Raw genomic sequence first — 56,532 nt, forward strand, 5'->3', positions numbered from 1 at the left:
CGGGTTCCCGTGTGAAAGTAGGTCATCGTCAGGCTCTTACAGCCCAGAAAACCCCAGTCAGATATGACTGGGGTTTTTTGCTTTCCAGGCGCACAAAAGTACCTGTACCGCCCTGGCTCCTGCATCGACTCACACGCCTTACCAGCATTGATTACCATCTATCAGTGCGGCTGAGTGTGCTAATTGATTGCTGCTCAAAAAGCGCTCGTCGGCCACGCATTGGGTGCGGTTATCCACCGTTCGGTGCGCGAAATCTCTGAACCCCGGCTTGGTCGAGAAAGCGCTCGAGCTTCCCACCCATCCACAGATGATGAAGATGTGCCAGCGCCTCACCCATAGCAAAAGTCATCTGGTGGGTGTCCAACTGGCGTTGAAACAGAATTGGCAAAGTATCCGCGGCGCTTAGTGCACGGCTGTGCGCGGCTTGCAAAATCTCAGTGAGCCGCTCGCGGTGATGGTTTTGTAGCTGCGCAACACGCTTGCCGAGGCCTGTAAATGGCTTGCCATGTGATGGAAGCACCAAGGTGTCTTTTGGTAGATCCAGATACCGCAAGAGCGAAGTCAAGAACAGCTGTAGCGGGTTGGCCTCTGGCTCGCTGGCGTGGACACTGACATTGGTGGAGATGCGCGGCAACACCATGTCTCCGCTGATCAAGGTGGTCAGCTCAGCGCAAAACAATGCCATGTGCTCGGGCGCGTGGCCATAGCCGCTGATGCAGCGCCAAGCGCGGTCCCCGATGTTCAGCGTGTCTCCATCCATGATTCGTCGAAAACGGGGTGGGAGAGCAGGGACCAGGGTCGGAAAATACGATGCGCGTCCTCGCACATGGTCTAAAAAAGACGGTTCTTGTGCACCGTGCAGCGCATAAAAATCGGCCCCTGCTTCCCCGCCAAACCCCTGTGGGTCATAGACGGCGACACGCGCTACGTTGTAGTCCGTGGCACTGATCCACAAGCGCACATCCCAGCGCTCGCACAGCCAATGTGCCAGCCCGATGTGGTCTGGGTGCATGTGGGTCACGATGACGCGAAGAATGGGCAAGCCCTCCAGGCAGTTCGCAAATATCTGCTCCCACTGTGCGCGGCTTGCAGCGCTGTCGATGCAGCAATCCACCACGGTCCACCCGTCCACCAGCACACCGCTAGCATCCGGCTGGCGATCGCGCAGCAGCCACAGATTGATGTGATCCAGGGCAAAGGGCAGGCCCATACGGATCCAATGCACTCCAGGCGCGACCTCCAAGGTGGTGCCCTCAACGGGCAGCGCGTCGCCGAGCGGGTAGTGGATCTGGTGTTCAAGTGGATTCATGGAGGCGGTGTGATGGGTTAGCATTGACGTTAACGTAAACGTCATGCATTCGATGCATTGTAGGGAGCTGCCGCCACCCGGCTGTCTCCTGTGCGAAACCGATACTGCTGTGTGCAGCACCCACCATGGCCAATACCTACACCATCAGCGACCTTGCCAAAGAGTTCGATCTCACCACCCGGGCGATCCGTTTTTATGAAGACATGGGCTTGCTGCAGCCTGAACGCACCGGCGCCGCCGGCCGCAACCGGGTGTACAGCGCACGCGACCGCACGCGGCTGCGCCTGACGTTGCGGGCCAAGCGCCTGGGACTGTCTCTCACGGAGGCCAAGGAGATCATCGACCTCTATGACAGCCCCCGCGATACCGGCGTACAGCTCCGCAAGTTTCTGGACGTGCTGGTGGTCCATCGCAAGCAACTCGAAGAGCAAATGGCCGATCTGCAGGCCAACCTGGAAGAGGTGCGCGAGCACGAAGAAGAGGCGCGCACGCTACTGACCAAGGTAGAAAAGCAAAATTGATCCATAATTGACGTTTACGTAAACGTAAATTAGGAGACTGCAGTGAGCACGCCCCCCTTTGAGCCGCGTTGCATCGACTTTGCCGACCGCGTGCGCGACAGCTTTGCGCGGCAAGGGGCCATGCAGACGCTTGGCGCGTCGCTAGGATTGGTGGCGCCAGGTGCTGTAGACATTGAACTCCCCTGGGCAGCCGCCCTGACCCAGCAGCATGGTTTTCTCCATGCGGGCATGGTGTCCACCGCGCTGGATTCGGCCTGCGGATATGCCGGTTTCACCCTCATGGCGGCCGATGCCGCCGTGCTCACCATCGAATTCAAGATCAACTTGCTGGCCCCTGCCAAAGGCGAGCGATTCCGCATGGAAGGACGGGTGCTGAAGCCCGGCCGCACCATCACCGTCTGCGAAGGCCGAGCCTTCGCTATCGACGGCAACCAAGAAAAGCTGGTCGCCACCATGGGGTGCACTCTCATGGCGGTCACCGGACGCGACAGCATCCAGGGCTGAGCCCTGCCCATTTCCCTACCTTCTACGAGGAGACAAACCCCATGAGCATTCCCTCCAACCTTCCCGGCCTCAACTTCCAGCTGGGCGAAGATATCGATGCCCTGCGCGATGCCGTGCGCGACTTCGCGCAGGCAGAGATCGCTCCCCGCGCGGCCGAGATTGACCGCAACGACCAATTCCCCATGGACCTGTGGCGGAAGATGGGTGATCTGGGCGTACTCGGCATCACGGTGCCCGAGCAATATGGCGGCGCCGCCATGGGCTACCTCGCCCACATGGTGGCCATGGAAGAAATCTCGCGCGCTAGCGCCTCGGTGGGCTTGTCCTATGGCGCCCACAGCAACCTGTGTGTGAACCAGATCAACCGCAACGGCAACGAGGCACAAAAGGCCAAGTACCTGCCCAAGCTCATCAGCGGCGAGCACGTGGGCGCGCTGGCCATGAGTGAGCCCGGCGCGGGCTCCGACGTGATCAGCATGAAGCTCAAGGCCGAGGACAAGGGCGGCTACTACCTGCTCAACGGCAGCAAGATGTGGATCACCAACGGCCCCGATGCGGACACCCTGGTGGTGTATGCCAAGACCGAGCCTGAAATGGGCGCACGCGGTGTCACGGCTTTCCTGATCGAGAAGGGCATGAAGGGCTTCTCGATTGCGCAAAAGCTCGACAAGCTGGGCATGCGCGGCAGCCACACGGGCGAGCTGGTGTTCCAGGACGTCGAGGTGCCTGCACAAAACGTGCTCGGCGGCGTGAACAACGGTGCCAAGGTATTGATGAGTGGCCTGGACTACGAACGCGCGGTGCTGACCGGCGGCCCGCTGGGCATCATGCAGTCCGTGATGGACAACGTGATCCCTTACATTCACGACCGCAAGCAGTTCGGCCAGAGCATTGGCGAGTTTCAGCTCATCCAGGGCAAGGTGGCCGACATGTACACCGTGCTGCAGGCGGGTCGCTCGTTTGCCTACACTGTGGCCAAGAACCTCGACATGCTGGGCACCGACCACGTGCGCCAGGTCCGCAAGGACTGCGCCAGCGTGATTCTGTGGTGCGCCGAAAAGGCCACCTGGATGGCCGGCGAAGGCGTGCAGATCTATGGTGGCAATGGCTATATCAACGAGTACCCGCTGGGCCGCCTGTGGCGCGATGCCAAGCTGTACGAGATTGGTGCCGGCACCAGCGAGATCCGCCGCATGCTGATTGGCCGCGAGCTGTTTGCCGAGACCTGCTGACCTGCGACAACTGATCGACCAACCCTCACACACCAAGGACCCCATGCCTTCCTCCATCGACGACCTGTTTGTTCACAACCGCGCCTGGGCGGCCCAGATGGAGCGCGAGCGGCCCGGCTTTTTCACCAGCCTGCTGGCGCAGCAGAAGCCCAAGTACATGTGGATCGGCTGCTCCGACAGCCGGGTGCCCGCCAACCAGATCACCGGGCTGGAGCCTGGTGAGGTCTTCGTTCACCGCAATGTGGCGAACGTGGTGGTGCCGACCGATCTCAACTGCCTTTCGACCATCCAGTATGCGGTGGACCAGCTGCGCATCGAGCACCTGATGGTGGTGGGCCACTACGGTTGCGGCGGTGTGCTGGCCGCGCTGGAGGGCACGCGCGTGGGCCTGGCCGACAACTGGATTCGCCATGTGCAGGACGTGCGTGATCGCCACCGCGACCTGATCGCCGCCACCGCGCCTGAGTGGCGCCACGACGTGCTGTGCGAGCTCAACGCCATCGAGCAGGTGGTGAACATTGCACAGACCACCGTGATGCTGGACGCTTGGGGCCGGGGCCAGAAGGTTACGCTGCATGGCTGGTGCTATGGCCTCAAGGACGGGCTGATCAACAACCTGCACATGTCGGTGGACAGCACGGAAGGCCTCGAATCGCTGTACAAGGCGGCAATTGCCGGGGTGGCCGCAACCCGGCGGCAGTAGGCCTGCCGCCGCCCTGTGTCTGCCGAGCGACGGTTGCGCTGACGAAGAAGCCAATAGGCCCGCCACCATGTTCCCGCAACGCCTTGATGCGCCCCAGGCCTACGGCATTGCCAAGGCCATGATGGACGGCTTCAACCGGCATTACCGGTTGTTCCGCACCGAGTCCGCGCGCGCAAAACACCGTTTTGAAACCGCTGACTGGCACGGCCAGCAGCGGGCGCAGCGCGAGCGCATCGAGTTCTACGACCTGCGGGTGAAGGAATGTGTGCGCCGCCTGGAAAAAGAGTTCGAGGCCGGCGCGCAGCCGATGGATGTGTGGCACCAGGTCAAGCTGCACTACATCGGGCTGCTGGTGAACCACCACCAGCCCGAGCTGGCCGAAACCTTCTTCAACTCGGTCACCACCAAGATCCTGCACCGCACGCATTTCCACAACGACTTCATCTTTGTGCGGCCTGCGGTCAGCACCGAATACATCGAGAACGACGAGCCTGCCGCACGGCCCACCTACCGCGCCTACTACCCCACGCGCGACACGCTGGGCGACACCTTCCAGGCCATCGTCGAGAACTTCCAGCTGCAGCGCGAATTTGCCGACCTGCCACGTGACACCGCTTGCGTGGTGGGCGCCATGCGCAGCCGGCTCGACAAGGTGAGGCTGCGCACCAACTTCCAGATCCAGGTGCTCACCAGCCTGTTCTTTCGTAACAAGGGCGCGTATGTGGTGGGCAAGATCATCAACGGCTTTAACGAGGTGCCGTTTGCGCTGCCCATCCTGCACGACGACAGCGGCAAGCTGACCATCGACGCCGCGCTGTTCGGCGAAGACGACATGCAGATGCTGTTCAGCTTTGCCCGCGCCTACTTCATGGTGGACATGGAGATCCCCAGCGCCTACGTGCAGTTCCTGCGCAGCCTCATGCCGCGCAAGCCGCGGGCCGAGATCTACAACGCCCTGGGCCTGGCCAAGCAAGGCAAGACACTGTTCTACCGCGACTTCCTGTACCACCTGAAGCATTCCAGCGACCAGTTCCGCATCGCGCCGGGCATCAAGGGCATGGTGATGCTGGTGTTCGACCTGCCGAGCTTCCCGTTCGTGTTCAAGCTTATCAAGGACTACTTCCCGCACCAGAAGGAAACCACGCGCGAGCAGATCAAGGCCAAGTACCTGCTGGTCAAGCAGCACGACCGCGTGGGCCGCATGGCCGACACGCTGGAGTACAGCGAGGTTGCCTTCCCCCGCGACCGCTTTGACGATGCGCTGATTGCCGAGATCGAGAAGTTCGCCCCCAGCCAGCTGGAAATCAGCGACCGCGACGGCGATGGCCAGACCGAGGTGATCATCAAGCACCTCTATATCGAGCGGCGCATGATCCCGCTCAACATCTACCTGCAGGAAGCCTTCGACACCGGCCTGTCCGACCCGCGCGCGCGCCAGCAGATGGAGCACAGCGTCATCGAATACGGCAACGCCATCAAGGACCTCGTGGCCGCCAACATCTTCCCCGGCGACATGCTCTGGAAGAACTTTGGTGTCACGCGCAACGGCAAGGTCGTGTTCTACGACTACGACGAGATCGAATACCTCACCGACTGCAACTTCCGCCGCGTGCCCACGCCGCGCAATGAGGAAGAAGAGATGAGCGGCGAGGTCTGGTACAGCGTGGGCCCGCGGGATGTGTTCCCCGAAACCTTTGGCCCCTTCCTGCTGGGCAACGACGAGGTGCGCGAGGTGTTCATGCAGCACCACGCCGACCTGCTCGACGCCGCGTTCTGGCAGTCGCACAAGGAGCGCATCCAGGCGGGTCATATGTTTGATGTTTTCCCCTACGACACGGAGCGGCGCTTTGCGCAAGGCGCTGCGGCCCGCTGACCGCCTGCCAAAACCCCGTTTTTCGTCCCCACTTTTCCTCTGACCCTTACCCAGGAGACCTTCACCATGTCCATCCAAGACCCCATCGTCATCGTTGGCGCTGCACGCACCCCCATGGGCTCGTTGCAGGGCGACTTCTCCAGCCTGGCCGCGCACGACCTGGGTGGCGCCGCCATCAAGGCCGCCATCGAGCGTGCCGGTGTCTCGCCCGACGCCGTGGGCGAAGTGCTGTTTGGCAACTGCCTGATGGCAGGCCAAGGCCAGGCGCCTGCACGCCAGGCGGCGTTCAAAGGCGGCCTGCCCAAGGGCGCGGGCGCCGTCACGCTCAGCAAGATGTGCGGCTCCGGCATGAAGGCCGCGATGATGGCGCACGACATGCTGCTGGCCGGCACGCACGACGTCATGGTGGCGGGTGGCATGGAAAGCATGACCAACGCCCCCTACCTGCTACAAAAGGGCCGCGGCGGCTACCGCCTGGGCCACGACCGCATCTTCGACCACATGATGCTCGACGGCCTGGAAGACGCTTACGAAGCGGGCCGCAGCATGGGCACCTTTGGTGAAGACTGCGCGGCCAAGTACAGCTTTACGCGCGAGCAGCAGGACGCGTTTGCCACCGCCAGCGTGCAGCGCGCCAAGGCGGCCACCGAGTCCGGTGCGTTCGCGGCCGAGATCGTGCCCGTGACCGTCAGGACCCGTGCGGGCGAGACCGTGGTGTCGGTGGACGAAGGCCCGGGCAAGGTCAAGCTCGAGAAGATCGCCACCTTGAAGCCCGCGTTCAAGAAGGACGGCACCATCACCGCCGCGTCCAGCTCCAGCATCAACGACGGCGCGGCCGCGCTGGTGATGATGCGCGAGTCCACGGCCAAGAAGCTGGGCGCCAAGCCCCTGGCCCGCATCGTGAGCCACGCCACGCACGCACAAGAGCCCGAGTGGTTTGCCACCGCCCCCCTGGGTGCCACCCAAAAGGCACTCGCCAAGGCCGGCTGGCAAGTGGGCGACGTGCAGCTGTGGGAGATCAACGAAGCCTTTGCCGTGGTGCCCATGGCGTTGATGAAGGAATTGGACCTGCCCCATGACAAGGTCAACGTGAACGGCGGCGCCTGCGCACTGGGCCACCCCATTGGCGCCAGCGGCGCGCGCATCATGGTCACGCTGATCCATGCCCTCAAGGCGCGCGGCCTTACCAAGGGTCTGGCCACGCTGTGCATCGGCGGTGGCGAGGCCACGGCCGTGGCGCTGGAACTCGTCTGAGGCCGCTGGCTGGAGATGGGATGATCCCCGACTTTGCACAAGGACCGCGATGACCACTCCCTCTCCCGCCATCGGCGCCTTCTGGCGCGCGTTTTCGGATGCACAGGCATCGCTCCAGGCCCAGCCGCTGCGCGAGCGCGTGGGGGCCGCCAATGCGCTGATAGATCAGCACCTGGAAGGCCTGGCGCTGGAGATGTCCGGCGACGATGCCGTGGTGGACCTCATCGTCACGGCCCACGGCAGCATCGAGCGGTTTCCGTTGCTGGCGCAGGTGGTGGCGGCCGCACCCGCGCTGCCGCACTACCGCGTGCGTGCGTTTCGCGAGCGCACCACGCAGCCGGACTTTCCCATCGGCATGGAAGGCTTTGAGCTGGCCACGTCCGAAGTGCTGGTGGCGCTGGAGCAGGATGGCGGGCAGGCGGCGCTGGAGATCCGCTTTGGCCGCGAGATCCCCAGCGACTACCAGGACCACGCGCGCAACATGGCATTCATCATGCTCGACCATGTGCTGGGCGAGTACGACTTTGCCGTGAAGGTGGGCGCGGTGGACTTTGTGGGCGAGCCCGGCGACACCCACACGCCTTGGGTGCCGCTGAGCCAGCTGCCCCCGGTGTTCGACCGCTACTGGACCGACACCCTGGGCCACACCGGCCACTTTCCCACGGGCGAGGCCGAATGGGACGGGCTGGAACTGCAGTTTGACTGCCCCATCGACGAGGACGGCAACGAACTGCCCGCTGACGACATCGACAGCGAAGACGCGCCCGAGACCGGCGTGGTCATGGTCAACACCAGTGCCAACGCTGTGGCCATGCGGGCCGACCTGGCCTATGCCCTCACCGTGGACTTGGCGGTGCCCGACAGCGACACACTGACCGCCGTGCAAGACCTGCACGAGCAAGCCGCCACGCTGCTCCAAGTGCCGCAGCTGGGCATTCTGGTGCTGACGCTGATGCGCGCGGGCCGCCGGCAGGCGTTGTACTACGTGAGCGACGAACAGCTGGCCAAGCAGACGCTGGCGCCCCTGCTGCTGCGCGACGAGGCGGCATCGCTGGAGCTGAAGGTGGCGTACGACCCCGCGTGGTCGGGCTATTTCGAGTACGCCGGCTACCTGTCTGCCTGAGTGGGTGTCGCTGTTTTGTTTACTCCTGAATTGATAGCTGTTGACGCATGATTCACTAGCGCTTGCGGCATATTGGGCTTGAAAATGAACTCCATACTCGTGATGGGCGCGTCCCGGGGCATCGGCCTGGAGCTGGTGCGCCAGTACACCGATGCCGGGCGCCGCGTGATCGCCACCGTGCGCGACGACGCTGGCCGCGAGCGCGTGCTGGCGCTGGGCGCCGAGGCGCTCACCGTGGATGTGGCCAACCCCGCCAGCGTGAGCGGCCTGGCCTGGCAGCTTGACGGCGAAAAGCTGGACCTGGCGCTGTATGTGGCCGGTGTCATCCGCCGCCCCAACGCGCTCACCCCACCCACGCAGCAAGACTTTGATGCCGTCATGCACACCAACGTGCTGGGCGCCATGCAGGCCATTCCGCAGGTGGCGCCCCTGGTGGTGGAGGCGGGCGGCGTGTTTGCGTTTCTGTCCTCGTCCATGTCGCAGATCGGCAGCGTGCCGAACAGCGGCTCGTGGCTGTACCGCACCAGCAAGGCCGCGCTCAACATGGCCGTGGCCGCCGCGCAGCACGACTACCCCGGCGCGACGCTGGTCACCATCGACCCCGGCTGGGTGCAAACCGACATGGGCGGCGGCGGTGCGCCGCTGACGGTGGAAGACAGTGTGCGCGGCCTGCGCAGCACGCTGGCCAGCGTGACCGCTGCCGACAAGGGCCGCCTGCTGCACTACGACGGCCGCCGCGCTGCCCACTGGTAGTGCGCAAGCTACTAAGCCCCCGAATTTTTGAACAACGACTCTGGAGACACTCCCATGCTGCTGACCCAAGACCAGGAAATGATCCGCGACGCGGTGCGCGACTTTGCGCAAACCGAGCTGTGGCCGAATGCCGCACGCTGGGACAAGGAACACCACTTCCCCAAGGAGGCCCACCAGGGCCTGGCCGCGCTGGGCGCGTATGGCATCTGCGTGCCAGAAGAGTTTGGCGGCGCCCACCTCGACTACCTCACGCTCGCGCTGGTGCTCGAAGAGATCGCCGCCGGTGATGGCGGCACCAGCACCGCCATCAGCGTGACCAATTGCCCGGTTAACGCCATCCTCATGCGCTATGGCAACGCGAAGCAAAAGCGCGACTGGCTCACGCCGCTGGCGCGTGGCGAAATGCTGGGCGCGTTTTGCCTGACCGAGCCACATGTGGGCTCCGACGCCTCCGCCCTGCGCACCACGGCGGTGAAGCAGGGCGATGAATACGTGATCAACGGGGTCAAGCAGTTCATCACCAGCGGCAAGAACGGCCAGGTGGCCATCGTCATCGCCGTCACCGACAAGGGCGCGGGCAAGAAGGGCATGAGCGCGTTCCTCGTGCCCACCAGCAGCCCCGGCTACGTCGTCGCGCGGCTCGAAGACAAGCTGGGACAGCATTCCAGCGACACCGCGCAGATCAACTTCGACAACTGCCGCATCCCTGCCGAGAACCTCATCGGTGCTGAGGGCGAGGGCTACAAGATCGCCCTGGGCGCGCTCGAAGGCGGTCGCATCGGCATCGCCGCGCAGAGCGTGGGCATGGCGCGCAGCGCGTTCGACGCGGCGCTGGCGTATTCCAAAGAGCGCGAAAGCTTCGGCACCGCCATCTTCAACCACCAGGCCGTGGGTTTCCGCCTGGCCGACTGCGCCACGCAGATCGAGGCCGCGCGCCAGCTCATCTGGCACGCCGCCGCGCTGCGCGATGCCGGAAAGCCCTGCCTGAAGGAAGCCGCCATGGCCAAGCTGTTTGCCAGCGAGATGGCCGAGCGCGTGTGCAGCGCCGCCATCCAGACGCTGGGCGGCTACGGCGTGGTGAACGACTTCCCGGTGGAGCGCATCTACCGCGACGTGCGCGTGTGCCAGATCTACGAAGGCACGAGCGACGTGCAGAAGATCATCATCCAGCGCGCGCTGGCTTGAGCCTGCGAGTCAGGTTTCTCGGCCCGCCTTTTGCCAGCCTTTCGGGCGCAGCTCAAAAAACGCTCAGCCCCTGAGGCGCAACTCGCGCTCCAGCAGCGCCAGCCGCTCGGGCTCGGCGTGGTGCCGGGCCACCGGCTGCACGCTGGCGAACACGGTACGCCCCATTTCGGCGCGCCCGCTCCAGGCCAAGGCCAGCGCGTAGTCGCAGGTGCACACGGCCAGTGAGGGCCAGGCGCCCGGGGCCTTGCGCACCAGCCCCAGAAACTGCTCACACGCCTTGCCCAGGTGGCCGGCGGCCTCGCCCGCCCGGGCCGGGTCGCGCAGCGCGATCATGCCCCGCACCCAGTCAATGAACGCTTGCCCGTGGGGGGGCAGCAGGGCGGGCTGCAGCGTGTCCAGCAGGCGTTGCGCTTTGTCGGTGTGGCCCGCGCGGGCCTCCCCCAGGGCCAGGTCCATCTGCAATGTGGGTTCTCCCGGCCGTTCGGCCATCAGTTCGCGCAGGCGGGCCGTGAAGCCCGCATGGTCGCCCGTGGCCAGGGGCAGGGTGTAGATGCGTGCCAGAAATTCGCCCTCATCTGCCGGGCGCATGGGGTGGATGCGCAGGCGCAGGAGGGCGGCGTCCACCCCTTCGGCGCGCGCCTCGAACCAGGCCATGCGCACGGCGGCATCCCAGGCGGGCTGTCGCAAAAAGGCGTGCCGTTCAGCGGCACGTGCCAGCCGCTGCGCCAGGACATCCAGGCGGGGCAGGTCGCCCGTGGCGTGCGCGTGCAGCATCTGCTGGTACATGCGCTGAAACTGGTGCATGTAGGCAAACACGGCCAGGGGCGCCAGCGTGGCCGCCACCAGAATGGCCTGCACCCACGGGCTCCACTGGCGCCATACGGCCAGTGCCACCAGCGCCGCGCCCACCAGCAGCCAGGTGCGGTTGTTGCGCAGCAGCTGGCGCAGCGTGGTCCACAGGCCGGGGTTCTGCTGCGCTTCGATCTGGTCGCGCGCCAGCTGGCGCAGCGCCTTTACGTCCAAGGGGCCCAGCACGTCGTCAGCCATCTCGGTCAATGCACGGGCATACAGACCCGAGGTGTGCAGCTGCACCTGGGTCAGCGGCGGTTGCTGCAGCGCTGCGATGGCCTGCATGGCTTCTTCAGCTGTCTGGGCATGCACAAACCCCTCGGTGGGGCGGCCTTGGGCGTCTTGCGCCTGGTACAGCCAGCGGGGCTGGCCGGGCGGTGGGGGTGGGGTGGTCCCGGTGGCGGTCATGGTGTGGCTCCCTCCTGGTGTGATTTGCCAGCGTGTGGATGTCGCCGGTCGTTGGCTGCGGATGGTAGGGGGCTGCGTGATCGCCGCGTGCAGCGGGCAGACGGGCGGTGCACCGCTGGCAGACGACCGGTGCCGTGATACCTGCCTTTGCCTGAGCAGGCCGCAGGCAACAACCGCACGTTCTGCGGCGGCTGGGGTTTCGAAAGACCCCGGTAGGTGTACTACCGCGCTATTGGAAAGGTAGCTCCTGTGCTTATGGGAAAGGCACCGCGCTCTGGTCCTGCCGCCTGTTGCTGGGGGCCAGCCACTGCGCCAGCACAGCGTGCAGCTCTGCAGGGTTCACGGGCTTGCGCAGCACCAGGTAGCCCTCGTCTTCGGCGTCCCGCAATGCGGGGGCGTCGAATTCGCCGCTGACCATCGCACCCCGGGCGGCAGGGCAGCGGGCCAGCAGCGTGCGCAGGATGTCAAAGCCGCTCTCGCCCGAGCACAGTCGCTGGTCGCAGAAGATGGCATCTGGCACCAGGCCTTCGTCCAGCCGGCCATGGGCTTCGGCCCCGGTGGTGGCATAGGCTGCCGTCACGCCCCAGGCTTCGAGCATGGCGCGCCAGGCCTTGAGCACCTGGGAGTCATCGTCCAGCACCAGGCACTGGCCCTGCAACGGACGGTCCACGATGGACTGGCGGTGTGCCGTTGCGGGGGCGGTGGACGCGCCTGCATCGGGTGCCACATGGGCTGGCAGCCGCAGCCAGAAGCGCGACCCCTGTCCCGCCAGCGAACGTACGCCGTACGCCGCCCCCAACTGCTCGGCGCACCGCGCCACCACAGCCAAGCCCAGGCCGTGCCCCGCTTCGTCCATCTGGTCGGCCCGCGCTCCCCGGTAGTAGGGGCTGAACACCCGGGCCTGATCGGCGGGGGCGATGCCAATGCCCGTGTCCCGCACCTCCACCAGCCAGTCACCGCCGCGTGCGCGTGCGCTCACCAGTACCTTGCCCTGCGGTGTGTAGCGGATGGCGTTCTGCACCAGGTTCGCCAGCGCCTGGCGCAGTAGCACCGGCTCGGCCCACACGGTGGCGCCACGGCGCGGCAGCCGCAGCCGCAGGGTCAGGCCGCCGAGGCTGGCTTGCTCGCGGAAGAGGCGCACAACGTCCGCCAGCAGCGCGCCAAGGTCCACGGCGGCTTTGTGGCCCAGCGGCTGCCCCGACTCCAGTCGCGACAGGTCCAGCAGCGCATTGAACAGCTGGCTCATGGCCTGCATGCTGGTGCGCAGGTCGGCCACCAGCGGGCGCAGGACCGGGTCGGTATTGCGCAGGTTGATCGCCTCCACCATCAAGGACATGGCGTGCACGGGTTGGCGCAGGTCGTGGCTGGCGGTGGCGATGAACAGGTTTTTTTCGGTCAGGGCGCCTTCCGCCTGGCGCCGGGCTGCGGCCAGGGCCTCATTGGCAGTGCGCGTGCGGCGGTACAGCCAGAAGCTGGCGCCCGCCGCAAGCAGTGCCAGTGCCACCGCAGCCGCCAGTCCGATCTGCTGCATGCGGCGCACGCGCAACTCGGCATCCTGCACCCGGTTGGCCTGCGCCAGCTGCTCGATCTGGCGCTGCCGTTCAGCGCTGTCAAAGCGCTCCTGCAAGGTCGTCACAGCCTGGTCGCGCTCGGTATGGAACAGCTCCTTGGCCAGCGCCTGCTGCTTGCGGGTGGTGGCCATGGCCTCGCGGTACAGACCGGCTTGCTCGTACATGCGCGACAGCTCGCCCAGCAGCTGCTCTTCCATGGGCAGGGAGCCCGCTTCGTGCACGAACCGGATGCCCGCCTCCACCTCGTGCACGCCGGCCGGAATGCGGCCTTGGCCCATGAGTGCAAAGCCCAGATTGGCCTGCGCCATTGCGGCCCCGTTCAGCTCGTGTGCATCGCGGTACGCGGCCATGGCCTCGCGCATCACGGGCTCGGCCGCGGGATACGCCTTGCGCTGCAGCAGGACGTCGCCCAGGTTGTTCAGCGCCGTGGCCTGGAGCCCGGTGAGCCCTCCAGCGCGGGCGATCTGCAGGGACTGCCGGTAGGCGGCCACGGCGGTGTCGAGGTTGCCCTGCACGTTTTCCACATTGCCACGGTGCAGGTGCAGCCAGCCCAGCGCCTGCCGGGCGTCCAGCTTTTCGGCCAGGGGCAGCGTCTCGCGGATGGTTTGCAGCGCCCGGTCCGGGTTCTTCATGTCGAAGTGCAGCAGCTCCAGGTGGGTGCGCGACCGCAGCTCAGACGTGGCCGCCTGGCGTGGCAGCGTGCGCGAGAGTTCCAGGCTGCGCAGCAGGTGGGTCATCGCCGTTTCGAACTGGCCGTTGCCGCTGTGCAGGGCGCCCAGCGTCAGGTGGTAGAGCCAGCGCACCCAGGGGTCGGGTGCGCGCTCGGCGGCGGCCGCTTCGCGCGCCAGTGCGGCCAGTCCAGCGCGTGTTTTTCCCGCCACGGCCAGTTGCCGGGCCTCGAAGCAGACAGCCAGCACCTGCGACGACGGATCTTTCTGCGCAGCGGCCAGCGCCTTCAGCTGCGCAATGCCCTCGGTCACCACCGTTGTCTGCCCGGTCTCAAAGGCCGCGTCTGTCAGCGCCGCCAAGTAAGTGCGCCGGGTCGCGGCATCGGCCGCGTTGGCAAAACGTGCCGCGGCGGCCTGCAGCGCCTGCACGGCCTCGGCGCTGTTGCGTTGCGACAGGTTTTGCAGCCGGTCCAGCTCGGCCAGATCCGGGTTCAGTGCCTGCGCCCTTACGGGCAATGCCGTCTGCAGGCACAAGGCCGCAACCAGCACCACAGCCCGGACGAGGCGCATCAGGGCAGCTCCAGCCGCCGCCCGCGCAGCAGGGTGATGGCCTCGACCCGTGTGCGCACCCGCAGCCGCTCCAGGATGCCTGTCACGTGCTCCTTCACGGTGCTCTCTGCAATATCCAGCTGCGATGCAATGCGCTTGTTGGGCAGCCCCTGCAGCACCAGCGCAAGGATCTGGCCCTGCCGCGCAGACAGCCCCAGCTCGGCCGGTGTCACCGGCAGGTCGCGGCTGCGCAGCGGCTGACTGCCCGGATGGCCCGGCTCAAACCAGACCAGCCCGCTCAGCAAGGCCTCCACCGCCAGACCGAAGGTTTCGGGCGCCGCCTGTTTGTGGATGAAGCCCTGCGCGCCTGCCTGCCGGGCCTGGTCCATCACGGCGGGGTCATCGTCGCCACTGATCACCGCGATGGGCATTCCGGGGCAGTGGTTGCGCACCTGGGCGATCAGGCCCACGGCGGCGCCTTCTGCCAGCCAGAAGTCGATGAGCGCGATGGCCGGCGTGCCCCGCGTGTCCACCCAGCGCAGAAGGTCGTTTGCCCCTGCGGCCACAACCACGTCCATCTGCGGCAGTCGGGCGCGCAGGAATTCGGCCATGCCGTGTGCCACCAACGGATGGTCGTCAAGGATGAGCGCGTAGTGAGAGGTGGAGGACATGCGGTGGTGGAGGGGGCGCAACCCGGCGGGATGCCGGTGCCGGAAGGTATGCCTGCGGGCAAATTCTGCCAAGTGTTCAGCAGGATGGGCGGCGCGCAAACCCTACCAGCGTAGGGTTTCGCCCGGGATGGGGTGCTGCGCAGAATCCGCGCTCCATTCACCATCACGAGGTTTCTGTTCATGACACGACAAGCCAGCGCAACGGGTGCCGGGCACACCTGGCACTCTGCACGACCTATCTTCCGTTGGGCCCCCCTGGGCCTGGCTGCCGCCTTGCTGGTGGGCTGCGGCGGTGGTGATGACGACAACGGCACGCCTCCGCCCAGCGCTGGCGCATTCAGTATCGGCGGCGCGGTCAGCGGCTTGGGGGCTGGCAAAACGGTGACGCTGCAGAACGCCGGCAAGGACGACCTGACCGTGAATGCCAATGGCAACTTCGTGTTCGTCACGCGCCTGGACAACGGCATTGCCTATGCCGTCACCGTGAAGACCCAGCCCAGCGGGCAGCGCTGCGCGGTGACGGAAGGCACCGGCACAGCCACTGCCAACGTGAGCAACGTGCAGGTGCGCTGCGAAAACCTGGCGGCTGCCACCTACACGGTGGGCGGCTCGGTCAGCGGCCTGGCGGGTGGCGCCTTGGTGCTGCAGAACAACGGGCGCGACGATCTGTCGGTCTCCAGCAACGGCGGCTTCACGTTCGGCACGGCACTGGCGGGTGGCACGGCCTACGCCATCACGGTGCGCACGCAGCCTTCGGGCCAGAGCTGCACGGTGCGCAACGGAACGGGCACGGTAGGGTTGGCCAATGTGAGTTCGGTGGACGTGAGCTGCGCGACGGCGGCGCTGGGGCTGCCAGAGGGCGACTGGAAGCAGGAGCTGTGCGTGGTGGTGCGGCCAGGAACCTGGGGACGCTCGCTGTGGCGCATCACCCGCCAGAGCGACACCCGCGTGACGGGGCAGATTGGCGTGGTGACCTATGCCGACGCCAACTGTTCCGGCACGGGCACCGTTGCAGGTCCGCTGACCGATGTGGGCAATGTGGCGTTCGACCGCAACGGCAGCACGGCCACGCTGACCGCTTTCTGGGGGCTGTGGACCCAGCCGTCGGGCCTGACATCGCGCGCTGTCTGGGCACGCAAGGGGCCCCGCCTGTGCATCTTTGGCGATCAGATACCCACCGCGTTCCCGACGGCGGCCAGCGTCGAGAGCTACGTGGACACCGTCTTGCCCGCCAAGACCTGCTACACGCAAAACTGAGTGCTGGGGGCTGTACGGCCCCCCAACCAACCCAAAGCCCCCGCAGCGAAGTTGCTGCGGGGGCTTTTCTTTGATCGGATGTGATCCGGTTTGTGTTGGAGCGCGCCCATTGCTGCAGGGCCACCCGCCCCGGTGTCCCCGGGGCATCCCTCAGGCTTCAGCGGGCGAGTTCAGCCGCCGTCGCCGCATCCAGCCGCCCGGATGTGGGCAGCCCCTTGTCCTTCTGAAAGGCGCGCAGCGCTGCCGTAGTCTTGCCGCCCATGGCGCCATCGGGTGTGCCCGCGTTGTAGCCCAGCTCATTCAGGCGGACCTGCGCATCGCGCAGCGAAAGTCCTGCGGTGGCTCCATTGCTTTGCGCGGCAGCACGCGCGGCCGATGTCTGCGAGGGCGGTGCGGCGCCGTCCACACTCAGTCGCCCGCCACCCCCCAGGCCCTGGCCCTTCACCGTCTGGGCGCGGTAGTTGCGCAGCGACTGCACCATCTGGTTGAACGCATCCATGAAGGCGGCCGCAATCACCTTGCCTTCGGCCGTGTTGGAGTAGCCGCCCATGCGCGCGCCGCCCGATCCGCCCAGCAGTTGCCCCATGGCGCCAAAGTCGGTCTTGGCGGCACTGCCTTCTGACGCCGCCACCTGCACACCGGATCGGTTGTCGATGAGCGTGAGCAGCGCGCTGGCCTCCTTGGTGTTCATGTTGCCGCCGATGGCTGCCAGCAGGCCCCCCGCACGGCCACCGACCAGGCCGCCCAGCGATGCGGAGGCACCGCCTGCGTTGTTGTTCTGGAACACGATTTCGGGCGACAGGCCATAGTCCGAGGCCACCATCTGCCCCTGGCCAAACTGGCTGCCCTGCCGCATTTCGCCCGACTGCATCAGCGCGCGCTCGCGCGTCATCGCGTTCATGCCGGCGGCGCCGCGCTCCACCACCACAAAGCAGTTGGACTGCTGCACCAGCAGACGCAGCAGGTTGGCCGTGGGCGGCAGGCGGTATTGGTCACGCAGGATGGTGTACCAGCCAGCCTGCTGGTTTTCGATCAGCGAGACGGTGCCCAGCGGGCTTTCGCAACGCTCCAGCGAGTCGCTGGCGCCGGTAGAGGCTCCGCCCGCAGCGCTGCCGGTGGCCACGGTCTTGGCATCGGCGCTGCCCATGCGCATGTTGGTGGTCTCGCAGCCGCTCAGTAGTGCAGCAGCGGCCACGGCAGCGCTGACTGCGCACAGGCGCAGCGGGGTGGTTGAACGGGGCGGGGTGGCAGCGGCACGCGCGCGCCGCAGCGGGGCAGAAAGGGTGATGGTCATGGTGACAGATGTGGCCGCATGTGCAGCGAAAGGGAGGAACACAAAGTCCTGATCTTTCGCCGTGCAGCCAATCACCGGCAACCCGACAGAGGTAGGGGGCAAGGGGCGGCACACCCGGCCCGGGCTGCGCCCCGCGCTTGTCAGAACGGTCAGCTGCTGGACAGCGCCGCGCTCTGCAACTGCGCCAGCGTCACAAACTCCAGCGCGCGGGCATGGGTGCATTCCAGGATCACCGGCGGTGCCACACCCGCCTCGTAGGCTTCTTTCCAGCGCAGGGCGCACAGGCACCAGCGGTTGTTGGCCTTGAGTCCTGCAAACCGGTATTCGGGCCGGGGGGTGATGAGGTCATTGCCCCGCGACAGCGAGAAGTCCAGAAACGCCTGTGTCATGCGTGCGCAGATCACGTGGGTGCCGTGGTCGTGCTCGTCGGTGTTGCAGCAGCCATCGCGGTAGTAGCCGGTCAGTGGGTCGTAGGAGCAGGGCATCAGCATGGTGCCCAGAACGTTCAGTGCAGTCATATCGGGTCGCGTGTGTTGTGAGGGCCTATGGGGGCGCAGATTGTTGGAGTGGGCGCGGGGCGGCTCAGCCCTCTTCGCCACGGCGGCGCAGCACCACGGTGATCTGCCCGTTGGTCTCGATGGTGGCGCGTTCCACTTCGTGCGCGTGCAGGCAGCCACCGGCGCGCAGTGCGGCCTCCACGTCGTCGCGGGTCAGCAGCTCCTTGCGCATCAGCGCCTGGTTCAGCTCGCCCTGGTGGATCAGCACCTGGGCTTTGCCGTCCACCCAGCGCCCGATGCGCGGGAAGTGGAACGCCAGCCGCGCCAGCGCCACATGCAGCAGCATCAGCGTGCTGGCAGAGATCAGCCCGCCCACGAGCGAGTTGTCGCCCGCGTTCATCGAGTTCTGCACCGCGTTCGACAGGATCAGCAGCAGGATCAGGTCAAACGGCTCGTACTGCCCTGTCTGCCGCTTGCCCGACAGGCGCATGAACACCAGCAAGAACAGATACACCACCACGCCGCGCAGCACAAACTCCCACCACGGCACACTCATTTGCCACATTGCAAGGTTCCTTGTTGGATGCTTGGGTGGGGCCAGTCTACGGCCTGCGGCTTGCCCCTCATTCGCTGAGCGAAAATCCCGGGCAATCCCCCGCACGGCTCCGGCACAGTGCGCCCTCATTGCAGTGGCGGCCGAGCGGGCCTCCTCTGCTGCCCCCATCGAAAGTACCGCCCCATGCAACGCCGCCAATTCCACCAAACCAGCCTCATGGGGGCGCTGCTGTGCGCCACTGTGCAGCACGCCTGGGCGCTGTCGCTGGGCGACCTCACCAATGCCGACGCCTCCAGCGGCCTCAAGGCCGCGCTGACCCAGGGGGCGCAGGCGGCGGTGTCGCTGCTCGGCCGCAACGACGGGTTTCTGGGCAACCCCAAGGTGCGCATCGGCCTGCCGGGCTACCTGGACGATGCGGCCAAGGTGATGAAGTCGCTGGGCCAGGGCAAGCGCATCGATGAGCTGGTGGTGTCCATCAACCGCGCTGCCGAAGCGGCCGTGCCCATGGGCAAGGACCTGCTGGTGGGCGCGGTGCAGAACATGACGGTGACCGATGCCAAGAACATCCTCACCGGCGGCGACAACTCGGTGACCGCCTTTTTTGCCGACAAGACGCGCACGCCACTGGGCCAGCGCTTTCTGCCGGTGGTGAACCAGGCCACCGAGAAAGTCGGCCTCACGCAGAAATACAACGCCTTCGCTGGCAAGGCCGCGAGTTTTGGCCTGCTGAAGGCCGAAGACGCCAACCTGGCGCAATACGTCACCGGCAAGACGCTGGACGGCCTGTACCTCATGATTGGCGAAGAAGAGCGCAAGATCCGTCAGGACCCGGCCGCCGCCGGCAGCGCCATTGCCCGCAAGGTGTTCGGCGCCTTGCGCTGAGGGGCGCCACGATGTCTTTGCCACAGCCTAACGACCCCTGCCCCTGCGGGCGCCTGGCGCCTGCGGGCCCGGGTGGCAACAAGGGCAAAAGCGCTACCCCCTTGCCCTTCGCCAGCTGTTGCGGCCGTTACCTGGCGGCACCTGGGCTGGATGCCATGGCCGCCCCCGATGCCGAAAGCCTCATGCGGTCGCGCTACACCGCCTTTGCGTGCGAGCGGGCCGACTACCTGCAGGCCACCTGGCACGCCAGCACGCGCCCGGCCACGCTCGACTTTGATGCGGGGGCCAAATGGCTCGGGCTGGACGTGCGCCGATACGTCGCCACCGACGCCGACCACGCCGTGGTCGAGTTTGTGGCCCGCTACCGTGTCGCTGGGCGCGCCGTGCGCCTGCACGAGACCAGCCGTTTTGTGCGCGAGGAGGGGCGCTGGTTCTATGTCGATGGAGACCTCCATGGCTGAAATTCAAGCCAAAACTACCCCAAGCGCTAGTGCAATATGCCTTGATAGCTATGAAATTTGAAGCAATCCTGTTTGACTGTGACGGCGTGCTGGTGGACAGCGAGCCCATCACCAACGGCGTGCTGCGCGACATGCTGGCCGAGGCCGGGTGGGTGCTGACGCCCGATGAGTGCATGCGCCTCTTCATCGGCAAGATGGTGCGCAGCGAGGCCGCGCGCATTGAGCACCACACGGGCCGCCCGCTGACCGACGAATGGATGTCGGCCTTCTACGCGCGCCGCAACGCCGCGCTGGAGGCGCAGCTCACCGCCATCGAGCACATCCATGGCGCTGTCGAGCGTGTACACGCCCACCACGGCGGGCGCATTGCCTGTGCCTCGGGGGCCGACCGTTTCAAGGTCGAGATGCAGCTGGCCAAGGTGGGCCTGGCGCCGTACTTTGAAGGCCGCATCTTCAGCGGCCACGAAATGCCCGCCACCAAGCCCGCGCCCGATGTGTACCTTGCCGCCGCTGCAGCGCTGCAGGCAGCGCCCACGCGCTGTGCGGTGGTCGAAGACACCGTGACCGGCGTCACCGCCGGTGTGGCTGCCGGGGCCACCGTGTTTGCCTACGTCCCGCTGGACGATGGGGCCGCGCTGCGGGCTGCAGGGGCGCAGCACGTGTTTCGCAGCATGGCCGAGCTGCCCGGCTTGCTCGGCTGCTGACACGGGTGCACAGAAAAAGGGACATGGCGATGAACACCTTTGCGCGGGTCATGAAGCACACGGTACTGGCTGCCGCCCTGGCGCTGCTGGCGGGCTGTTCGTCGGTCAAACCCTGGATCAACGAACCCCTGCCTGCGGGCGATCAGAACATCCCTGTGCGCAAGTCCGAGCGCGACCCGACCATCCTCGTGGCCGTCACGCTGTCAGGCGGTGGGGCGCGGGCCGCCGCGTTTGGCTATGGCGTGCTGACCGAGCTGCAGCAGACGCGGTTTGTGTGGAACGGCAACCCCACCACCTTGCTGGACGCCACTGATGTTGTCAGCGGTGTGTCGGGCGGCAGCATTGTGGCGGCCTACTTTGCGGCGCATGGCATCGAGGGGCTGCCACGCTTTGAACAGGACTTTCTGCGCCAGAACTTCCAGAACAGCCTCATCACCCAGGCGCTGCGCCCCGGTAATCTGATCGACCTGACCTCCCCCTGGCTGGGCCGCACGCACCTGCTGGCACGGCGGCTGGACGAGCTGTATGGCGGCCTCACCTTTGGCGACGTGGAGCGGCGCCCGCGCCACCCGCAGCTGTTCATCACCGCCACCGACATGTCGTTGGGCACCGGCTTTGAGTTCACCTGGGAGCAGTTTTCGCTGATCTGCTCAGACCTGCGCAAGGTGCAGCTGTCGTTCGCCGTGGCGGCCTCGTCAGCGGTGCCGCTGCTGCTGAGCCCGATGACGCTCAAGAACTACGCCGACCAGTGCCCCGATCGTCCCTCCCCATCGGTCGCCGCGGCGGCAGCGGGCGACTACCGCGTGCGGCTCAATCGCGCCCATGAACTGAGCTATGTGGATGCGCAGCGCAAGCCCTACATCCATCTGGTCGATGGCGGCCTGGCCGACAACCTGGGGGTGCAGCGCCTGCTGGACCGCGCCCTGGCCAATGGCGGCCTGCGCCAGACCTTCAGCGAGGTCGGCATACCGCCTGCCACCATCCGCAAGCTGGTGCTGATCACGGTGAACGCCGAGCGCGATCCCTCGGTCAACATCGACATGAGCGACAAGGTGCCCAACATGGCGCAGGTGGTGGACGCCCTGCTGTTCGGCACCGGCGCCCGCGCCACGCGCGAGACGCAAGAGTTCTTGCGCGACATCACACGCCAATGGCAGCGCTCGCTGGCGTCAGGCCCCACCGGCGCCAACGACGTGTTCGCGCCCGACGCGGAGATCCACGTCATCCCCGTCAACCTGCGCGACGCCCCCGACGACATCGCACGCCGCCGCTTGCTGCAGGTGCCCACGGCGTTCTCGATCACGTCGGAAGAAGTCACCGACCTCATCGAGGCGGGCGGCAGCGTGCTGCGCCACTCGCCCGAGTTCCGGGCGCTGGTGCAATCGCTGCTCAGCCCCGATCCCCATGCGCCACATGCACCGCCAGCGGGGCTGCAGGCCAAGGACTGAGGGCGCGCGCTCAGGGGCTCTTGACGGCGCTCAGGGACGCGTATCCGGCGCCGGGGTTGTGGGCACGCCCTGCTCCTCGGCAGCCCGCACCTGCGCCGCCATGGCACGCTGGTAGCCGGGCCGCTGCTGCAGCCGCTGCCAATAGGCCTGCGTGGCCAAGCCAAACTGCACATCCAGCCCCAGGTGCTGCGCCAGCAGCAGCGCATACCCCACCGCCACATCCGCCGCCGTGAAGCGGCCCGCGCATAGATGGTCGCTGCGGCCGTGGGTCAGGGCCGTCTCTACGGCGCGCAGCCGGGCCAGGAACCAGCGGCTGTAGTCCTCCACCACTTGCGGCTGCTGCCGCTCCGCAGGCTCAAAGCGGCCATAGCGCAGCACCAGCGTCTGCGGAAAGGTCAGCGTGGCATCGCTCATGTGCAGCCAGTTCAGGTAGGCGCCATACGCCGGGTGCGTGGGCGCCACGTCCAGCCCCGCATCCGGGTGTGTGGCTGCGAGGTACTGGCACATCGCGGCGGATTCGGTCATGCGGACATCGCCCTGCACCAGCAGCGGCACCGTGCCCAGCGGGTTCTCGTCCAGAAACCACCGCGCCTTGGCGCGCGGCGGGAAGGGCAACATGTGGAGCTGGTAGGGCAGTTGCAGCTCTTCGAGCATCCACAGGGGGCGGAAGGAGCGGGCACTGACGCAGTGGTGGAGGTGGAGCATGAAGGCAAGCGGCAAGCGGCAAGAGGGCGGGCGGGAGCGCTAGTCAGTGTAGTGGTGGCTGGCCGCGGACGCAGCCCCGTGGCAGCCATGCAGGGTGCAGATTGCGTCATTGGGCAACGTCCTGTCACGCTGGGCTCGCTTGGCGCCGAAACTCCGCCGGTGACTGCCCTGTCCACCCCCGGAACGCCCGGATAAAACTCTTCTCGTTCTCGAAACCCGCCGCCTCGGCCACCTGCTTGATCGGTCGCTGCGTGCGGTGTAGCAGCTCCACCGCGCGGCTACGGCGCACCTCGTCTTTCAGGCCCTGCAGCGTGGCGCCTTCTTCCTTCAATTGCCGGTGCAGTGTGCGTGGCGATACATGCAGCAGCGCGGCGAGTGATTCGGCGCTGTGCTGGGGCAGGGCGTGGGCGGGCTGGCCGGGCAGGGGGGCGGCCAGCAACTGGCGCACGCGCTGCACCAGCAGGCGGTCGCGGCGGTAGTGCAGCACGGTCAGGGGCAGGGCGTGCTGCAGCATCTGGCGCAGGGCCTGTTCGTCGCGGCGCAGGGGCAGGTGCAGGTAGCGGGCGTCGAAGTGGATGGCGGTGCGTGGTGCGTGGAAGGTGACGGGGCCGCGGAACAGCACGGCATACGCATCGGCGTGCGGCGGTGCGTCAAACGCAAATTCGGCAGCGATGAGGGGGATGCGCGAGTCCACCATCCAGCAGGCCAGGCCGTGCGCGTTGCGCAATACGGAGACCAGGCAGAACTCGCGCAGGGCACCCAGGTCGCGGGCCTCGGTGATGGCCAGGGTGGCGGTGTCGCCCTGGGTGGTGAGGTGCAGCGCAATGTCGTCCGCCAGCAGGCCGTGGTGGCGGCACCAGCGGGCCAGGGCCACCTGCAGCGTGGGCGAGCTGATGGATGCACGCGCCAGCATGCCGTAGCTGCCCCAGGGCAGGCGGCGGCTGAACCACCCCAGGGCTTCGTCGTCCAGCTCCTGCATGGCGGCGTCGGAGATCTGCTCCATCTGCCAGGCGGTGATGCGAGAGCTGTCGTCCTGCAGCAGTTGCGGCGCAATCTGTGCCTGGGCCAGGGCGTGGTCGGGGCTCTTGCCGCGCGCTTCGTAGGCCAGGACAATGGCCCGCACGAACGCTATCGGCGTGGCCGCAGGTGCGATGGGCGTGGCGGCAGGGGCTGTGGCGGGTGCGGGCAGGCGGGGAGCGGGTGGGGCGGGCAGTTTCACGCCACAGAGTGTGCCAGCCGTGGCACGATTTGCAACCATTGTGGCAACCCGGCCGGGGCGTGGGCTTCTATGCTTGCCCAAGCTTGCTAATTGCCCGCCCGCCGTGCGCGTTCTGCCTGCGCTGGCCGGATGACCGAGGAGACAAACCCGTGATGACTGCAGCCGCAACACAATCCGCACCACTGGTGGAGAGCTACGCCCGTGGCGCCACCGACGTTCCCCTGATCGAGCAGACCATCGGCGCCTTCTTTGCCGACATGGTGGCCCGCCAGCCCGAGCGCGAGGCGCTGGTCAGTGTGCACCAGGGCCGCCGCTACACCTACGCTCAGTTGCAGGCTGAAGCCCACCGCTTGGCCAGCGCGCTGCTGGGCATGGGGCTCACCCCCGGAGACCGCGTGGGCATCTGGTCGCACAACAATGCCGAATGGGTGCTGATGCAGCTGGCCACCGCCCAGGTGGGCTTGGTGCTGGTCAACATCAACCCGGCGTACCGCACGTCTGAGGTGGAATACGCCCTGAACAAGGTGGGCTGCAAGCTGCTGGTGACCATGGCCCGCTTCAAGACCAGCGACTACCTGGGCATGCTGCGCGAGCTGGCGCCCGAGTGGCACCACCAGCAGCCAGGCCAGCTGGGTTCTGTGAAGCTGCCCCACCTGAACACCGTGGTGTGGATCGATGAGGCGGGGCAGGGCGCCGACGAGCCCGGCCTGCTGCGTTTTACCGACCTGCTGGCACGCGGCAACGCGGCCGACCCGCGCCTGGCGCACATCGCAGCGACGCTGAAGGCCACCGACCCCATCAACATCCAGTTCACCAGCGGCACCACGGGCTTTCCCAAGGGGGCCACGCTCACGCACCGCAACATCCTGAACAACGGCTTCTTCATTGGCGAATGCATGAAGCTCACGCCCGAGGACCGGCTGTGCATCCCTGTGCCGCTGTACCACTGCTTTGGCATGGTCCTGGGCAACCTGGCCTGCCTCACGCATGGCTCTGCCATCGTGTACCCCAATGACGGATTCGACCCGATCACCGTGTTGCAGACGGTGCAGGACGAGCGCTGCACCGGCCTGCACGGCGTGCCCACCATGTTCATCGCCGAGCTGGACCACCCGCGCTTTGCCGAGTTCAACCTGAGCACGCTGCGCACCGGCATCATGGCGGGCTCGCCCTGTCCCACCGAGGTGATGAAGCGTGTGGTGGAGCAGATGAACCTGCGCGAAATCACCATCGCCTACGGCATGACCGAGACCAGCCCCGTGAGCTGCCAAAGCAGCACCGACACGCCGCTGGATAAGCGCGTATCGACCGTGGGCCAGGTGCAGCCGCACCTGGAGGTGAAGATCGTGGACCCTGACACGGGCGCCATCGTGCCCATCGGCCAGCGCGGCGAGTTCTGCACCAAGGGCTATTCCGTCATGCACGGCTACTGGGGCGATGAGGCCAAGACCCGCGAGGCCATCGACGACGGCGGCTGGATGCACACCGGCGACCTGGCGACCATGGATGCCGAGGGCTACGTGAACATCGTCGGCCGCATCAAGGACATGGTGATCCGTGGCGGCGAAAACATTTACCCGCGCGAGATCGAAGAATTTTTGTACCGCCACCCGCAGGTGCAGGACGTGCAGGTGGTGGGTGTGCCCGACCATAAGTACGGCGAAGAACTCTGTGCCTGGATCATCGCCAAGCCCGGCACGCAGCCCATCGAGGACGACATCCGCGCCTTCTGCAAGGGCCAGATTGCGCACTACAAGGTGCCGCGCTACATCCGCTTTGTCACCAGCTTTCCAATGACGGTGACGGGCAAGATCCAGAAGTTCAAGATCCGCGACGAGATGAAGGACCAGCTGGGCCTGGAAGAACAGAAAACCGCTTGAAAGAGCCACAACGTATGACCATTCTCGACACCCAACTCAATGCCCGCTCGGCGGACTTTCTGGCCAATGCCGCCGCCATGCGCACACTGGTGGATGACCTGCGCGCGCAGCTCGACAAGGTCGCCCAGGGCGGCGGTGAGGCGGCCCGCGCCAAGCACACGGCGCGGGGCAAGCTGCTGCCGCGCGAGCGCGTGCAGATGCTGCTGGACCCGGGAACGCCGTTCCTCGAACTGGCGCCGCTGGCCGCGCTCAACATGTACAACAACGACGCGCCCAGCGCGGGGCTCATTGCGGGCGTTGGCCGCGTGAGCGGCGTGGACTGCATGATCGTGTGCAACGACGCCACGGTGAAGGGCGGCACCTACTACCCGCTCACCGTCAAGAAGCACCTGCGCGCGCAGGAGGTGGCGCAGCAGAACCACCTGCCCTGCATCTACCTGGTGGACTCCGGCGGCGCCAACCTGCCCAACCAGGACGAAGTCTTTCCTGACCGCGACCACTTCGGCCGCATCTTCTTCAACCAGGCCAACATGAGCGCCATGGGCATCTCGCAGATCGCCGTGGTCATGGGATCGTGCACGGCGGGTGGTGCCTACGTGCCGGCCATGAGTGACGAGTCCATCATCGTCAAGAACCAGGGCACCATCTTCTTGGGGGGGCCCCCGCTGGTGAAGGCCGCGACGGGCGAGGTCGTGACGGCCGAAGACCTGGGCGGCGGCGACGTGCACACGCGCCTTTCGGGTGTGGCCGACCACCTGGCGCAGAACGACATGCACGCGCTGCAACTGGCACGCAATGCAGTGCGCAATTTGAATAAAAACAAGCCGCAGGTGCCCGCAGATCATGCACCGGTAGCTCCTAAATTCGCAGCAGACGAGCTGTACGGCGTGATCCCCGTGGACACGCGCAAGCCGTTTGACGTGCGCGAGATCATTGCGCGCATCGTGGACGGCAGCGAGTTCGACGAGTTCAAGGCACGCTACGGCACCACGCTGGTCACGGGCTTTGCGCGCATCGAGGGAATGATGGTCGGCATCATCGCCAACAACGGCATCCTGTTCAGCGAGTCGGCGCTCAAGGGTGCGCACTTCATCGAGCTGTGCTGCCAGCGCAAGATCCCGCTAGTGTTCCTGCAGAACATCACCGGCTTCATGGTGGGCCGCAAGTACGAGAACGAAGGCATCGCGCGCAATGGCGCCAAGATGGTCACGGCCGTGGCCACGGCGAGCGTGCCCAAGTTCACCATCATCATCGGCGGCAGCTTTGGCGCGGGCAACTACGGCATGTGCGGCCGTGCGTACTCGCCCCGCTTCCTGTGGATGTGGCCCAACGCACGCATCAGCGTGATGGGCGGCGAGCAGGCGGCCGGTGTGCTGGCCACCGTGAAGCGCGACGGCATCGAAGGCAAGGGCGGCCAGTGGAGCATGGAGGAGGAAGAAGCCTTCAAGGCCCCCATCCGCCGTCAATACGAAGACCAGGGCCACCCCTACTACGCCACTGCGCGCTTGTGGGACGACGGCGTGATCGACCCCGCCGACACCCGCCGTGTGCTGGCGCTAGGGCTGGCCGCCACGCGGAATGCGCCCATCGAAGACACCAAGTTCGGCCTGTTCCGTATGTAAGGGGCTGCAGAGATGCGCGTGTCTTGCGGACTGTCTTGGGGTGTGGCGTTGGCGGTGCTGGCCGGTGCCGCGCATGCACGGGTGGTGGAGGAGCAGATCGATGTGCCCGTGCAGGTCAAAAACCCCTGGGGCAAGCAGATCGCCCAAGACATCCGCGTGACGATCTGGTCCGACGACACCAACCCCCGGCCCGCGCCGATTGCACTCATCAACCACGGTCGCGCACCGGATGCGCAAGGCCGGGCCAGCCTGGGGCGGGCGCGCTACACCGATGCGTCGCGTTACCTGCTGCGCCGTGGCTTTGTGGTGGCCGTGCCGACCCGCGTGGGCTATGGCGTGAGCGGTGGCGAGGACGTGGAGGACACGGGGGCGTGCAACAACCGCAACTACCAGCCAGGGTTCGACGCCGCAGCCGTGCAAATGTTGGCTGCGATGAACGCTGTGCGCCAGCGGCCGGACGTGGCGACCGACAGGGTGCTGGTGGTCGGGCAATCGTTCGGTGGCGCCAGCACGGTGGCCCTGGCTGCGATGAATCCGCCCGGAGTGGTTGCGGCCGTCAACTTTGCAGGCGGCAGTGGCGGCGACCCCAAGGGCCGGCCCCAGAATCCCTGCTCGCAGCCAGCGCTGGAGCGCACTTTTCAGGCCTACGGTGCGCAGGCCAAGGTGCCCATGCTGTGGATCTACACCGAAAATGACATGTACTTCGGCCCCCAGTTGCCACGCCAGTGGCACGCTGCGTTCACCAAGGCGGGCGGCAAGGCGAGCTTTGTGCAGTTCCCGCCCCATGGCGAGGACGGGCATTCCCTCTTCACGCGTTTCCCGCAGGTGTGGCAGCCCGCAGTGTCCGAGTTTCTGGATGCGAACGGGTTTCCCGCCGCCGTTGCGCGTTGACTTGTCTGCCATGACGTTCGCCATCTACCTCTCTCCTCGCAAGGCCTTCGCCGCGTTGGCTCTTGTTGTCGCCTGCGTTGGCGTCTGCACTGGCGCCGCATGGGCCCAGTCGCCCGCTGGAGAGCCTACGGTGCTGCACCAGGTGGAGTTGCCTTTGCCTTCCGGTACCGTGCTGCGTGCCCATTGGTGGCCAGCGCCCCAGCCATCATCCGCGCAGGCCAGTGCGTCTGTACTGCCGGCCGTTCTGGCGCTGCATGGCTGTGGAGGCCTGTTTGCCAAGGCGGGCGTTTTGTCTTCCCGCTACCGTGAAACGGCCGAAACGCTGCACGCCGCAGGCTATGCCGTGCTGATGCCGGACAGTTTCGGATCGCGCGGGCTGCGTGATGTGTGCCAGACCCGCTACAGCGACCGCAGCCTGAACGTGAACGACCGCGTGCAAGACGCGCGCGCGGCCCTGGTGTGGCTGGCCGCGCAGCCCGGCGTGGATGCGCGGCACATCGGCGTGATGGGCTGGTCCAACGGCGGCACCACCACGTTGAATTTGCTGGTGCAGCGGCTCACCCACCCGCGCGAGGGTGAGCCGACACTGGCCGGTGCTGCGGTTTTCTACCCCGGCTGCGGGCCGTTGCTCAAACACCAGGCCGTGGCAGAAAGTGTTCCGCTGCTGATGCAGCTGGGTGCGCTGGACGACTGGACCCCACCCCAACCCTGCGTGGACTGGGCCGGCGCGCTGAAGGCCCGCGCTGGCAGCGACGTGACGGTGCACGTGTACGAAGGCAGCTACCACGGCTTTGATGGCACTGCGCCCGTGCGCCTGCGCGGCGATGTGCCCAATGGCACGTCGGCCCACGGTGTGCACCAGGGCGGAAACCCCACAGCGCGCGTTCAGTCGCTGGCCGCGCTGCAATCCTTCTGGAAACGGGTGCTGGGCACCCCGACCGCGCCATGAACGCCACCGACCATTTCACCCAACTCGCACGCTACAACCAGTGGGCCACTGCTCGCCTGCTCGACGCAGTGGCGGAGGTACCAGGGGACGACTACCGGCGCGATGTGGGGTTGTTCTTCCACAGCATCCACGGCACGCTCAACCACCTGCTGGTGGGCGAGCACCATCTGTGGTTCGTGCGCTTTGCCGAAGGCACCTCGCCCAAGGTGGCGCTGGATGCCGAACTGGAGCGCGACCGCGCGCAGCTGGATGCCCGTTTGCGCGAAGGAGCGGCCCGCTGGGCACCGCTGATAGCTTCGTTCGCTCCTGGTCGTTGGAGCGGCACGCTCGACTACACCACCATGCGTGGCACGGCGGCATCGCTGCCGTTTGCGGCCACGCTGGCGCATGTGTTCAACCACGGAACGCACCACCGGGGTCAGATCACTGCGGCATTGACCGCGCTGGGCCAGCCCTGTCCCGAGCTGGACTTCGTCTACTTTCTGCAAAACCCGTCCAAGCCATGAGCAGCCAGAACCTTTCCATCACTCAGACCGGCGCCGTGGCGCGCATCACGCTCACGCAGCCTGAAATTCGCAACGCCTTCAGCGATGAGGTCATTGCCGAGATCACCGCCGCCTTTCTGGAAGTCGGAGGGCGTGCCGATGTGCGCGCCGTGGTGCTGGCCGCGGAAGGCCCGGCCTTCTGCGCCGGTGCCAACCTCAACTGGATGCGCCGCATGGCCGACTACACGCGCGACGAGAACGTCGCCGACGCGGGAAAGTTGGCCGAGATGCTGCGGGTGATCTACGAGTGCCCCAAGCCCACGGTGGCACGTGTGCAGGGCGATGTGTACGCCGGTGGCATGGGCTTGGTGGCCGCGTGCGACATGGCCGTGGCCGTGGACACGGCGGGCTTTTGCCTCAGCGAAGTGAAGCTGGGGCTCATCCCCGCCACCATCAGCCCTTATGTGATACGTGCCATGGGCGCACGCGCTGCGCACCGCTACTTCCTCACGGCAGAGCGTTTTGGCGCGGCCGAAGCCTTGCGCATTGGGTTTGTGCACGAGGTCGTGGTGGCTGACCAGCTCGACACCAAGGTGGACGAACTGCTCAAGGCCCTGACCAGCGCCAGCCCCAATGCTGTGCGCGTGTGCAAGAAGCTGGTGATGGATGTGGCAGAGCGCGAAATCAATGCCGGGCTTATTGCCGCCACGGTGCAGGGCATTGCCGACATCCGTGCCAGCGATGAGGGCAAGGAAGGCGTGCAGTCGTTCCTCAACAAGCGCAAACCTGCCTGGTTGGGCTGATCAGTACAAGCAGGCCATGGACACCCTCTGGTTCAACATCGTGCAGTGGCTCCACACGCTGGGACTGCATGTGGATGGCGGCACGGCGCGCGCTGTGGGCGATGCGGCAGCCACAGCAACTGCGAAGCTCGACATGCCCAGCCTGCTGGCGCTGGCCGCCGCACTGGGCTGGGCCAGCGGGTTCCGGCTGTATGCCGTGGTGTTCCTGGTCGGAATGATGGGCGTGCTGGGCTGGATGCCCCTGCCGCCAGGCCTGGTCATGCTGCAGCACCCGCTGGTGCTGATGGTCAGCGGCTTCATGCTGATGGTGGAGTTTTTTGCCGACAAGGTGCCCTGGGTGGACAGCGCCTGGGATGCCATCCATGCCTTCATCCGCGTACCTGCGGGCGCTGCGTTGGCCTACGGCGTGTTCGGTGCCGACAACGCGACCATGGCCGTGGTGGCGGGACTGCTGGGCGGCTCGCTCTCTGCCACGGCCTTGGCCACCAAGATGACCACCCGCGCCGCCGTGAACACCTCGCCCGAGCCGTTTTCCAACTGGGGGCTGTCGTTCTTTGAAGACGGCCTGGTCGTGGCCGTGGTCTGGCTGGCCACGCAGCACCCGGTGGCCTTTGGCATCGCGCTGGTGGTGATGGTGGCGGTGTCGGTGCTGCTGATGGTGGTGCTGTTCAAGTTTCTGCGCGCCGTGGTGCGGCGCTTGTCCTCTTTCTTTTCTGGTTCTGCCAAGGTGGCTTAAACATGTTCAACAAGATCCTTATTGCAAACCGTGGCGAGATCGCTTGCCGTGTCGCAGCGACCGCCAAGCGCCTGGGCGTGAAAACCGTCGCCGTGTACTCCGACGCCGACGCCAACGCCAAACACGTGGCCGTGTGCGACGAGGCCGTGCACATCGGCGGCAGCGCGCCCAAGGATAGCTACCTGCGCTGGGAGCGCATCATCGAGGCCGCCAAGGCCACGGGCGCGCAGGCCATCCACCCTGGCTACGGTTTTCTGAGCGAGAACGAAGACTTCGCCAAGGCCTGTGCCGACGCGGGCCTGGTTTTCATTGGTCCCCCCGCAAGCGCCATCAATGCCATGGGGCTGAAGGCCGAGTCCAAGCGCCTCATGGAGCAGGCACAGGTGCCCCTGGTGCCCGGCTACCACGGTGCTGACCAGGACCCGGCGCTGCTGCAACGCGAGGCGGACCGTATTGGCTATCCCGTGCTCATCAAGGCCAGCGCCGGCGGTGGCGGCAAGGGCATGCGCGCCGTGGACAAGGCCGAGGACTTTGCGGCGGCGCTCGACTCCTGCAAGCGCGAGGCCATCAACAGCTTTGGTGACGACGCGGTGCTGGTCGAAAAGTACGTGCAGCGCCCGCGCCACATTGAGATCCAGGTGTTTGGCGACACGCACGGCAACTGTGTGTACCTGTTTGAGCGCGATTGCTCCGTGCAGCGCCGCCACCAAAAGGTGCTGGAGGAAGCGCCTGCGCCGGGCATGACGCCAGAGCTGCGCGCCCGCATGGGCGAGGCCGCTGTGGCCGCCGCCAAGGCTGTGAACTACGTGGGCGCGGGCACCGTGGAGTTCATCGTCGAGCAGCCCGGCGGCTACGACGCGCCCGAGCAGATGAAGTTCTACTTCATGGAGATGAATACCCGCCTGCAGGTGGAGCACCCCGTGACCGAGGCCATCACGGGTCTCGACCTGGTGGAGTGGCAACTGCGTGTGGCGTCTGGCGAGCCCTTGCCACTGAAGCAGGAAGACCTCCGTATCCAAGGCCACGCCATCGAGGCGCGCATCTGTGCCGAGAACCCCGACAACAACTTCCTGCCTGCCACCGGCGCGCTCAATGTGTATGCGCTGCCCGAGTGCGTGACCTTTGAACGGGGCGCGGTGCGCGTGGATTCCGGCGTGCGCGAGGGCGATGCGATCAGCCCGTTCTACGACTCCATGGTGGCCAAGCTCATCGTGCACGGTGACACGCGTGCGCAAGCCCTGGCCCGGCTGGATGAAGCGCTGGCGCAGACCCACATCGTGGGCCTTGCGACCAACGTGCAGTTCCTGCGCCGCGTGGCACGCACTGAGGCATTTGCCAGTGCCAAGCTCGACACCGCGCTGATTCCGCGCGAGCAGGCGGTGCTGTTCCACCAGGAACCTGTGGGCCTGCCGCTGGCCGCTGCGGCGGCCGTGGCCCAGACCCTGCTGCGCGAGCGCGCCAGCGAGGGCGTGGACCCCTTCAGCCGCCGCGATGGTTTCCACACCCATGGCGTGGTGCAGCGCCGGTTTGAGTTCGAGTTTGGTGGCGAGCACGCCAAGGCGCTGCTGACCTACGAGCGTGGTGGCAGCCTGCATCTGGCCGTCGGCGAGGGCGATGCCGCAGTGGCCGGGCCGTTGGTGTTCAGCGCTGTGGGGCGGGGCATCGAATTGCAGTTTGCAGGTCAGCGCACGCGTGCGGCTGTGTATGCCCAGGGCGAGGTGGACCACGTATTCACCCCGCTGGGCGCCACGCAGATCACCGCCATCGACCTGCTGGCCCACGCGGGCGAGGCAGCGGCTGAAGGCGGACGCCTCACGGCCCCCATGCCCGGCAAGGTGGTGTCGTTTGCCGTGAAGGCGGGCGACAAGGTTGCCAAGGGGCAGCCACTGGCGGTGATGGAGGCCATGAAGATGGAGCACACCATCGCCGCCCCGGCCGACGGCGTGGTGCAGGAGCTGCTGTACGCGCCAGGCGACCAGGTGACCGAGGGGGCAGAGCTGCTCAAGCTGGTAGCCGCCGACAAGGCCTGAGCCAAGTAGTGTCCCGAGTCGTCTGCAGGTGACAGCGCAGGGGGCCCAATGCGGCTACGCTTGGGCCCCATGAAAATCACCTTTTGCTGTACCGATGCCAAGCCCGAGCCCTGGCTCCAGGGCTTTTCCGCCGCGCTGCCCGGCGTTGAGATTTCTGTTTGGCAACCCGGCGCCCCGCAGGCCGACTACGCCGTGGTCTGGGCACCACCCCAGCAGTTCATGGACGAACAGCCTGGCCTCAAGGCGCTCTTCAATATCGGCGCAGGGGTGGATGCCCTGCTCAAGCTGCGCTTGCCGCCCCAGGCCTTGGTGGTACGGCTGGATGATGCGGGCATGGCCGTGCAGATGGCTGAATATGTGTGCCACGCGGTGATCCGCCACTTCCGCGAGTTTGATGGCTATGAGGCTGACACCCAGGCGGGCCGCTGGGGCTACCGCAAGCCACGCCTGCGCAGCGACTATCCCATCGGTGTGATGGGCCTGGGCGTGCTGGGCGAGCGGGTTGCCAAGGCGCTGGCGTTGTTTGACTTTCCCATCAACGGCTGGAGCCGCAGCCCCAAGGCCATCGACGGCGTGCGCGGCTTTGCGGGTGCAGATCAATTCAATGGCTTTCTGGCCGCGAGCCGCATGCTGGTCAACCTGCTGCCCCTCACGCCTGATACGGCCAACGTGATCAACAAAGACACACTGGGCCGCCTGTTGCCCGGCGCTTATGTGATCAATGTGGCGCGCGGTGCGCACCTGGTGGACGAAGACCTGGTGGCCGCCATCGACAGCGGCCATGTGGCTGGAGCCACGCTCGATGTGTTCCGCACCGAGCCGTTGCCCGCAGGCCATGCGTTCTGGACGCACCCACGCATCACCGTCACGCCCCACACTTCGGCGCGCACGCTGCGCGACGAGAGCATTGCCCAGATCGCACGCAAGATGGTGGCGCTGGAGCACGGCGAGGCGGTGGCGGGCATCGTGAACCCCGCGCGAGGCTACTGAAGCCGCCGGTCCACACGCTCGCGAGCGTAGAGAATGGCGGGCATGAGCACATCCACGTTCCGTCGTTTCTTTGGTCTTTTGGGCTGGATCCTGCTGGTGCCCAGCGCCTTGACCGCGCTGGGTGCGGCGTGGTTATTGGCCTCTGGCATGAACATGCTGGGCGACACCCACACCGCCAAGGGCCGGGTGGTGGCGCATGAAGAAATCATGACAGGCCCATCCCACCGCCGGGGGCTTGCCAAGAAAAGCATTGTGGAGTTTGTGGCGGGCGATGGGCGAACCTACAGCTTCACGGATTCGGTCGCACGCCAGCAGCAGGCCATCCACAAGGTGGGTGAGACGGTTTCGGTGCGCTACTCCGCCAAGGACCCGGTGCAGGCGGAAATCCGCAGTTCCACCACCGTGAAGATCGTGATCGGTGCAGTGATGCTGCTCTCCAGCGCCATCGGTATGGCAGTGGGCTGGCTGTTGCTGCGCTTGCGCCCCAGGTCTGTCGCATAGCCCTCTGTGCGCGGGCACAGAGGGTGTGCCTTTTCAATCCACCGTCACGCCGGCATCGCGCACCAGCTTGCCCAGACGCTGCGCGTCGGCCTTGATGAGCGCCCCGAAATCTGCCGCCGTGCCCCCCACCGCAGGCGTGCCAATGGCTTCCCATTTGGCGCGGAAGGCGGGTTCTTTGAAGATCGCATTCACCGTGGCGTTGAGCTTGTCGACGGTGGCTTGCGGGGTGCCAGCGCGCACCGCAATGCCATGCCAGCCGGTGATCTGGTAGCCCGCAATGCCAGCCTCCGCCATGGTGGGCACATTGGGCAGCACCTTGGCACGTTCGCTGGATGTGACGGCCAGCGGGATGAGCTTGCCCGCCTGAATGTGGGGCAGGGAGCTACCGACGATGTCAAACATCACGTTCACCTGTCCGCCGATCAGGTCATTGAGCGCGGGGCCAGCGCCCCGGTAGGGGATGTGCCCCATCTTCACGCCCGCTGTGGTGTTGAACAGCTCGCCCGCCAGGTGCTGCGGTGTGCCGTTGCCGGCCGACGCGTAGCTCAGCACCGGCTTGCCGGCCTTGGCCATGGCCAGGAACTCGGCAAACGTCTTGACGCCCAGGGAGGGATGCACCTCCAGCACCAGCGGGAATGCCGACAGCTGGATCACCGGCACCAGATCGGACAGCGGGTTGAACGGCATGCTGGCGTACAGCGAGGGGTTGACCGCCATCGGGCCGCTGGCGGCCAGCAGCAGCGTGTGGCCGTCCGCTGGCGCCTGTTTGGCCACCTCGGCGCTGCCGGTGTTGCCACCGGCGCCGCCCTTGTTATCCACCACCACAGGTACACCTAGGCGGCTTTGCAGCTCGGGCTGCAGCATGCGGGCCATCAGGTCGGTGGGTCCACCGGGCGGATAGGGCACCACAAAGCGGATGGTCTTGCTGGGGAACGCGGTGGCGGCCGTCTGCGCCGCAGCGTGACCTGCGATGCCCAGGGCCAGGGGCACGGCAAGGGCTGCGTGCAGCACGGCGCGCCGGGCGCCGCGATGCGTGGATAAGGAAAGGTGGCGGTGGTGCATGTCTGTCTCCTGTGGGGATGGATAAAGCCCGTCTGCTGCGGGTTGATGTCAATGGATGGGGAGCGCGATGGAGCGGTGCCGATCAGCCTGCGCCAAAGCGCTGCCGGATGTCGGCGGCGTTGGCCAGCGGGCGGCCCAGCGCGGCGGCCGCTTCGACGGCCTGGCGCACCAGCGCGGTGTTGTCGGGGGCCACGCTGCCGTCCTTGCACAGCAGGTTGTTTTCAAACCCCACGCGGGCATGGCCACCAAACACGGCGGCGGCGACCACGCAGGCGTTTTCTGCCGCACCGAAGGCGCACACGGCCCAGGGCTCGTTGCCGTCATGGGCGTTCAGAAACGGCAGCAGGTCGCGCGGGCTGGAGGTCTGGCCCGCGCTGTAGCGGCCCAGCACAAACAGCAGGAGCCAAGGTGCATCCGGCACCACGCCACTGGCGCGCAGCGCCTGCCAGCGGCGCAGGTCGGCCACGTCGTACAGGATGACCTGCACCATGGTGCGGCGCTGGGCGAGGCCGGTGAAGAAGCGCTGCAGTCCGGCTTCGCCGATCTCGGGCTTGTCTACTTCGCGCAGGCCGATGGACACGGCCTCGGGTTGCAGGGCCTCCACCATGGCGATCTGCGCGGGGGCCTGGTACACGCCTGCGGCTTCACTGGTGATCTGTATGACCATCGCGTCGCCCACGGCCTGGCGCACCACGCGCTGCGCCTCACGGTAGCCCTCCACGTCCAGGCTGTGGCGGCCTTGTGCGTCGCGGATGTGCATGTGCAGCATGGCCGCGCCTGCATCCAGGCAGGCTTTGGCCGTAGTGGCCAGCGTGGTGGGGGTGATGGGCACGGCGGGGTGGTCAGCGGGCTGTTTGTAGGCGCCGTTGGGGGCCACGGTCACGATCAGCGGGTCGGCCCACTGGCTGGCAATGGTGGGTGATGCGGGCGATGCACTCATGCGCGGGCTCCGGTGGTCGTTGGGGTGTCCGTCTGTGACGTGTCGGTGGGGGGCTCGATGGTGGGCAACTCGCTGGCAAGCAAAGCCAGGCCCTGGCGCAGCAGCGTGTCGTAGCGCGTGCGTTCGGCCCGCTTGCGGTCTTCGGGCCAGTCAAAAAAGCCCTTGCCCGTCTTCATGCCGAGCTGACCCTGCGCCACCTTGTCGCGCAGGGCCTGGGCGGGCACGTCGGTGTTCGACAGCGTGGGGTACATGGTGGCGGCTGCGGCGGTGTGCACCTCAATGCCTGCGTGGTCGCGCTGCAGCACCGGCCCGGCCGCCAGAAAGCGGAAGCCAAAACCAAAGCGCACGGCGGCGTCCACGTCCTCCGGCGAGGCAATGCCTTCGTCGATGAGCGCAAAGGCCTCGCGCGAGAGCGCATGCTGCATGCGGTTGGCCAGAAAACCCGGCTTATCCTTCTTGACCAGCACCGGTACGCTGCCGCAGCCGCGCATGAAGGCGTGCAGCCAGGTGCCCAGCGCGGGGTCGCTGCGCTCGCCCAGCACCACCTCCACCAGCGGCACCAGGTGGGCGGGCATGAAGAAGTGCAGGCCCAGCATCCGCTGAGCCGTGCCCAGTCCCTGGGCGATGGCACTGATGGGAAAGCCCGAGCTGTTGCTGGCCAGCACGGCGTTGGGGGGGGCCACGGTTTCCAGCTCGGCAAACAGCTTTTGTTTGGCTGCCAGTTGCTCTGTGATGCATTCCACCACCAGCACCACGCCGTTCCAGTCCACATCCTGCAGGCTGGCGCACACCTGCACCGGGCCGGCGTGGGTAGCTTGGCCTGCGGCGGCCAGCTCCTGCGCAATGTGCGGCCGCAAGTGTTCGCGGCGGGCGGCGTGGGGGTCCACCACCGTGACCTGCGCGCCGCCACGGGCCAGGACCACGGCCACATCGGCCCCCATGGTGCCTCCGCCTACCACCACGGTGCGCGCGCTGCGCGGCGAACTGTTCTCCATCGTGTCTCCTTGATGCTCTCAATCTGTTCAAGCGGTGTGCTTGCGTTGAATTCAGTCTAGGGGCCCCACATTACGCGGTCCAGACGTCTTTTTCGATAGACTGATCGGTTATGAAGATCAATTGGTCCGCCCGCGAGGTGGATGTGTTCCTCTCCCTGGCCGAGACGCTGAGTTTTCGGCGCACGGCCTTGCAGATGCACCTGTCGCAGTCGGCGGTGTCGGGCACGGTGGCTCGGCTGGAGGAGATGCTGGACGTGCGCCTGTTCGAGCGCACCACGCGCACCGTGCAGCTCACGCTGGCGGGCGAGGTGTTTGCCGAGCAGGCGCGGTTTCTGCGCCACCAGATGGAGGAGACCGTGCGCCGCGTGCAGGAGGTGGCGCAGCTGCAGGTGGGTCGCATTGCGCTGGCGGCGCTGCCGTCGCTGGCAGCCGGGGCCGTACCCCGCGCGTTTGCCCGGTTCGCCACACAGCACCCGGGCGTGCAGATGGAGCTGATCGACAGCCTGGCGGGCCCGGCGTTTGACATGGTGCGTGCCGGGCGCGTGGACTTTGCCCTCACCGCCGCCAACCCCGCCTATGCGGATCTGGACTACACCCCGCTGGTGTCCGATCGGTTTGTGCTGCTGATGCAGCGCACGCACACCCTGGCCCGTGGGCGGGGTGCCATCGCCTGGGCCGAGGTGGCCGAGCTGCACCACATCTCCATGCCTGCGGGCACCAGCGTGCGGCAGTACGCGCAAGAGGCCCTGCTGACGCACCGCATCCGCTTTGAACCCCGCTACGAGGTGGAGCACCTGGCCACCATCGCGGCCATGGTGGCTGCGGGGCTGGGTGTGAGCGCGCTGCCCGAGCTGGCCGCCCAGGTGGTGCGCCGGCCCGAGGTGGTCACACGCCCGCTCAAGGCGCCCGTGCTGCACCGGCCCATCGGGCTGATCACGCTGCGCGGGCGGCCGCTGTCGCTGGCGGCGCAGGCCATGGTGGCCTTGCTGCGGCAGGAGGTGGAAGACGCTGACAGGCAAGGAGCCTGATGGCGCGTCCGGCGAATGGTCTGGCACGATATGGGGTGGCCCTGTGGAGGCGGTGGCGAGACAATGGCGGCATTCCTTGATCCACCACTTGGTAGCCCCATGAGCATTCCCTCCCGCGTCCACCTCATCGACGTTGGCCCCCGTGACGGCCTGCAGAACGAGAAGACCCCGGTGCCCGCCGCCGTCAAGATCGAGCTGGTGCACCGCCTGCAGCAGGCCGGCCTGAAAGAGATCGAAGTCACCAGCTACGTCAGCCCCAAGTGGGTGCCGCAGATGGCCGACAACCACGAGGTGATGAGGGGCATCACCCGCCAGAGCGGCGTCGCGTATTCGGTGCTCACGCCCAACCTCAAGGGCTTTGAGGCGGCCGTGCTGGACCAGCCCGACGAGATCGTTGTCTTCGGCTCCGCCAGCGAGGCCTTCAGCCAGCGCAACATCAACTGCAGCATTGCCGAAAGCATTGAGCGTTTTGCCCCGGTGGTAGAGGCCGCGTTGGCCGCTGGCATCCGCGTGCGTGGCGCCATGAGCTGCACCGTGGGCTGCCCGTACGAGGGCGACATTGCGCCCGAACGCGTGGCGTACCTTGCGGGCCTGCTGAAGGGCATTGGGGTGCAGCGCGTGGATGTGGCCGACACCATTGGCGTGGGCACCCCGCGCAAGGCGCAGAAAGCGCTGGAGGCCACGCTGCAGCACTTTGGCATCGACGAGGTCTCGGGACACTTCCACGATACCTACGGCCAAGCACTGTCCAACACGCTGGCGGCGCTGGAGCTGGGCGTGTGGAACTTCCAGTCGTCCGTGGCTGGGCTGGGCGGCTGCCCTTATGCCAAGGGCGCGACCGGCAACGTGGCCACCGAAGACGTGGTGTACATGCTGCAGGGCATGGGCATTGAGACCGGCATCGACCTGGACTTGCTAATCGACGCAGGCGCCTACATCAGCGGCTTTCTGGACCGCAAGCCCAACTCACGCGCGGCCAACGCCTTGTTGACCAAGCGCGCGGGCTGACTGCAAATCAGCTCCACCCGGCCGCCGTCAACCGGCGTCCGGGGTGCCGCCCAGCACCTTCCAGAGCGTCACGCGGTTGACCTGCTCGGCCTGGCGCAGGCCGATGAGGGTCTGCTGTGCCGCATACAGGCTGCGTTGTGCATCCAGCACCGTGAGGTAGTTGTCCACCCCGGCCTTGAACCGCGCCTCCGACAGGTCGAACGCCTTTTGGGTGGAGGCCACCAGCCGCGTCTGCGCGGCGATGCGCTCGTCCCATTGCGCGCGGTCGGCCAGCACATCGGCGGTCTCGCGGAACGCGGTCTGCACGGCCTTTTCGTACTGGGCCACCGCGATGCGCTGGTTGGCCTCGGCCACCTGCACATTGGCGCGGTTGCGGCCGGCGTCGAAGATGGGCAGTCGGACCAGTGGCACAAAGCTCCAGGTGCCGCTGCCCGCACCAAACAGGCCGTCCAGCTCGCGGCTGCCGGTGCCTACGTTGGCCGTGAGGCTGATGGTGGGGAACAGGGCCGCCCGCGCAGCGCCGATGTTCGCCTCGGCGGCGCGCAGGGCGTTTTCGGCGGCCTGTATGTCGGGCCGGGCGAGCAGCACGCTGGAGGCCAGCGGCACCGGTACGGGCTGCAACGCCGCCGGGGCCTGCGCGTCTGCACGCAGCGTGCTGGCGGTGGGCCACAGGGCCGCAGGCACCGGGCCGCCCACCAGCAATTGCAGTGCGTTGCGGTCGCGCTCCACCTGCGCCAGGTAGGTCGCCACATCGCCGCGTGCCGCGTCCACCGTGGTCTGCGCCTGGGCCAGCACCAGTCCCGATGTGGAGCCGATGGCGTGGATGCGTTCGGTCAGCGCATAGGCCTTTTCGCGGCTGGCCAGGGTGTCGCGCGCCAGTTGCAGCCGGGCTTCATCGGCGGCCAGGGTGAGCCAGGCGTTGGCTACATCGGCAATCAGGCCTGTCTGGATGTTGCGCTGGTTCTGCTGGCTCTGCAGAAACTGCTGCAGCGCTGCCTCGTTGAGGTTGCGCACGCGGCCCCAGAAGTCGATCTCGTAACTGGCAAACCCCAGTTGTGCCGTGTACTGCGTGGCCACCTGCGCAGGGGCTGTGGCGCTGCTCATGCCGGCGGCGGTGCGCGCGCGGCTGGCCTGCGCCTGCGCGGTGACGCTGGGCAACAGGTCGGCGCGGGTGATGCCGTACTGGGCGCGGGCCCGTTCGATGGTCTCGACGGCCACGCGCAGGTCGCGGTTGTTCGACAGCGCGAGGGCAATGACATCGCGCAGCGGCTGGGCCTGCACCCAGCCCAGCGCCGCTGCCGTCTGCAGACTGGCGTCGCTGGCCACGGCCGGCTGTCCGCTGGTTGTGCCCACGGTGTCAGGCACCGGCAGGGCGGGGGTCTGGTGCATGGGGGCCAGGTTGCAGCCCGCGATCAGTGCGGTGGTGGCCAGGGCTGCAGCGATGGCGGCAGGCCGGCGCTGGCGGCGTGGCGAAAAGGGTGGGCGCGTCATGCTGCGCTCTCCTGAGTGGGGTGCGGTAGGGTGGTGGCAGGCGGTGGCGGTGCGTTGTCTTCGCTGCGCGACCGGCTCTTGAACCAGCGGCGGATCAGCAGGAAGAACACCGGCACCAGGAAGATGCCCAGCACCGTGGAAGCCAGCATGCCGCCCAGCACGGCGGTACCGATGGCCACCCGCCCGCCTGCACCCGCGCCGGTGCCGATGGCCAGCGGGATCACCCCGAAGCCAAACGCCAGCGAGGTCATCAGGATGGGCCGCAGGCGCAGGCGCACGGCCGCGACGATGGCGTCAAACAGGTTCTTGCCCTGCTCCTGCAGCTGCACCGCAAACTCCACGATCAGGATCGCGTTTTTGGACGCCAGCCCCACCGTGGTCAGCAGCCCCACCTGAAAGTACACGTCGTTGGTGAGGCCCCGGGTGTAGGTGGCGGCGAGCGCGCCCACCACGCCCAGCGGCACGGCGAGGATCACCGACAGCGGCACGGTCCAGCTCTCATACAGGGCCGCCAGGCACAGGAACACGAACAGGATCGAGATCGCGTACAGCATGGGGGCCTGGGCGCCCGACTGGCGTTCCTGCAGCGAGGCGCCCGTCCACTCGTAGCCAATGCCGGGAGGCAGCGTGCCCAGGATGTCTTCCACGATCTTCATGGCTGCGCCCGAGCTCACGCCTGGTGCCGCGCGGCCTTCCAGCTCGTAGGCCGGGTTGCCGTTGTAGCGCAGCAGCTGCGGCGAGCCGTAGGCCCAGTAGCTGGTGGAGAACGCGCCAAACGGCACCATCTCGCCCTTGCTGTTGCGCACGCTCCAGCGCGCCACGTCCTGCGGCAGCATGCGCGCCGGAGCGTCGCCCTGGATGTACACGCGCTTGACCCGTTCGTTGTTCAGGAAGTCGTTCACGTAGGTGCCGCCAATGGCGCTGGAGAGCACGCTGTTGATGTCGTTGTACGACAGCCCAAGCGCGGCGGCCTTGCGGTCGTCGATCTCCAGGCGCAGCTCGCTGGCATCTTCCAGGTTGGTCATGCGCAGGTTGGTCAGTTCGGGCCGCTTGCGCGCTTCGGACAGGAAGGTGTTGGTGGCTGCCAGCAACGCCTGGTGGCCCAGGCCGTTCATGTCCTTGATCACGAAGTTGAAGCCCGAGCTGGAGCCCAGGCCCCGCACGGCCGGGGGCATGACGACCAGCACCCGCGCATCGCGGATGGATGCCAGGTCGCGCGTGGCCTTGTAGGCAATCTGCGCGGCGGCCTGGTTGGGCAGCGTGCGGTCTTCCCAGGGCTTGAGGCGCACAAAGCCACGTGCCGAGGCCTGGTCTCCGTTGATGCCCGAGACCTGGTAGAAGCTCAGCACATCGGGCTGCTGCGCAAAGTAGTCGCGCACCTGGTCCAGCACGCTCTGCAGCCGCGCATCGGCGGCGCCCGAGGGCAGGTTCACGTTCACGTACAGGAAGCCCTGGTCTTCGTCGGGCAGAAAGGATGTGGGCAGGCGCGCCATGAGCAGCCACACCACGCCACACACCGCCAGAAAGATCAGCACCATGCGCTTGGTGCGGCGCAGCGTGTAGGCCACCGTGCCCTGGTAGCGTGCCGAAGTGGCGTCGAAATGGTGGTTGAACCAGCGGAAGAACCGGTCGTTCAGGCCCAGCAGGCCGCGCCGGATGGGCCGGTCATGCCCGGCAGACGCGGCTGCGGGCTTGAGCAGCGTGGCGCACAGCGCCGGGGTGAGGGTGAGCGCCACAAACACCGACAGCGCCATGGCCGCCACGATGGTGATGGAGAACTGCCGGTAGATCACGCCGGTGGAGCCGCCAAAGAACGCCATGGGCACGAACACCGCCGACAGCGTGACCCCGATGCCCACCAGGGCGGGCGTGATTTCGCGCATGGACTGGCGGGTGGCCTCCCTGGCCGACTGACCGGTCTCGTGCATCACCCGCTCGACGTTTTCGACCACCACGATCGCATCGTCCACCAGCAGGCCGATGGCCAGCACCATGGCAAACATGGTCAGCGTGTTGATCGAATACCCCGCCAGCGACAGCACCCCGAAGGTGCCCAGCAGCACCACCGGCACGGCAATGGCGGGGATCAGCGTGGCGCGGAAGTTCTGCAAAAACACGAACATCACGATCACCACCAGGATCATGGCTTCGCCCAGTGCGCTGACCACTTCCTTGATGGATGCGCGCACGAAGGGCGTGGAGTCCGAACTCACGAAGTAGTCGATCTGGTTGGGAAAGTAGGGCTTGAGCTCGGCCAGCTTGGCGGCAATGGCATCGGCCACCTGCATGGCGTTGGCGCCGTCGGCCAGCACGATGCCCATGCCCGCGCCGGGCATGCCGTTGAGCTTGGCCTTCACAGTCAGGTTCTCGGCACCCAGCTCCACGCGGGCCACGTCCTTGACGGTGACCACTGAGCCATCGAGCGCCGACTTGAGCACGATGGCCTCGAACTGCTCCACCGTCTTGAGCTTGGTGCGGGCGGTGATGGTGGCGTTGAGCTGCTGGTCGGACACCGCGGGCAGGGCGCCCAGCTGGCCGGCAGATACCTGCGCGTTCTGGGCGTTGAGCGCATTGACCAGGTCCGACGGCATCAGCGCGTACTTCTCCATCTTGGCCGGGTCCATCCAGATGCGCATGGCGTAGTTGGTGCCGAACACCGTGACGTCACCGACACCGTCGATGCGGCCGATCACGTCCACCAGGCTGCTGGTCAGGAAGTCGCCGATGTCCACGGCGCTCATGGAGGGGTCTTTGGAGAAGAAGCTGTAAGTGACCAGGAAGTCCTGCCCACCCTTGTTCACGAACACGCCCCGGCTCTTGACGGCGTCGGGCAGGCGGTTGGTGGCGGCCTGCAGCTTGTTTTGCACCTGCACCTGCGCCACATCGATGTTGGTGCCGGGCGCGAAGGTGAGCGTGGTGCGCGAGCGGCCCGAGGCGTCCGAGGTCGAGCTCATGTAGAGCATGTTGTCGATGCCCTTGAGCTGCTGCTCGATGATCTGCGTCACCGAGTTTTCGACCGTCTCGGCCGAGGCGCCGGTGTATTGCGAGCCGATGGTCACGCGTGGCGGAGCGATGTCGGGGTACTGCTCCAGCGGCAGCGTGACGATGGACAGCGCACCGCCCAGCATGATGATGATGGCGATGACCCAGGCAAAAATGGGCCGGTTGATGAAGAACTGAGCCATGTGCTGCGTCCTTCGTGCTCAGCGGGATGCCGCTGGGGAAGGGGCCGAGGCGGGCGCGGCACCTGCAGCGGGCGGCGCGTCGGCGCCTGGGGCTCCCTTGCGGCCCTTGGTGGGTGCTTTGGGGTCCACTTCCACCGCGCGCACCTTGTCGCCCGGTTTGACGCGCTGGAACCCTTCGGTCACCACGCGCTCGCCTGCAGCCAGCCCGCCTTGCAGCAGCCACTGGTTGCCCACCGCCCGGTCGATGCTGATCGGGCGTTTTTCCACTACATCGCCTTCCTTGACCACCAGCACGCTGGGCTTGCCGGTGAGGTCGCGGGTCACGGCCTGCTGGGGCACCAGCAGGGCTTCGGGCGCAAGGCCGGTGGGCAGCAGCGCCTGCACGTACATGCCGGGCATCAGCGTGCCCTTGGGGTTGGGCACCACGGCGCGCAGCGTGACGGTGCCGGTGGTGGCGTTCACGATCACGCCGGCAAACTGCAGCTGGCCGCGTTGCGCGTACTCGGTGCCGTCGTCCAGGCGGATGCGCACGGGGATCTTGTCGCCCTCGACCTTCTGGAAGCGGCCAGCGTCCCAGTCCCGCTGCAACTGCATCAGCTCGGTGGTGGACTGGGTGAAGTCCACGTACATCGGGTCAAGCTGGACGATGGAGGTCAGCGCATCGGCCTGGTTGGCCGTGACCAGTGCCCCCGGCGTCACGTTGGACAGGCTGATGCGTCCACTGATCGGTGCCTCGATGCGGCTGTACTTGAGGTTGATGCGGGCGGTGGTCAGGTTGGCCTGGGCCACGGCCACGTCGGAGCGCGACTGGGCGGCCGCCGCCTGGCTTTCTTCAAACGCCTGCTGGCTGATGGCGTCGATCTTCACCAGCTCCGCATTGCGCTTGGCCGTGGCCTCCTGGGTGCGCGCTGTGGCCTCGGCCTTGGCCAGGGCTGCCTGCGCGCTGGCTTCGGTGGCCCGCAGCGAGGCGTCATCGATCTGGTACAGCGGCTGGCCTTGGCGCACCAGCATCCCTTCGGTGAACAGGCGCTTTTGCAGAATGCCCGATACCTGGGGCCTCACCTCGGCCGTGAGCGAGGCGCGGGTGCGGCCGGGCAGGGCGGCTTCGAGCTGCTGGCTTTGCTGCTTGAGCGTGACCACGCCCACTTCAGGGGCGGCCTTGGCCGGTGCGGGGGCCTCGTTGGGTTTGCTGCAGCCGGACAAGATGCCCGCGATCAGCAGCAGCCCCAGCAACGCTCCCCGGCATGGCAATGCCCCGAGGGCGGGGCGGCCCGGCACAGTGTTGGCAGGGGAGGTCGCGGGCAGGCTCGGGCACAGCGGGGACAACGCAGCATCGTTCATGGGCGTGGGAGCGGTTGGGTTGGGAAGGTTCGGCGCATTGTGGGGCGCACACATTTCCTGTTTGTAAAGTGGCCGGATTTGGCCCGGGTGCCGGAGCGCCGTGCAGGGACATGCGGGCCGGGGTGCGAGGGAGGCCATGGCGCGCGGCAAAATGGAGGGAGACCCGACCGAATCACGCCCCCCTGTGGACCTGCTGGAGACAACGCGAATGTGTGGAGCCGAACTGAAGAACCTGCCCGAGGGCGTACAGCGTGTGGCTGCCGAACTGCAGCGGCGCGGCCACCCGCACCTGCCGCAGATGCTGGACGATGCCGCGCGCACTGCGCAGCAGGCCGCCGATGCGCTGGGCATCCTGGTGGGGCAGGTGGCCAAGAGCATCATCTTTCGGCGCAAGAGCGACGATGCTGCGGTGCTGGTGGTCACCTCGGGCGACCGCCGCGTGGACGAGAAAAAGGTGGAAGCCCATGTGGGCGGCAAAATCGGCCGGGCCGATGCCGAGTTTGTGAAATCGCGCACCGGCTTCTCGATTGGCGGCGTGTCGCCCGTGGCGCATGCCACGCCGCCCGTCACGCTCATCGACCAGGACCTGCTGCGCTTTGACGTGGTGTGGGCCGCAGCAGGCCACCCCCACGGTGTGTTCCCCTTGCACCCCAGCGACCTGCAGCGCCTGACGGGCGCACCCGTCGTGGACGTGGTGCAAGCACCGGTGGCGGACGCGTCTGCGCCCCAGGCGGCCTCATGAATGCTATTGATTTGCTAGCTGCCAAGGCAAAAGAGACTAGCGCTACCGGCCAATTTGACCCCAAAAGTGCCGAGCCAGTGCCTTCGCCCTGCATTTCGGTGTGCCGCATGACGCCCGACCGCAGCCACTGCGAAGGCTGCTTTCGCACGCTGGATGAAATCCGCGCCTGGTCGCGTGCCGACGCTCCGCAGCGGCGCGCCATCTGGGCGCAGTTGTTGCAACGCGCCGGCATTGCCTGGCCCGTGCCGGAGACCGAGGCATGAAGCGCATCACGTTCTACCTGGACTTCATTTCCCCCTATGCCTGGCTGGCGTTTGAGCGCGTGCCCGAGGTGCTGGAAGGGCTGACCTACAGCGTGACCTACCAGCCCGTGCTGCTGGGTGCCCTGCTGCAGCAGCACGGCAACCCCGGCCCTGCGGGCATTGCCCCCAAGCGCGACTGGACCTACCGCCATGTGACCTGGCTGGGCCATGCGCAAGGCACGCCACTGCAGATGCCTGCGCGCCACCCGTTCAACCCGCTGCCCCTGCTGCGCCAGGCCCTGGCCTGCAGTGACGACGGCAGCATCAACCGCTACGTGGCGGGCACGGTGCTGCGGCACGTGTGGCAAGGCGGCGCCGACGCGCTGGACCCTGCGCGCCTGGCCACGCTGGCCGAGGCGCTCGCGGAGCAGGTGCGCCCCGGGCAGGACGTGAACAGCGACGGCCCCAAGGCCTTGCTGCGCGCCAACACCGAAGCCGCGCAAGCAGCCGGTGTGTTTGGCGTGCCCGCGTTTGGGGTGGACGGCAAGCTGTTCTGGGGGCTCGACGGCCTGCCCATGCTGCGTGCCTACCTCGATGGCGACGCCTGGTTCGACGGCCCCGCCTGGGACGCTGTCAGCCAGCTCCCATCGGGTTTACCCGGCAAGTCCTGAGCAATTTCCGGATGCTGAAAGGGGTGCTGCGGGTTTCACCCTAAGTTGTCAGAGAGCGGTCAGTTTGATGAAAGCTCTTGTTGGTTTCGCGTCAGAGGGTGGTCAGTGCCATCTCCAAGAATGCGTGCAGCCCGCCGCAGTGCGGTCTGTAACACCAATAGGAGACACACACCATGGCAACTGTTCATCCCGCACCGCGGCCGATGTCGCCCGAAGAGAGGAAGGTCATCTTCGCCTCGTCGCTCGGCACCGTTTTCGAGTGGTACGACTTTTACCTGTACGGCTCGCTCGCAGCCATCATCGCCAAGCAGTTCTTCAGCGGTCTGGATGCCGGTTCGGCGTTCATCTTCGCGCTGCTGGCGTTTGCGGCGGGCTTTATTGTTCGTCCCTTCGGCGCCATCTTCTTCGGCCGCCTGGGCGACATGATCGGCCGCAAGTACACGTTCCTGGTCACCATCCTTATCATGGGCCTGTCCACCTTCATCGTGGGCATCTTGCCGACTTACGCGTCCATCGGTGTGGCCGCTCCCGTCATCCTGATTGCCCTGCGCCTGCTGCAAGGCCTGGCACTGGGCGGTGAATACGGCGGTGCTGCCACGTATGTGGCCGAGCACGCACCGCACGGCAAGCGCGGCGCCTACACCGCCTGGATCCAGACCACCGCCACGCTGGGCCTGTTCCTGTCGCTGATGGTGATCCTGGGCACCCGCACCGTGCTGGGCGAAGAAGCCTTTGGTGATTGGGGCTGGCGTGTTCCGTTCATCGTGTCGATCCTGCTGCTGGCCATTTCGGTCTGGATCCGCCTGTCGATGAACGAATCGCCTGCCTTCCAGAAGATGAAGGCCGAGGGCAAGACCTCCAAGGCACCGTTGACCGAATCCTTCGGCCAGTGGAAGAACCTGAAGATCGTGATCCTGGCACTGGTGGGCCTGACCGCCGGCCAGGCCGTGGTGTGGTATTCGGGCCAGTTCTATGCGCTGTTCTTCCTGACGCAAGCGCTGAAGGTCGATGGCGCCACCGCCAATATCTTCGTGGCCGTGTCGCTGCTGATTGGTACGCCGTTCTTCATCGTGTTCGGTTCGCTGTCGGACAAGATTGGCCGCAAGCCCATCATCCTGGCAGGCTGCCTGCTGGCCGCGCTGACGTACTTCCCTGTGTTCGGTGCACTGACCAAGGCGGCCAATCCTGCCCTGGCTGAAGCCCAGGCCAAGAACAAGGTGGTGATCACCGCTGACCCTGCCGAGTGCTCGTTCCAGTTCAACCCCACCGGCACCACCAAGTTCACCAGCTCGTGCGACATCGCCAAGCAGGTGCTGGCTGGCGCTTCGGTGAGCTATGAAAACGCTGTGGCTCCCGCCGGTACGGTGGCGAGCATCAAGATTGGCGAAACCGCAATCCCCTCGTACACCAGCAAGGGCCTGAGCGCTGATGAAGCCAAGAAGAAGGACGCCGAGTTCAAGAAGCTCGTGGCCGACGACCTGAAGGCCGCTGGCTACCCCACCAAGGCAGACCCTGCACGCATCGACAAGGTGATGGTCACCATCATCCTGACCTACCTGGTGCTGCTGGTGACCATGGTGTACGGCCCCATCGCCGCCATGCTGGTGGAAATGTTCCCCACCCGCATCCGCTACACGTCCATGTCCCTGCCGTACCACATCGGTAACGGCTGGTTCGGCGGCCTGCTGCCCACCACGGCGTTTGCCATCGTGGCCCAGACCGGCAACATGTACAACGGCCTGTGGTACCCCATCATCATCGCCGGCGCCACGGTGGTGATCGGTGGCCTGTTCATCAAGGAAACCAAGGACGTGGACATCTACGCCAACGACTGATCGTTACTGACCGGTGTACAGGGCCCGCCCCGCAAGGGTCGGGCCCTGTGTTCCATCAAGGGGCTTGTGTCGCGCACCAGTACAACCCACAACCCTGCGCGTCAGCCAGGCCCCTTGATTGAACAAACCCATCCCAGGAGATATTGATATGTGGAAGATTGTTGTTGGCTTCGTCTTGTTTGCCGCTTTGTCGATGTACGTGATCATCACGGCGGGCGACAAGGCCGACATGGGCGGAGAAAAGCACGGTGCCGATGCGGTGCACGCCCCCGAGGCACCCGCCAGCGCAGCTGCACCCGCAGCCGCTGCCGCGCCGGCACCCGCTGCAGCCCCTGCATCGGCTGCCAGCGCGCAATAAGCACATTGCCCGGCATGACAAAGGCCCTGCCAGCAATCGCTGGCAGGGCCTTTTTTTATCGTGTCGTAACGCGCGGGCGCTTGCGCCGCATCAGCGCTTGAAGCGGCCGTCCGTGCCAATGATGGACAGGTCGGAGAAGTCCAGCCCGCTGTGGTCGGTGGGGCTGTAGCTCAGCTCCAGCCCACCCAGGTCCCACTTGTGGATGCTCTCCAGCCCCGCATGCAGCTTGGCGCGGTCGGGCTTGGCACCCGCGCGCTTGAGGCCTTCCACCAGCACCTTGGCGCTCACAAAGCCCTCCAGCATGGCGGGCGTCAGGTCGCCGATGTTCTTGGCCTTGGCCAGATCGATGGCTTCCTTGATCACCGGGTAGTTGAGCGAGCGTTCGGACGGGAACACCTGCGTCACCACCACGCCCCGGGCCTGGTCGCCCAGGGCCTTCACAAACCCGCCCGACGCGTTGTTGGACAGGGTGACGATCTGTCCGGCAACGCCCGCGGCGCGCAAGGCCTTGATGCCGTCGACCACCGCAGCGCCAGTGCCGATGAAGATCACGGCCTGGGGCTGCTTGCCGGCCACGCGCGGGGCGATGGCGCTGTAGTCGGGCTTGGCACGGTCAAACTTTTCGATGAACAGCGCCTCGATGTTGTTGGCCTTGAATCCGGCCTGTGCACCAGCCAGCCCGTCGGCGCCAAACGTGTCGTCCACATGCACCACGCCAATGCGCTGGATGCCGAGCGTGTGCAGGTGCGAAATGGCCTTGGTCACCTCGCGCTGGTAGGGCGCCCGCACGTTGAACACGTATTTGCTCACCGGCTGGTGCAGCGCAATCGCCCCGGTGGACGGACCCACCAGCGGCACGCCATGCTGCTCCAGCACCGGGATGATGCCCTGGGTGTGGGGCGTGCCACGGGTCATGAACAGGCCGATCACGCCCTTTTGTTCAATCAGGGTGCGGGTGTTGTCCAGGGTCAGCTTGGGGTCGAACTTGTCGTCCAGCGACAGCACCTCCACCTTCTGCCCGCCCACGCCACCCTTGGCATTGACGTGGTCGATGTAGAGGGCTGCGCCCTGCATGGATTCGGCCACCGTGGCGGCGGCCGAGCCGGTGATGCCCACCGTCTGGCCAATGAGGATCTGTGCATGGGCCGAACCGATACCCAGGGCAGCAGCCAGAGCGCAGAGCGCGCCGGCCAGGCCAGTTTTCTTCATGGGGTTGTCTCCTGCGTGTGGAGCGCCCGAGTGTAGGGACGCCCCCGCGCGGGACAACTGTAAAAACGCGTAGGCGGGCGTTCAGCGGCGGAAGCGCCCGTCCGTGCCGATGATGGCCAGGTCGGCAAAGTCCAGCCCGGTGTGGTCCTCGGGGCTGAAGTTCACCTCCAGACCGCCCAGGTCCAGCTTCTTGATGCTCTCCAGCGCGACCTGGATCTTCTCGCGGGTGGGTTTGGGGCCCGCGCGCTTGAGGCCTTCCACCAGCACCTTGGCGGCGGCAAAGCCTTCCAGCATGGCGGGGCTGATTTCGGTGAGCCCCTTGGTCTTGGCCAGTTCCTGGGCTTCCTTCACCATCGGGTAGGTCACGGCCCGTTCGTTGGGGAACACCTGGGTCACGATCACGCCCCGCGCGTTGGCCCCCAGGCTTTTGATGAAGCCGCTGGAGGCATTGTTGGACAGCGTCACGATCTGCGCGGCCGAGCCCGCAGTGCGCAGCGCGGTGGTGGCATCCACCACCGCAGAGCCCGAGGCCACCATCAGCACCGCCTGCGCATCGGCCTTGGCCACCTTGGCGGCAATGGGGGCGAAGTCGGGCTTGGCGCGGTCGAATTTTTCAGATACCACCGCCGTCAGTTTGGCGGCCGCCAGCCCCTTTTGCGCGCCCTGGATGCCGTCGGCGCCAAAGCTGTCGTCCGCGTACACCAGCGCCACGCGGGTGATGCCCATGGAGGCCAGGTGGGTGATTGCCTTTTCGGCCTCGCGCTGGTATGTGGCGCGCACATTGAAGATGTATTTGCGCACCGGCTGGTGCAGCACCATGGCACCGGTAGACGGTGCCACCAGCACCACGCCGTGTTTATCCAGCAGTGGCAGGATGGCCTCGGTGTGGGGTGTGCCCCGGTTGAGGAACAGGGCCGACACGTTCTTGTCCTCAATCAGCGTGCGGGCGTTTTCCGCCGCCAGCTTGGGGTCGAACTTGTCGTCCAGGGAGATCAGCTCGATCTTCTGGCCATTGACACCGCCCTTGGCGTTGATGGCGTCGATGAACAGCAGCGCGCCATCGGTGGTCTCTTTCACGCCCGCTGCCACCTGGCCGCTGAAACCTGCGGTCTGGCCGATCAGGATCTGGGCATGGCTGGCTGTACTGGCCGCAAGTGCCAGGACCAGGCCAGCCGCTCGCAGTTGCCATTGTTTTGTCATGGCGGTCTCCTCTTGTTTTGTGTGGAGGCCGCAGTCTAAACCGATGTTTCGGGCCGGAACACCCGCTTTTCGCCCGCCGCTGCTCCATTGATTGTGCTTTGTCCACGGTCAAAGCACCGCAGCGCGCCTCGGGGGTAATCGGCGCGCGCAGGCGCAAACGCCGGGTGCGTCCCTAGAATGTCCCGCCTCACACCCGAAAGACCGCTTCCATGACTCAGGGACTGATCCGTATCCGCGGCGCACGCCAGCACAACCTCAAGAACCTGGATCTGGACATCCGCACCGGAGAACTCACGGTGGTCACGGGCCCCAGTGGCTCGGGCAAGTCCAGCCTAGTGTTCGACACGCTCTATGCCGAGGGCCAGCGCCGGTATGTGGAAACTTTCAGTGCCTATGCGCGCCAGTTCCTCGACCGCATGGACAAGCCCGCCGTGGACAAGGTCGAGGGTGTGCCCCCGGCCATTGCCATCGACCAGACCAACCCGGTCCGCTCCAGCCGATCCACCGTGGGCACGATGACGGAGCTGAACGACCACCTGAAGCTGTTGTTCGCGCGCGCCGGCCAGTTGTTCGACAAGCAGACGGCGCAGCCGGTGCGGCACGACTCGCCCGAAACCATCTATGCCGAGCTGGCCGCGCGCTGCGCTGCGGCCGGTGACCCGCGCATCGTTCTGACCTTCCCGGTCGAGCTGCCTGCCAACACCAGCGCAGAGCAGGTCGAGCAATGGCTGTCTGCCAGTGGCTTCACCAAGGTGCAGGCCGAGCGCGAAGTGGCCACGCCCACCGGCCCGCGCAAGGTCCTGGATGTGGTGGCCGACCGCTTCCGACTGGGCAACGCCGAGAAGGCGCGCGTGATCGAAGCCATCGAGGTCGCGCTCAAGCGCGGCACGGGGCGGCTGAATGTCTATCGTCTCGTTGACGAAGGTGACGCCGAACTCTGGCGCTTCTCCACCGGCCTGCACTGCCCTGACAGCGACCTGCGCTACAGCGACCCCATCCCCTCGGCCTTCTCGTTCAACTCCGCCGTGGGCGCGTGCGACAGCTGCCGGGGCTTTGGCCGCGTGATCGGCGTGGACTACGGCCTGGTCATCCCCAACGACAAGCTCACCCTGCGCGCCGGTGCCATCAAGACCATCCAGACGCCTGCATGGAAGGAAGCGCAGGACGACCTCATGCGCCACGCCGAGGCGGCAGGCATCCCGCGCGACACGCCCTGGAACAAGCTCACGGACGACCAAAAGAAATGGGTCATCGGCGGCGCGCCCGGCTACAAGGACGGCCAGTGGAGCAAGCAGTGGTACGGCATCAAGCGCTTTTTTGAATACCTGGAGAGCAAGGCCTACAAGATGCACATCCGCGTGCTCTTGTCCAAGTACCGCAGCTACACGCCATGCCCCACCTGCGCGGGTGCACGCCTCAAGACCGAAAGCCTGCTGTGGCGCATCGGCCGCAAGGAAGATGCCGATGCGGTGCTGGAGCCGGGCAAACGCTTCATGCCCGAGGGTGTGCAGTGGTCGCGCGAGCAACTCGAGGCGCTGCCCGGCCTGTGCCTGCACGACCTGATGCTGCTGCCCATCGACCGTCTGCGCCAGTTCTTTGCGCGCATGCAATTGCCGGTGGGCGACGATGCCAAGGGCGGCGATGCCCAGGCGCTGAAGCTGCTGCACGAAGAAATCACCACGCGCCTCAAGTACCTGTGCGATGTGGGCATTGGCTACCTCACGCTCGACCGGCAAAGCCGCACGCTCAGCGGCGGCGAGGTGCAGCGCATCAACCTGACCACGGCCCTGGGCACCAGCCTGGTCAACACGCTGTTTGTGCTGGACGAACCCAGTATCGGCCTGCACCCGCGGGACATGCACCGCATCACCGAGGCCATGCTGCGCTTGCGCGACGCGGGCAACACCCTGGTGGTGGTGGAGCACGACCCCGCCGTGATGCTCGCGGCCGACCGCATGATCGACATGGGCCCTGGGCCCGGTCGCCTGGGTGGGCAGATCGTGTTCGACGGCACCACCGCCGACCTGCGCAAGGCGGACACCCTCACCGGCGCCTACCTGGGCGGGCGCAAGCATGTGGGCTTTGGCTTCAAGCGCATGGTGACGGAATCGACCCCGCGCCTCATCCTGGAAGGCGCGCGCGAGCACAACCTGCAGGATGTGACAGTCGAATTTCCGCTGCAGCGCCTGGTCACCGTGACGGGCGTGAGCGGCTCGGGCAAGTCCAGCCTGATCCAGGATGTATTGGCCCCCGCGCTGTTGCGCCACTTCGGCAAGGCCACGGATGCACCGGGTGCGCACGACCGCATGCTGGGCGCCGACCACCTGTCGGACGTGGTGTTCGTGGACCAGTCGCCCATCGGCAAGACCGCACGTTCCAACCCCGTGAGCTACGTGGGCGCGTGGGACAGCATCCGCGAACTCTTCGCCGTGGCGCCGCTGTCCAAGCAGCGCAGTTACACCGCCGCCAAGTTCAGCTTCAACAGCGGCGACGGGCGTTGCCCCACCTGCGGCGGCTCGGGCTTTGAGCATGTGGAGATGCAGTTTCTGAGCGACGTGTACCTGCGCTGCCCTGACTGCGACGGCAAGCGCTACCGGCCCGAGATTCTGGAGATCACCATTGAGCGCGGCGGCAAATCGCTGAATGTGGCGGATGTACTGGCGCTGACCGTGGCCGAAGCTGCGGCCGTCTTTGCGAACGACCGCGACGTGATCCGCGCGCTGCAGCCCATCGTGGACGTGGGGCTCGAATACGTGGCGCTGGGCCAGCCCGTGCCCACCCTGTCGGGCGGCGAGGCGCAGCGCCTCAAGCTCGCAGGCTTTCTGGCCGAGGCTGCACGCGTACAAAGCAAATCGCGCCAGACGGTGGCGCGCAAGGGCACCCTGTTCCTGTTCGACGAACCCACCACCGGCCTGCACTTTGACGACATCGCCAAGCTGATGCGCGCACTGCGCAAGCTCATTGACGCGGGGCACTCGCTCATCGTCATCGAGCACAACCTGGACGTGATCCGCGCGAGCGACTGGCTGATCGACCTGGGGCCGGAAGGCGGCTACGCAGGTGGTCTCATCGTGGCCGAGGGTACGCCCGAGGACGTGCGAGCCCACGCTACATCCCACACCGGGCAGGCACTGCGCGACTACGAACTGGCGCTGGGCGTGGGCGGCCACTCGGTGCACGAAAAGGCTGCTGCGCTACGAAAATCAGAGCGCCTTGCGCATATGGATCTAGCGCCTGCGGCAAAAAACGCCATAGAAATCGTCAATGCGAAGGAACACAACCTCAAGAACCTGAGCGTAGACATCTCGCGTGGCAAGTTCAATGTGGTGACGGGCGTGAGCGGCTCGGGCAAGTCCACGCTGGCGTTCGACATCCTGTTCAACGAAGGCCAGCGCCGCTACCTCGAATCCCTCAATGCCTATGCGCGCTCCATCGTGCAGCCTGCAGGCCGGCCCGAGGTGGATGCGGTGTACGGCATTCCGCCTACCGTCGCCATTGAGCAGCGCCTGTCGCGCGGCGGGCGCAAGTCCACCGTGGGCACCACAACCGAGGTGTGGCACTTCCTGCGTCTGCTGTACGTCAAGCTCGGCACGCAGCACTGCGTGAAGGACGGCGCCGCCGTGCAGCCGCAGACGCCCGAGAGCATCGCCGCGCAGCTGCTCACGCAGTTCCGCGGCCAGCACATCGGCCTGCTCGCGCCACTGGTGATGAACCGCAAGGGCGTCTACACCGAGCTGGCCGACTGGGCCCGCCCGCGCGGCTACACGCACCTGCGGGTGGATAGCAACTTCTTGCCCACCACCAATTTCCCGCGCATCGACCGCTTCAAGGAACACACCATCGAGCTGCCCGTGGCCAGCCTCGATGTGTCGCCCGAGAACGAAGCGGCTTTGCGCACCGCGCTGGCCGATGCGCTCACGCACGGCAAGGGCGTGGTGCATGTTCTCTCGGGCATCACAGGCCTGCGCGAAGCCATGGAGGGCGGCCAGCCCACGGCCGGTATCGGCACGCTGCAGGCGTTCTCCACCAAGCGCGCCTGCCCCGTGTGTGCCACCAGTTATGCCGAGCTGGACCCGCGCCTCTTCAGCTACAACAGTAAGCATGGCTGGTGCCCCGACTGCGTGGGCACCGGCGTCAAGCTC

Annotated in this window: 49 protein-coding genes (1 of these 49 only partly in view); 32 read left to right on the forward strand and 17 right to left on the reverse strand. The window is 66.4% G+C overall.

Annotated elements, in window-relative coordinates:
• Positions 1 to 229 precede the first annotated feature (229 nt).
• Positions 230 to 1,309: an MBL fold metallo-hydrolase gene (locus ASD75_RS04960; RefSeq protein WP_056743900.1), complete on the reverse strand. Its 1,080-nt coding sequence runs from the start codon at positions 1,307 to 1,309 to the stop codon at positions 230 to 232.
• A gap of 125 nt (positions 1,310 to 1,434) precedes the next feature.
• Here ASD75_RS04960 and ASD75_RS04965 point away from each other — a divergent pair, with 125 nt between their 5' ends.
• The 9 genes from ASD75_RS04965 (at position 1,435) to ASD75_RS05005 (ending at position 10,457) form a co-directional block, all read left to right on the forward strand.
• Positions 1,435 to 1,830 (forward strand): MerR family DNA-binding transcriptional regulator, encoded by a 396-nt coding sequence (locus ASD75_RS04965; RefSeq protein WP_056743732.1) that lies wholly within the window; start codon positions 1,435 to 1,437, stop codon positions 1,828 to 1,830.
• A 42-nt stretch (positions 1,831 to 1,872) separates the two neighbouring features.
• Positions 1,873 to 2,334 carry a PaaI family thioesterase gene (locus ASD75_RS04970; protein ID WP_056743734.1) on the forward strand — a complete coding sequence of 154 codons (462 nt, stop codon included), beginning with the start codon at positions 1,873 to 1,875 and terminating at the stop codon, positions 2,332 to 2,334.
• 41 nt (positions 2,335 to 2,375) lie between these two features.
• Positions 2,376 to 3,566 carry an isovaleryl-CoA dehydrogenase gene (locus ASD75_RS04975; protein ID WP_056743737.1) on the forward strand — a complete coding sequence of 397 codons (1,191 nt, stop codon included), beginning with the start codon at positions 2,376 to 2,378 and terminating at the stop codon, positions 3,564 to 3,566.
• A gap of 43 nt (positions 3,567 to 3,609) precedes the next feature.
• Complete coding sequence (gene can / locus ASD75_RS04980; RefSeq protein ID WP_056057784.1) at positions 3,610 to 4,269, forward strand: carbonate dehydratase; 660 nt, start codon at positions 3,610 to 3,612, stop codon at positions 4,267 to 4,269.
• 67 nt (positions 4,270 to 4,336) lie between these two features.
• Complete coding sequence (aceK, locus tag ASD75_RS04985; RefSeq protein ID WP_056743739.1) at positions 4,337 to 6,142, forward strand: bifunctional isocitrate dehydrogenase kinase/phosphatase; 1,806 nt, start codon at positions 4,337 to 4,339, stop codon at positions 6,140 to 6,142.
• 66 nt (positions 6,143 to 6,208) lie between these two features.
• Complete coding sequence (locus tag ASD75_RS04990; RefSeq protein ID WP_056743741.1) at positions 6,209 to 7,396, forward strand: acetyl-CoA C-acyltransferase; 1,188 nt, start codon at positions 6,209 to 6,211, stop codon at positions 7,394 to 7,396.
• 49 nt (positions 7,397 to 7,445) lie between these two features.
• On the forward strand, positions 7,446 to 8,519 hold the full coding sequence (locus ASD75_RS04995) for a DUF695 domain-containing protein (RefSeq protein WP_056743744.1): 1,074 nt from the start codon (positions 7,446 to 7,448) through the stop codon (positions 8,517 to 8,519).
• Positions 8,520 to 8,603: 84 nt separating this feature from the next.
• Positions 8,604 to 9,272: an SDR family oxidoreductase gene (locus tag ASD75_RS05000; RefSeq protein ID WP_056743746.1), complete on the forward strand. Its 669-nt coding sequence runs from the start codon at positions 8,604 to 8,606 to the stop codon at positions 9,270 to 9,272.
• 54 nt (positions 9,273 to 9,326) lie between these two features.
• Entirely contained in the window at positions 9,327 to 10,457 is a 1,131-nt protein-coding gene (locus ASD75_RS05005) for an acyl-CoA dehydrogenase family protein (RefSeq protein ID WP_056743748.1), read from the forward strand.
• Between the two features lie 63 nt (positions 10,458 to 10,520).
• On the opposite strand, the gene ASD75_RS05010 is transcribed toward ASD75_RS05005, so the two are convergent.
• From ASD75_RS05010 to ASD75_RS05020, 3 genes are all read right to left on the reverse strand, one after another.
• Positions 10,521 to 11,714, reverse strand: coding sequence for a hypothetical protein (locus tag ASD75_RS05010; protein ID WP_056743749.1), 1,194 nt, complete (start codon positions 11,712 to 11,714; stop codon positions 10,521 to 10,523).
• Positions 11,715 to 11,967: 253 nt separating this feature from the next.
• Positions 11,968 to 14,523 carry an ATP-binding protein gene (locus tag ASD75_RS05015; protein ID WP_056743752.1) on the reverse strand — a complete coding sequence of 852 codons (2,556 nt, stop codon included), beginning with the start codon at positions 14,521 to 14,523 and terminating at the stop codon, positions 11,968 to 11,970.
• Complete coding sequence (locus ASD75_RS05020; protein ID WP_056743754.1) at positions 14,523 to 15,173, reverse strand: response regulator transcription factor; 651 nt, start codon at positions 15,171 to 15,173, stop codon at positions 14,523 to 14,525. Before ASD75_RS05020 ends, ASD75_RS05015 begins: the two co-directional genes overlap by 1 nt.
• Before the next feature lie 180 nt (positions 15,174 to 15,353).
• Here ASD75_RS05020 and ASD75_RS05025 point away from each other — a divergent pair, with 180 nt between their 5' ends.
• Complete coding sequence (locus ASD75_RS05025; protein ID WP_056743755.1) at positions 15,354 to 16,430, forward strand: hypothetical protein; 1,077 nt, start codon at positions 15,354 to 15,356, stop codon at positions 16,428 to 16,430.
• A 157-nt stretch (positions 16,431 to 16,587) separates the two neighbouring features.
• Here the strand turns inward: ASD75_RS05025 and ASD75_RS05030 are convergent, their stop codons facing one another.
• The 3 genes from ASD75_RS05030 to ASD75_RS05040 form a co-directional block, all read right to left on the reverse strand.
• A complete protein-coding gene (locus tag ASD75_RS05030; RefSeq protein ID WP_235511545.1) occupies positions 16,588 to 17,724 on the reverse strand; it encodes a peptidoglycan-binding domain-containing protein in 1,137 nt (378 codons plus the stop codon).
• 149 nt (positions 17,725 to 17,873) lie between these two features.
• The gene (locus tag ASD75_RS05035; protein ID WP_056057809.1) at positions 17,874 to 18,242 is read right to left on the reverse strand and encodes a DUF2237 family protein; all 369 of its coding nucleotides are present in this window, start codon (positions 18,240 to 18,242) and stop codon (positions 17,874 to 17,876) included.
• A 64-nt stretch (positions 18,243 to 18,306) separates the two neighbouring features.
• Positions 18,307 to 18,786 (reverse strand): DUF421 domain-containing protein, encoded by a 480-nt coding sequence (locus ASD75_RS05040; protein ID WP_056057813.1) that lies wholly within the window; start codon positions 18,784 to 18,786, stop codon positions 18,307 to 18,309.
• Positions 18,787 to 18,960: 174 nt separating this feature from the next.
• Here ASD75_RS05040 and ASD75_RS05045 point away from each other — a divergent pair, with 174 nt between their 5' ends.
• The 4 genes from ASD75_RS05045 to ASD75_RS05060 are packed head-to-tail and all read left to right on the forward strand — an operon-like array spanning position 18,961 to position 22,272.
• Complete coding sequence (locus ASD75_RS05045) at positions 18,961 to 19,659, forward strand: DUF4197 domain-containing protein (protein ID WP_056743757.1); 699 nt, start codon at positions 18,961 to 18,963, stop codon at positions 19,657 to 19,659.
• Positions 19,660 to 19,670: 11 nt separating this feature from the next.
• Entirely contained in the window at positions 19,671 to 20,120 is a 450-nt protein-coding gene (locus tag ASD75_RS05050) for a YchJ family protein (protein WP_082564892.1), read from the forward strand.
• Between the two features lie 50 nt (positions 20,121 to 20,170).
• Positions 20,171 to 20,824 (forward strand): HAD family phosphatase, encoded by a 654-nt coding sequence (locus ASD75_RS05055; RefSeq protein WP_056743761.1) that lies wholly within the window; start codon positions 20,171 to 20,173, stop codon positions 20,822 to 20,824.
• A 23-nt stretch (positions 20,825 to 20,847) separates the two neighbouring features.
• Positions 20,848 to 22,272, forward strand: a complete 1,425-nt coding sequence (locus ASD75_RS05060; protein ID WP_235511546.1) for a patatin-like phospholipase family protein — start codon at positions 20,848 to 20,850, stop codon at positions 22,270 to 22,272.
• 30 nt (positions 22,273 to 22,302) lie between these two features.
• Here ASD75_RS05060 and ASD75_RS05065 read toward each other — a convergent pair whose 3' ends face one another.
• Together ASD75_RS05065 and ASD75_RS05070 are read right to left on the reverse strand one after the other, a co-directional pair.
• Positions 22,303 to 22,977 carry a glutathione S-transferase family protein gene (locus tag ASD75_RS05065; RefSeq protein ID WP_056743763.1) on the reverse strand — a complete coding sequence of 225 codons (675 nt, stop codon included), beginning with the start codon at positions 22,975 to 22,977 and terminating at the stop codon, positions 22,303 to 22,305.
• A gap of 124 nt (positions 22,978 to 23,101) precedes the next feature.
• A complete protein-coding gene (locus ASD75_RS05070) occupies positions 23,102 to 24,235 on the reverse strand; it encodes an AraC family transcriptional regulator (protein WP_235511547.1) in 1,134 nt (377 codons plus the stop codon).
• Between the two features lie 113 nt (positions 24,236 to 24,348).
• Between ASD75_RS05070 and ASD75_RS05075 the strand changes: the two genes are divergently transcribed.
• The 10 genes from ASD75_RS05075 to ASD75_RS05120 all read left to right on the forward strand — a co-directional run bounded on the left by ASD75_RS05075 (position 24,349) and on the right by ASD75_RS05120 (position 35,083).
• Positions 24,349 to 26,076, forward strand: coding sequence for an AMP-binding protein (locus ASD75_RS05075; RefSeq protein ID WP_056743765.1), 1,728 nt, complete (start codon positions 24,349 to 24,351; stop codon positions 26,074 to 26,076).
• 14 nt (positions 26,077 to 26,090) lie between these two features.
• Positions 26,091 to 27,698 carry a carboxyl transferase domain-containing protein gene (locus ASD75_RS05080; protein WP_056743767.1) on the forward strand — a complete coding sequence of 536 codons (1,608 nt, stop codon included), beginning with the start codon at positions 26,091 to 26,093 and terminating at the stop codon, positions 27,696 to 27,698.
• An 18-nt stretch (positions 27,699 to 27,716) separates the two neighbouring features.
• Positions 27,717 to 28,589, forward strand: a complete 873-nt coding sequence (locus tag ASD75_RS05085) for a dienelactone hydrolase family protein (protein ID WP_369817449.1) — start codon at positions 27,717 to 27,719, stop codon at positions 28,587 to 28,589.
• A 10-nt stretch (positions 28,590 to 28,599) separates the two neighbouring features.
• Positions 28,600 to 29,538, forward strand: coding sequence for a dienelactone hydrolase family protein (locus ASD75_RS05090; protein ID WP_162251077.1), 939 nt, complete (start codon positions 28,600 to 28,602; stop codon positions 29,536 to 29,538).
• Complete coding sequence (locus tag ASD75_RS05095) at positions 29,535 to 30,044, forward strand: DinB family protein (RefSeq protein ID WP_056743773.1); 510 nt, start codon at positions 29,535 to 29,537, stop codon at positions 30,042 to 30,044. Before ASD75_RS05090 ends, ASD75_RS05095 begins: the two co-directional genes overlap by 4 nt.
• On the forward strand, positions 30,041 to 30,826 hold the full coding sequence (locus tag ASD75_RS05100; protein ID WP_056743775.1) for an enoyl-CoA hydratase/isomerase family protein: 786 nt from the start codon (positions 30,041 to 30,043) through the stop codon (positions 30,824 to 30,826). The genes ASD75_RS05095 and ASD75_RS05100 overlap by 4 nt, the downstream gene beginning before the upstream one ends.
• A 16-nt stretch (positions 30,827 to 30,842) precedes the next feature.
• Positions 30,843 to 31,562, forward strand: a complete 720-nt coding sequence (locus ASD75_RS05105) for a DUF4126 domain-containing protein (protein ID WP_056743777.1) — start codon at positions 30,843 to 30,845, stop codon at positions 31,560 to 31,562.
• Positions 31,563 to 31,564: 2 nt separating this feature from the next.
• Complete coding sequence (locus ASD75_RS05110; protein ID WP_056743780.1) at positions 31,565 to 33,592, forward strand: acetyl/propionyl/methylcrotonyl-CoA carboxylase subunit alpha; 2,028 nt, start codon at positions 31,565 to 31,567, stop codon at positions 33,590 to 33,592.
• A gap of 69 nt (positions 33,593 to 33,661) precedes the next feature.
• Positions 33,662 to 34,582, forward strand: coding sequence for a glyoxylate/hydroxypyruvate reductase A (locus ASD75_RS05115; protein WP_056743782.1), 921 nt, complete (start codon positions 33,662 to 33,664; stop codon positions 34,580 to 34,582).
• A gap of 42 nt (positions 34,583 to 34,624) precedes the next feature.
• Complete coding sequence (locus ASD75_RS05120; RefSeq protein ID WP_056743908.1) at positions 34,625 to 35,083, forward strand: DUF3592 domain-containing protein; 459 nt, start codon at positions 34,625 to 34,627, stop codon at positions 35,081 to 35,083.
• A gap of 33 nt (positions 35,084 to 35,116) precedes the next feature.
• Here the strand turns inward: ASD75_RS05120 and ASD75_RS05125 are convergent, their stop codons facing one another.
• From ASD75_RS05125 to ASD75_RS05135, 3 genes are all read right to left on the reverse strand, one after another.
• Entirely contained in the window at positions 35,117 to 36,145 is a 1,029-nt protein-coding gene (locus ASD75_RS05125) for a tripartite tricarboxylate transporter substrate binding protein (RefSeq protein WP_056743784.1), read from the reverse strand.
• An 82-nt stretch (positions 36,146 to 36,227) separates the two neighbouring features.
• A complete protein-coding gene (locus ASD75_RS05130; RefSeq protein WP_056743785.1) occupies positions 36,228 to 37,085 on the reverse strand; it encodes a 3-keto-5-aminohexanoate cleavage protein in 858 nt (285 codons plus the stop codon).
• On the reverse strand, positions 37,082 to 38,080 hold the full coding sequence (locus ASD75_RS05135) for a 3-hydroxyacyl-CoA dehydrogenase family protein (RefSeq protein WP_056743787.1): 999 nt from the start codon (positions 38,078 to 38,080) through the stop codon (positions 37,082 to 37,084). Before ASD75_RS05135 ends, ASD75_RS05130 begins: the two co-directional genes overlap by 4 nt.
• A gap of 110 nt (positions 38,081 to 38,190) precedes the next feature.
• Here ASD75_RS05135 and ASD75_RS05140 point away from each other — a divergent pair, with 110 nt between their 5' ends.
• Together ASD75_RS05140 and ASD75_RS05145 are read left to right on the forward strand one after the other, a co-directional pair.
• Positions 38,191 to 39,108, forward strand: coding sequence for a LysR family transcriptional regulator (locus ASD75_RS05140; RefSeq protein ID WP_056743789.1), 918 nt, complete (start codon positions 38,191 to 38,193; stop codon positions 39,106 to 39,108).
• A 99-nt stretch (positions 39,109 to 39,207) separates the two neighbouring features.
• Positions 39,208 to 40,116: a hydroxymethylglutaryl-CoA lyase gene (locus tag ASD75_RS05145; RefSeq protein ID WP_056743792.1), complete on the forward strand. Its 909-nt coding sequence runs from the start codon at positions 39,208 to 39,210 to the stop codon at positions 40,114 to 40,116.
• Positions 40,117 to 40,143: 27 nt separating this feature from the next.
• On the opposite strand, the gene ASD75_RS05150 is transcribed toward ASD75_RS05145, so the two are convergent.
• The 3 genes from ASD75_RS05150 to ASD75_RS05160 are packed head-to-tail and all read right to left on the reverse strand — an operon-like array spanning position 40,144 to position 46,133.
• Positions 40,144 to 41,607, reverse strand: coding sequence for an efflux transporter outer membrane subunit (locus ASD75_RS05150; RefSeq protein WP_056743794.1), 1,464 nt, complete (start codon positions 41,605 to 41,607; stop codon positions 40,144 to 40,146).
• On the reverse strand, positions 41,604 to 44,792 hold the full coding sequence (locus ASD75_RS05155; protein WP_056743797.1) for an efflux RND transporter permease subunit: 3,189 nt from the start codon (positions 44,790 to 44,792) through the stop codon (positions 41,604 to 41,606). The genes ASD75_RS05150 and ASD75_RS05155 overlap by 4 nt, the downstream gene beginning before the upstream one ends.
• An 18-nt stretch (positions 44,793 to 44,810) precedes the next feature.
• Positions 44,811 to 46,133 (reverse strand): efflux RND transporter periplasmic adaptor subunit, encoded by a 1,323-nt coding sequence (locus ASD75_RS05160; protein WP_082564894.1) that lies wholly within the window; start codon positions 46,131 to 46,133, stop codon positions 44,811 to 44,813.
• Between the two features lie 208 nt (positions 46,134 to 46,341).
• Between ASD75_RS05160 and ASD75_RS05165 the strand changes: the two genes are divergently transcribed.
• The 5 genes from ASD75_RS05165 (at position 46,342) to ASD75_RS05185 (ending at position 49,981) form a co-directional block, all read left to right on the forward strand.
• Positions 46,342 to 46,875, forward strand: a complete 534-nt coding sequence (locus ASD75_RS05165) for a YbaK/EbsC family protein (protein WP_056743801.1) — start codon at positions 46,342 to 46,344, stop codon at positions 46,873 to 46,875.
• Complete coding sequence (locus tag ASD75_RS05170; protein ID WP_015015746.1) at positions 46,872 to 47,138, forward strand: DUF1289 domain-containing protein; 267 nt, start codon at positions 46,872 to 46,874, stop codon at positions 47,136 to 47,138. Before ASD75_RS05165 ends, ASD75_RS05170 begins: the two co-directional genes overlap by 4 nt.
• A complete protein-coding gene (locus ASD75_RS05175) occupies positions 47,135 to 47,788 on the forward strand; it encodes a 2-hydroxychromene-2-carboxylate isomerase (protein ID WP_056743803.1) in 654 nt (217 codons plus the stop codon). Before ASD75_RS05170 ends, ASD75_RS05175 begins: the two co-directional genes overlap by 4 nt.
• A gap of 173 nt (positions 47,789 to 47,961) precedes the next feature.
• Complete coding sequence (locus ASD75_RS05180; protein WP_056057882.1) at positions 47,962 to 49,623, forward strand: MFS transporter; 1,662 nt, start codon at positions 47,962 to 47,964, stop codon at positions 49,621 to 49,623.
• A 148-nt stretch (positions 49,624 to 49,771) separates the two neighbouring features.
• Positions 49,772 to 49,981, forward strand: a complete 210-nt coding sequence (locus tag ASD75_RS05185; RefSeq protein WP_056057887.1) for a hypothetical protein — start codon at positions 49,772 to 49,774, stop codon at positions 49,979 to 49,981.
• 90 nt (positions 49,982 to 50,071) lie between these two features.
• On the opposite strand, the gene ASD75_RS05190 is transcribed toward ASD75_RS05185, so the two are convergent.
• Together ASD75_RS05190 and ASD75_RS05195 are read right to left on the reverse strand one after the other, a co-directional pair.
• Positions 50,072 to 51,190, reverse strand: coding sequence for an ABC transporter substrate-binding protein (locus tag ASD75_RS05190; protein WP_056743805.1), 1,119 nt, complete (start codon positions 51,188 to 51,190; stop codon positions 50,072 to 50,074).
• 81 nt (positions 51,191 to 51,271) lie between these two features.
• On the reverse strand, positions 51,272 to 52,390 hold the full coding sequence (locus tag ASD75_RS05195) for an ABC transporter substrate-binding protein (RefSeq protein WP_056743807.1): 1,119 nt from the start codon (positions 52,388 to 52,390) through the stop codon (positions 51,272 to 51,274).
• A gap of 209 nt (positions 52,391 to 52,599) precedes the next feature.
• Here ASD75_RS05195 and uvrA point away from each other — a divergent pair, with 209 nt between their 5' ends.
• A protein-coding gene (gene uvrA, locus ASD75_RS05200) for an excinuclease ABC subunit UvrA (RefSeq protein ID WP_056743809.1) crosses the window boundary here: on the forward strand, positions 52,600 to 56,532 show its 5' portion. Its footprint extends 1,941 nt past the window's final position; only the first 3,933 of its 5,874 coding nucleotides appear in the window; it begins with the start codon at positions 52,600 to 52,602; its stop codon lies off the right edge, out of view.

The sequence above is a fragment of the Acidovorax sp. Root568 genome (assembly GCF_001427445.1).
Classification (GTDB): Bacteria; Pseudomonadota; Gammaproteobacteria; order Burkholderiales; family Burkholderiaceae_C; genus Acidovorax; species Acidovorax delafieldii.

Excerpts from the sequence above, each read along its gene's own strand:
- ASD75_RS04960 (WP_056743900.1), bottom strand. The coding sequence starts at position 1,309 with ATGAATCCACTTGAACACCAGATCCACTACCCGCTCGGCGACGCGCTG.
- ASD75_RS04965 (WP_056743732.1), top strand. The coding sequence starts at position 1,435 with ATGGCCAATACCTACACCATCAGCGACCTTGCCAAAGAGTTCGATCTC.
- ASD75_RS04975 (WP_056743737.1), top strand. The coding sequence starts at position 2,376 with ATGAGCATTCCCTCCAACCTTCCCGGCCTCAACTTCCAGCTGGGCGAA.
- can (WP_056057784.1), top strand. The coding sequence starts at position 3,610 with ATGCCTTCCTCCATCGACGACCTGTTTGTTCACAACCGCGCCTGGGCG.
- aceK (WP_056743739.1), top strand. The coding sequence starts at position 4,337 with ATGTTCCCGCAACGCCTTGATGCGCCCCAGGCCTACGGCATTGCCAAG.
- ASD75_RS04990 (WP_056743741.1), top strand. The coding sequence starts at position 6,209 with ATGTCCATCCAAGACCCCATCGTCATCGTTGGCGCTGCACGCACCCCC.
- ASD75_RS04995 (WP_056743744.1), top strand. The coding sequence starts at position 7,446 with ATGACCACTCCCTCTCCCGCCATCGGCGCCTTCTGGCGCGCGTTTTCG.
- ASD75_RS05000 (WP_056743746.1), top strand. The coding sequence starts at position 8,604 with ATGAACTCCATACTCGTGATGGGCGCGTCCCGGGGCATCGGCCTGGAG.
- ASD75_RS05005 (WP_056743748.1), top strand. The coding sequence starts at position 9,327 with ATGCTGCTGACCCAAGACCAGGAAATGATCCGCGACGCGGTGCGCGAC.
- ASD75_RS05010 (WP_056743749.1), bottom strand. The coding sequence starts at position 11,714 with ATGACCGCCACCGGGACCACCCCACCCCCACCGCCCGGCCAGCCCCGC.
- ASD75_RS05015 (WP_056743752.1), bottom strand. The coding sequence starts at position 14,523 with ATGCGCCTCGTCCGGGCTGTGGTGCTGGTTGCGGCCTTGTGCCTGCAG.
- ASD75_RS05020 (WP_056743754.1), bottom strand. The coding sequence starts at position 15,173 with ATGTCCTCCACCTCTCACTACGCGCTCATCCTTGACGACCATCCGTTG.
- ASD75_RS05025 (WP_056743755.1), top strand. The coding sequence starts at position 15,354 with ATGACACGACAAGCCAGCGCAACGGGTGCCGGGCACACCTGGCACTCT.
- ASD75_RS05030 (WP_235511545.1), bottom strand. The coding sequence starts at position 17,724 with ATGACCATCACCCTTTCTGCCCCGCTGCGGCGCGCGCGTGCCGCTGCC.
- ASD75_RS05035 (WP_056057809.1), bottom strand. The coding sequence starts at position 18,242 with ATGACTGCACTGAACGTTCTGGGCACCATGCTGATGCCCTGCTCCTAC.
- ASD75_RS05040 (WP_056057813.1), bottom strand. The coding sequence starts at position 18,786 with ATGTGGCAAATGAGTGTGCCGTGGTGGGAGTTTGTGCTGCGCGGCGTG.
- ASD75_RS05045 (WP_056743757.1), top strand. The coding sequence starts at position 18,961 with ATGCAACGCCGCCAATTCCACCAAACCAGCCTCATGGGGGCGCTGCTG.
- ASD75_RS05050 (WP_082564892.1), top strand. The coding sequence starts at position 19,671 with ATGTCTTTGCCACAGCCTAACGACCCCTGCCCCTGCGGGCGCCTGGCG.
- ASD75_RS05055 (WP_056743761.1), top strand. The coding sequence starts at position 20,171 with ATGAAATTTGAAGCAATCCTGTTTGACTGTGACGGCGTGCTGGTGGAC.
- ASD75_RS05060 (WP_235511546.1), top strand. The coding sequence starts at position 20,848 with ATGGCGATGAACACCTTTGCGCGGGTCATGAAGCACACGGTACTGGCT.
- ASD75_RS05065 (WP_056743763.1), bottom strand. The coding sequence starts at position 22,977 with ATGCTCCACCTCCACCACTGCGTCAGTGCCCGCTCCTTCCGCCCCCTG.
- ASD75_RS05070 (WP_235511547.1), bottom strand. The coding sequence starts at position 24,235 with ATGGTTGCAAATCGTGCCACGGCTGGCACACTCTGTGGCGTGAAACTG.
- ASD75_RS05075 (WP_056743765.1), top strand. The coding sequence starts at position 24,349 with ATGACTGCAGCCGCAACACAATCCGCACCACTGGTGGAGAGCTACGCC.
- ASD75_RS05080 (WP_056743767.1), top strand. The coding sequence starts at position 26,091 with ATGACCATTCTCGACACCCAACTCAATGCCCGCTCGGCGGACTTTCTG.
- ASD75_RS05090 (WP_162251077.1), top strand. The coding sequence starts at position 28,600 with ATGACGTTCGCCATCTACCTCTCTCCTCGCAAGGCCTTCGCCGCGTTG.
- ASD75_RS05095 (WP_056743773.1), top strand. The coding sequence starts at position 29,535 with ATGAACGCCACCGACCATTTCACCCAACTCGCACGCTACAACCAGTGG.
- ASD75_RS05100 (WP_056743775.1), top strand. The coding sequence starts at position 30,041 with ATGAGCAGCCAGAACCTTTCCATCACTCAGACCGGCGCCGTGGCGCGC.
- ASD75_RS05105 (WP_056743777.1), top strand. The coding sequence starts at position 30,843 with ATGGACACCCTCTGGTTCAACATCGTGCAGTGGCTCCACACGCTGGGA.
- ASD75_RS05110 (WP_056743780.1), top strand. The coding sequence starts at position 31,565 with ATGTTCAACAAGATCCTTATTGCAAACCGTGGCGAGATCGCTTGCCGT.
- ASD75_RS05115 (WP_056743782.1), top strand. The coding sequence starts at position 33,662 with ATGAAAATCACCTTTTGCTGTACCGATGCCAAGCCCGAGCCCTGGCTC.
- ASD75_RS05120 (WP_056743908.1), top strand. The coding sequence starts at position 34,625 with ATGAGCACATCCACGTTCCGTCGTTTCTTTGGTCTTTTGGGCTGGATC.
- ASD75_RS05125 (WP_056743784.1), bottom strand. The coding sequence starts at position 36,145 with ATGCACCACCGCCACCTTTCCTTATCCACGCATCGCGGCGCCCGGCGC.
- ASD75_RS05130 (WP_056743785.1), bottom strand. The coding sequence starts at position 37,085 with ATGAGTGCATCGCCCGCATCACCCACCATTGCCAGCCAGTGGGCCGAC.
- ASD75_RS05135 (WP_056743787.1), bottom strand. The coding sequence starts at position 38,080 with ATGGAGAACAGTTCGCCGCGCAGCGCGCGCACCGTGGTGGTAGGCGGA.
- ASD75_RS05140 (WP_056743789.1), top strand. The coding sequence starts at position 38,191 with ATGAAGATCAATTGGTCCGCCCGCGAGGTGGATGTGTTCCTCTCCCTG.
- ASD75_RS05145 (WP_056743792.1), top strand. The coding sequence starts at position 39,208 with ATGAGCATTCCCTCCCGCGTCCACCTCATCGACGTTGGCCCCCGTGAC.
- ASD75_RS05150 (WP_056743794.1), bottom strand. The coding sequence starts at position 41,607 with ATGACGCGCCCACCCTTTTCGCCACGCCGCCAGCGCCGGCCTGCCGCC.
- ASD75_RS05155 (WP_056743797.1), bottom strand. The coding sequence starts at position 44,792 with ATGGCTCAGTTCTTCATCAACCGGCCCATTTTTGCCTGGGTCATCGCC.
- ASD75_RS05160 (WP_082564894.1), bottom strand. The coding sequence starts at position 46,133 with ATGAACGATGCTGCGTTGTCCCCGCTGTGCCCGAGCCTGCCCGCGACC.
- ASD75_RS05165 (WP_056743801.1), top strand. The coding sequence starts at position 46,342 with ATGTGTGGAGCCGAACTGAAGAACCTGCCCGAGGGCGTACAGCGTGTG.
- ASD75_RS05170 (WP_015015746.1), top strand. The coding sequence starts at position 46,872 with ATGAATGCTATTGATTTGCTAGCTGCCAAGGCAAAAGAGACTAGCGCT.
- ASD75_RS05175 (WP_056743803.1), top strand. The coding sequence starts at position 47,135 with ATGAAGCGCATCACGTTCTACCTGGACTTCATTTCCCCCTATGCCTGG.
- ASD75_RS05180 (WP_056057882.1), top strand. The coding sequence starts at position 47,962 with ATGGCAACTGTTCATCCCGCACCGCGGCCGATGTCGCCCGAAGAGAGG.
- ASD75_RS05185 (WP_056057887.1), top strand. The coding sequence starts at position 49,772 with ATGTGGAAGATTGTTGTTGGCTTCGTCTTGTTTGCCGCTTTGTCGATG.
- ASD75_RS05190 (WP_056743805.1), bottom strand. The coding sequence starts at position 51,190 with ATGAAGAAAACTGGCCTGGCCGGCGCGCTCTGCGCTCTGGCTGCTGCC.
- ASD75_RS05195 (WP_056743807.1), bottom strand. The coding sequence starts at position 52,390 with ATGACAAAACAATGGCAACTGCGAGCGGCTGGCCTGGTCCTGGCACTT.